This window comes from Nocardia caishijiensis NBRC 108228 (genome assembly GCF_001612825.1).
GTDB classification, from domain to species: domain Bacteria; phylum Actinomycetota; class Actinomycetes; order Mycobacteriales; family Mycobacteriaceae; genus Nocardia; species Nocardia caishijiensis.
In genome coordinates this window covers 1-57,671 of sequence record NZ_BDBE01000049.1, presented here as the reverse complement: position 1 = coordinate 57,671, position 57,671 = coordinate 1, and the positions used below count along the sequence as shown (strand labels likewise).

The following is a 57,671-nucleotide window of genomic DNA, read 5'->3' as shown; positions in this document are numbered from 1 at the left end:
CGAGTTCACCGACCGCGCCGTGCGTCATCACCGCGCGACCCAGGGGCGAGTCGATGATTCCGGCCTGTTTCAGGATCGGCAGCAGGGTGCCGAGCGCGGTGGAGGTCAGCGCGATGGCCACGGCGATCCGGGTGCCCGCCGACCGCTCGGTGGCGAGGGTGACGATCCCGAACGCGAAGACCAGGCACACGAGCCAGACCAGCCAGGCCGTGTGCCCCGTCTTGCCCCGCAGCAAGGCGGGGTCCAGTTCGTAGCCCGCGAGCAGGAACAGCATTCCGAGCCCGAGCTCACTGACCAGGTCCACACCGCCCCCGGTGCCCGCCCAGCCGAGTACGTGTGGCCCGAGCACCGCGCCCGCGACGAGCAGGATCACCACGTCGGGCAGGTAGCCGCGCAGCAGTCGCGACACCACCGGAGCGGTCACCGCGATCAGCGCGATCCAGAACAGCGACACGATCGGCGTCGGCCCGTCGGCGGCGGAAGCGAGCAGCTCCATGCGGGTCATCGTGACACAGCCCGGCACCCGATCCTGGGCACCGCGCGCGGACGATCCGTCAGCTCGGCTGCGGCGAAATCCGGGCGGTGCCGGGTTGCAGGTGCGCGAGCAGGAGTTTGATCAGCAGCACCGGTCCGAACCAGAGCAGGAAGGTCGGCACGGCGAGCATCGTCGTGGTGATCGCGACGCCGAAGACGGTGGTGGCGAAAGCGGTTGGGCCGCGCAGTGAATCGGGCACCGCGATGACGACGACCGCCGCGCCGAGGACGATCCCGTAGCCGGCGGCCGCGGCCCACCAGCCGAATCCCGGAACCACCAGCGCGAGCACGAACGGTTGCCCGTGGACCGCGACGAAGGTGAGGTGGTGGCGGGCGGTGCGGCCGGGCCGGTGGAACCAGTCCTTCGCCGATGCCGTCGCGTTGACCACCGCCCCGCCGAACAGATCGAAACCGATCAGCGCGACCACCACGACCACCAGCGCGGAACCACCAGCGCGCCCGGCGAGCAGCGCGGCCAGGAGTCCGCCGATGACGGCGGACGAATAGCACAGGGCTGCTTCACTTCTCGTCGCTCCGGGAGCGATCAGCCGGTCGGTGACAGTCATCGCCGGATCCCTTCCACGCACAGCTGCACGAGGGGTTCGGCCAGGTCGTCGAGCGCGACACGGTCGTCGGCCAGCCACTGCACCAGGCATCCTTCGATCGCACCGACGATCACTGCGGCGTGCGCGTCACCGATGCCCGCCCGCAGGTGCCCCTCGGCGTCGGCCGCGCGCAGCAATGCCGCGACTGCCGACCGGTAGCCCTCGTAGACGGCGGCCATATCCACCGGTGTCCGGGCGGACCATACGTCCAGCAGCACGCGCGCGTGATCCGGATGCGCCGCCAGCATCGCCACTGTCGACCGGATCAGCTGCGCCAGCCGATCCAGCGCGGCCCCGGTCCTCGGCGCGGCGAGTTCTCGCTCCGCCCGCGCGCGGTACTCGTCGAACGCGGCCGTCAGCAACTCCTCCCGACTGCTGACCGCGAGGTAGACACTGCCTTTCGCCACCCCGGCCTCGGCGGCCACGTCCTCGATCCGCGACGCGGCGAACCCTTTCCTGGCGAACACCCGAACGGCCGCCTCCAGAATCTCGGCTCGCCGTGCGTCCACATCCACTCGCTTCGGCATGCCCTGATAATGACTGACCAGTCAGCCAAAGTCCATCCCGAGTCGGACAAGCACGCTCTGGTGACGGGGGCCTCTCGGCCGATGCCGCCACCAGAGCGTGGCGGTCAGCGCTTGGTGACGGTGCGTTCGCCTCGGCCGGGTTTCCAGATGGTGATGGTGAGGTGGTCGTCGGTGACTTCTACCGTGGAGGCACTGGTGAGGTCGGCGACGTAGAAGTGGTCGAATTTCTGGCCGCGGATGTCGAAGCCGCTGTCGTCGAAGAGTTTCTGGGCGAAGCGGGCGTGGACGGATTCGTCTCGTAGGTCGGTGACGGTGCCGAAGAGCTTGGCGTCGCCGTCGGTGACATTGGTGTCGACGGTGGCGGTGTGCAGGCAGAAGCGGGGGTCGCGGGCGAGGTCGTCGAACTTGCGGGTGTCGGGCATACCTGCCAGAACGAGCATGTCCTCGAAGATCATCGGCTCGATCGGGCTGATCCGCGGCCAACCGTCGGCGCGGAGGGTGCCGAGCATGCACAGGTTGCCGGTGGCTCGGTGCCTGCGCAGGAACAGCTCGGCGATGCGCGGCGCTTCCTCGGTGAACTGGCTCCAGGTGGTCATACGCTCACGCTACGACGCAACCTTGACATCCTGTGTCAGGGTTGCGGGCTAATCTCGGGGCATGCGGGCGAGCAGACTGGTGCAGCTGCTGCTTCTGCTCCAAGCCACCGGCGGCACGACCGCCGGGCAGCTGGCGCGGGAGCTGGAGGTGTCGGTGCGCACCGTGTACCGGGACGTCGAGGCGTTGTCAGCGGCGGGTGTCCCGGTCTACAGCGAACCCGGGCGCGGCGGTGGGGTGCGGTTGGTCGACGGGTACCGAACCCGGCTCACCGGCCTCACCTCCGAGGAGGCCGACGCGGTCCTGCTGGCCGGGTTGCCCGGCGCCGCTGCCGACCTCGGCCTGGGAACTGTACTCGCCGCCGCCCAGCTGAAGATGCTCGCCGCACTGCCACCGGAACTACGCGGCCGCGCGACCAGGATCGCCGAACGCGTCCATATCGACATGCCCGGCTGGTTCCACCGCCCCGACGACACCCCCGCCCTCGCCGCCATCGCCGACGCCGTCTGGCACGAGCGCCGCCTCGCGATCAACTACCGGCGCGGTGGTGACACGGTCGTGCGGGTGGTCGACCCGCTGGGTCTGGTCATGAAAGCAGGCACCTGGTACCTCGTCGCGCAGGTCGGTTTCGATCTGCGTACTTATCGGGCAAGCCGAATCACCACACCCGAACCAACCGGCGAACAATTCACTCGCCCAACCGATTTCGACCTCGCCGCCCATTGGAACGCAGCGGCCGACGAGTTCGGCCAGGCCATGCTGAAAGTCAGCGCCCAATGCCGCATCGACACTGCCCACCTCGCCCTCCTGCGATTGATGAACGACCCCGCAGCCGTCCGCACCGCCCTCACCTCCCTCGGCCCCACCGACCCCGACGGCTGGGCCACCATCACCATCCCCTCGGAATCCTTCGAAGTCCTGACCCACGCCCTACTCCCCCTGGCCGACCACGTCGAGGTCCTCGGCCCACCCGAATTCCGCGCCCACCTGCGGACGACTACCGAGGCAATGGCCACTCGCTACCGCACGACGTAAGTACTGACGCAACTCGGCGCACGGTCTGCACCGCACCATCGCCCCCTTAGTCGATCCCTGCTGCACTGCCCTACCCGAATGGTCGTGTCAGTTACCGACGAGAACCACTAAGACGCACCGAACACCGTTCCGATTCCATCGAATTCACCACCCCCGCCTGCCTTACCGAATCCGCTACGCTCGGCCACTGGCACTGCGTGCCGTTGGACCGACCCATCAAGGTCGGAACTGTTCGATCACGTTCGACACCGCAGGTCGCTGGCAGGGAGTGCCCGCGGACCCGAGGTGGCTTCAAGCACGAGGGGGATGTCACCATGACCAGCGCAGGCGGGGAACTCAATATCTCCCCGGACAAGATCAAGTCCCATGCCACCAACGTGACCTCCGCCGGTTCAGGCCTGACCGAAGCCCTCCAGGCAGCCCAAGCCGTGTCCGCCCCGTCGGACGCTTTCGGCAAACTCTGTGCCTTCCTCGGCCCGTTGTTCGTCGACTCGGTCGAAACCGACGGCATTGATGCCATTCAGGCCGCGATCGACGCGTTCGGTGACACGGCGTCGAATCTGACCGCGGTCGCGGATGCGTTCACTACTAAAGACGCCGCCAACGCCGCTGCGCTCAAGACTCAAGAATCCGGCCTGTCATGACCAACCCGCTGATTGCGGCCAAGGAAGACACCACCGACTGGTCCACCGGCATCAGCCTGGTCAGCTCCGTCACGGACCTTTCTGACGCCATCTCCGGAGGTTCGTGGATCGAAGTCGGCCTCGGCGTCGCCGGGTTGGCCGCCGAAGCAGTGTCGTTGGTCGTCGACCCACTCGGCACGCTGGCCGGTTATGGCGTCGGCTGGCTCATCGAACACTGCCAACCCCTTCAAGATGCCCTGGATTGGATCGCCGGTGACCCCGCCCAGATCGAGGCCTACGCCAAAACCTGGGACAACGTCGCTACCCGGATCAGTGAAGTCGCGACCGCCCAGAACAAGGCCGTCGCCATCGATGTGACCGATTGGACCGGTCAAACCGCCACCGCCTACAAGAGCGCCGCGTCGAACACCACGAACCTGCTCACCGCGGCCAACACCGCGGCCACGGCTGCGGCTTCTGCGATCCGCATGGCTGGTGGGGTAGTGGCCGCGGTCCGCGAAACCGTGCGCGACCTCGTAGCGCAAACCGTCGGTCGCCTCGCGGTCTGGGCTGCTGAAGCGTTGTTCACCTGCGGCCTGGCCACTCCGGTCGTCGCGGTCCAGGCCACTGCCTATATCGCGAAAACCGTCGCGATGATCGCCAAGCTGTTCTCGAAGCTGGCCAAAACCATGGCCAAACTGAAACCGCTTCTCAAGCAACTGAAGTCCGCGTTCGGTGACATCGCCAAGGCGTTCAAGAAGACCCCCTCGAAGTCGGGCAAGGACGCCGACACCACTACCCCGGCCAACACCAAAAAGCCCGACAGCAACGACGCCGACACCAACCCCGCCAGCACCAAACCCGACACCGATGCCCCTGCTTCGACACCTGACAACACCAAGACTCCCCGCGACCCGTCCGACACCAACTCGACTGCCCCGGCCTCGGCTCGCAACGGCGATCCCGCCAACACCCAGGACAAGGTCGGGACCTGTGGTGGTCGAGAGCCCGTCGACATGTCCACCGGCGAGTACTACGTCCCCATCGTCGACCTGGAACTACCCGGTGTGTTGCCGATCGAGTTATGGCGACGCCACCGCTCCAATTATCGGTCAGGACGCTGGCTCGGGCCCTCATGGTCGAGCTTTCTCGATCTGCGGGTCATCGCCACGCCCGAGGGATTGACGTTTGTCGGCGAAGACGGAATGCTTCTCGCCTACCCCGATCCCGAGGCCAACGCCACGGTTCTGCCGTTGTTCGGTGAACACTCCTGGCCTCTTGCCGCGACCACTGACGGTTATCAGATCCATGACCCGGTTCGCGAAATTACCTGGTACTTCACGGCATTGGACGCTGAATCCCAAGCCCTGGGTGACTTCCCGATCGCGGGAATCGTCGACCGGCACAGCAACTGGATTCGCTACCACTACGATGCCAACCGCCATCCGACCCACCTGAGTTCCTCGAGCGGCTACCAGGTTTCGTTCACGACTTCCCATGACCGGGTCACCTCGATCCGGGTCGACGGAACCAGCGCCACCACCGGCGTTGCACTGTCCACACTGATTTGCGAATTCGATTACACCGACGGCGATCTCACCACCGTCACCAACAGTTTCGGTGGCCTCACCCGCTACACCTACGACCGCGCACACCGCATGCGCACCTGGCACGACCCCGACGGCACCCATTTCACCAACACCTACGACGACCACGGTCGCATCGTCCGGCAAGTGGGCACCGACTCCATCCTCAATTCCACCTTCTCCTACGAGACACTGCCCAATCGACACACCCGCACTCACGTCACCAATTCCCTTGGTGTGCAGTGGTATTACGAGTTCGATTCCGGCAAGCGCCTCGTCGTGCAAACCGATGGCGCCGGCGCGCTCACCCGTACCGACTACGCCGAGCCGGTCTCCCGACACCCGTTCCGGATTATCGGGCCCGACCTGACCACCACCTACTATTACCGCGACGACAACGACCACATCGTCCGTGTCCACCGCCCCGACGGCTCTTCGGTGCATCTCACCTATCACGCGCGTAACCGGCCGGCCACGGTCACCGATCCTGACGGCGCTGTTCTGCGATACGGCTACGACGACGCCGGCAACCTCACCTCGATCACCGACCCGGACGGCATATCGCGGCGGTTCACCTATCACCCCAATGGATCACCGGCCACGATCATCGAATCCGACGGAAGTACAACCACTTTCGAAACCGACGCTGCCGGTCAGCCGATACGCATCGTCGATGCCAGCGGACAAATCACCTCGATCACGCGCGACCACGTCGGCCTGATCTCAACTATCACCGACGCCAACGGCGACACGACGAGCTACACCTGGACACCGAATGGTCGCCCACTGAGCCGCGTGGATCCTGATGGTCTCCAACAATCCTGGACCTACAGCAGCAACGGCGACCTACTCAGCCACACCGACCGCGCCGACCAAGTCCAGCGCTACAGCTACGGCCCCTTCGCGATGCTCGCCTCGCACACCAGGGTGGACGGGTCGACCACCAACTACACCTGGGACAGTGAGCAACAACTACTCACCGTCACTAATCCGCTCGCCCAGGTCTGGTCCTACGAATACGACCCCGCCGGACGCGTCAGCGCCGAGACCGACTACAACGGCGCCCAGATCAGCTACCTGTATGAACCGACCGGTCAAGTCGCTACCGTCACCCCGGCATCCGGGATACCCCGTCACCATTCCTACGATCGGCTCGGTCGGTTGACCGAGATCCGCGCGGAGTCGGGCGAGGCACTCACCTACGTTTACACCTCGGCCGGACATCTCAACACTGCGACCACACGCAACCTCGAGGGCGGCGGACACGTGCTGCGATACCAGCGTTCCACCGCCGGACGACTACTCGCCGCACAACTCGACGACCGTCCACCGACACAGTTCGGCTACGACCATCACGGGCGCGCGGTCACCCGCGTCACACCCACCGGGAAGACCACTCAGTGGGGGTATGGGCCGGGCAATCGCGTGAACGCGATCGTCGCCGACACCCACCACATCGGTCTCAACCACGACGCACTCGGTCGGGTCAACGGCTGGCAAGCCGGCGCTGTGAGCCACTCCAGAGTCTTCGACTCCGTCGGACACGTTACCAACAGCACACTCACCGCCACCCAGCCGCTACGTCGCGACGAATACTCCTGGCGCGCAGACGGATACATCACCACCCATACAACAACGACAGCTGGCCACCGCACTCGCACCCGGTCCTACGAACTCGACCCCATCGGCCGAATCACCGCGCTCACCACCAACGCGGCAACCCAACGATTCACCTACGACGCACTCAGCAACATCACCGACGCCACGCCCACCGACAATGACCCCGCCGACCAGACAGCCTCGCCGCAACCACTAACCGACCCATCCCGCGAATACCACCGCAACCTCCTCATCCGCCGCGGCCGCACCCGCTACCACTACGATTCCGACGGCCGCCTCACCCGCAAACACACCACCCGAATCTCCCGCAAACCCGCCATCACCCACTACCGTTACAACGCCTTCGACCAACTCACCGACGTCTTCACCCCCGACGGCCAATGGTGGCGCTATACCTACGATGCCTTCGGCCGCCGCACCACCAAACAATTACTCAGCCGTGACCACACCGTCCTCGAAATCCACGAATTCACCTGGAACAAAACTGATCTCATCGAACAAACCACGCCCACTGAAACAACATCCTGGGACTACCTCCCCGACAGCTCAACCCCGGTCGCCCAGTCCGTCCGCACTATCACCGACCACGCCTTCCACGTCATCGCCACCGACATCGCAGGCACCCCCACCGACCTGGTCAACCCCACCACAACAACCACATCCACCGCCGAAACCGGCCTCTGGGGCAAAACTATCTGGCGCGGCGACACCACCACCGTCCTCCGCTTCCCTGGCCAACAATACGACCCGGAAACCGGCCTCCACTACAACCACCACCGCTACTACGACCCCCACACCGCCCGCTATCTAACGCAAGACCCGTTGGGCTTAACGCCCGCTCCCAACCCCAACACCTACCCTCACAACCCGATAACTTGGCTGGACCCACTGGGACTCCAGTGCCTTGGCGAAGATGAGCAATATCTGTACCGAGCTGTACTTCAAGCCGAGTTGGAACAGATCCTCGATACACGACGGTTTTCAAATCCCGAGGGTATCGAATCGAAGTACTTTGCTCTAACCGAGGAGGGCGCAAGTGCATACGCTCGGGGAATGTTTGCCGCATTCCCCGAGGAAGGCCCATATACTATCGTGCGCACCATCGTTAACAGAAATGATATCCCTGAAATAAGCCGGATAGACAACCTCGCAGACGCTGGAGTTGGCGATGCGATTGCTTTGCCAACATCAGTTCTCAGCCAATTGGGGCGCCCTCGAATCCTTCCATACGGACTAACAGGAGGATAATCTTTGCTCTACATTATCGATGAACAGAATGAATCCGACCTCGCCGTTTGGCGCATTAATGCACCGAAACATTTAAACGTCGAGTTCAAGCTTCGCGCTAACCCGGAGTCCAGGGCCGAATACGATTCTATGATCATAGCAGGCATCGCCGCACATGATCGATATGGCGGTTTTCCAAATTCGCCGCACGCCCAGGTGCTATTAAACCACAGCACCGACAGTTTACCTCGAAAGATTATCGCCACACCGCCATACGGCCCAGTCTTTCAGCCGATTCCAGAGAATCGAGCGCATGAAGCGCTTATGAAAATATTCTCAGCCTGCTGGAATGCAGTCAGAGAATTCAACGGTACCCATCCGAACTCTCAAATATACTCCATCTACATCAACGTGGCTGCGCTTCTCCTGGGAAAAGTTCCGAAGGAGACAATCTGCAAGGCATTCTTTGGCTCGATCGAACGGAACCTTACCGATTAAGGCGCTACTGTCAGTATTCATCGACCAGTGGGCCCACAGATCCGTAGCGCCATCTCCATGCACTGTCCGACGGCCGAGTTGATTGGAAGCTACCAAACCACATCTCAGGGAAAGATAATCTCGGAAGAATGGCGGGGCTGCTGCAGGGGTAGGTGACAACCGAGATGGCTTGCCAAGACGTGAGCCTGAGAGGATGTCGCAGTGCCCAAGCCGTATCCGAAAGAGTTCCGCGACGACGTCGTGCGGGTCGCCCGCAACCGAGACGACGGAGTGACCCTGGAGCAGGTCGCGGCCGATTTCGGGGTCCATCCGATGACATTGTCGAAATGGATGCGCCAAGCCGAGATCGACGACGGGAACAAACCCGGGACCACTCGCAGTGAGTCGGTCGAGCTGCGGGATGCTCGCCGCCGGATCCGGTTGCTCGAGCAGGAGAACGAGGTCCTGCGCCGCGCGGCCGCCTATCTGTCGCAGGCTCAGATCCCGGGAAAAGGCTCTACCCGCTCGTGAAAGAGCTTGCCGCCGAAGGAATCCCTGTGGCGGTGACGTGCCGGGTGCTGCAGCTCGCTCGCCAGCCCTACTATCGATGGCTGGCCGATCCGGTGACCACTGGCGACGTCGCCGAGGCGTATCGGGCCAACGCGTTGTTCGACGCGCATCGCGACGACCCTGAATTCGGCTACCGGTTTCTCGCCGACGAAGCCCGCGAAGCAGGTGAATCGATGAGTGCGCGGACCGCCTGGAGAATATGTTCGACGAATCGGTGGTGGAGCGCGTTCGGCAAGCCGCGGCGCGGCAAGAACGGCAAACCGGGGCCGCCCGTCCATGACGACCTGGTACAGCGCAGATTCCGCAGCGACGCACCAAATCAGTTGTGGCTCAGTGACATCACCGAACATCAGACCGACGAAGGCAAGCTGTATTTGTGCGCGGTCAAAGACGTCTTCTCCAACCGGATCATCGGGTACTCGATCGATACGCGGATGAAGTCTCGACTGGCGGTGACCGCGGTGAACAATGCTGTTGCCCGGCGCGGTGACGTGTCCGGTTGCGTGATCCACACCGACCGTGGATCTCAATTTCGCTCGCGGAGATTCGTCCACGCGCTCAACCGTCATCGCATGGTCGGATCGATGGGTCGTGTCGGTGCGGCCGGTGACAACGCCGCCATGGAGAGCTTCTTCAGCCTGCTGCAACGCAACGTCTTGGACCGACAGCGTTGGGACACCGCGAGCAGCTCCGGATCGCGATCGTCACCTGGATCGAGCGCACCTACCACCGCCGGCGTCGACAGGCTCGCCTCGGCCGGTTGACCCCGATCGAATTTGAAACCATCATGGCCCCAGCAGTCCGCCAGGCTGCTTAACCGCTGTCACCCGATCCTGCAGCAGCCCCGGCAACCAGTTCTGACTTGGGCGATTCTAACGTTGTAATTGTCGAATGGTTTATTGAATCCCCAAAGTCTCTCCGGCTCGAGTTATTAGCTGCGCTCGACAATATCTCGACTCTCGCGAAACTAGCCATGAGGTTCAGCGCTCAGAATCTCCACGTCATCGACAGCTCGGAGAGATAGAATCCAGTGCATGGTATCGGGTGGGCGATCAAGTTTCGCGAAAGAACTGTTGATATCGATATTTTCAATGACAGTCGGATTAAGTTTTTCGATGGTCGGCGGATATCGAATCGATTTTCGATATCAACAGAATTCGACGATCTACCGATTATCTAAGAAGTCCTGGCAGCATTACACGCAAAGGTAGTCATGGGAGAGCTTCGGGAAATGCGCCCAGTATGGTTAACCGCGACAACTGCCGGAGTTGTGCGTCTCGGGTAGATGCAGTGCATTTGTCCTTGACTCGTTGGTGGCGAGCACGCGCAGTATCCTGGTGAATCGGCTGGGCGGTAGCAGAAACCATTATCGGTCACGATCCCACGAGGAAGACGTGCCATGAACACCAAAGAACGCTCGTGCCCGGTTCATGAATCCTTGAGCTGCCACGGATTTCTCGTTGTCCGAGAACTCGGCGTAGATCAGCCGTGGGATCCGTCGACCGCGGAATGCAGATAGATGTAGTCGCGTCCCGTCTGCCGTGGTCACGGTTCCCATTCCAGAACCTTTTCCAGTGAACGGAACTGGGCGCCGGGTGGAGTCAGGCGGAGAGCCGTATTGCGTAGGGCGACCATCGGTCGGGTGGAGAGTTGGCCGACGGCGCCGATGGTTGCTGAGCGGCGGGTGATCATTTGGGTGCGAGGGCGACGTTCGGTGTTGTATCGGGCGAGACCATTGGGTGTACCCGCCAGGCGAGAGAGAACGACGGCGTCCTCGAGGGCTTGGCAACCGCCCTGGCCCAGGTTGGGGGTCATCGCGTGGGCGGCGTCGCCGAGTAGGGCGATGCGGCCTGCGGTGTAGGTGGGTAGGGGTGGGAGTTCGTAGATGTCGTTGTGGAGGACCGTGTTCGGGTCGGCGGCGGCGAGTAGGGCTGGAATGGGGTGGTGCCAGGTGGTGAAGCGGGCGCGCACGTCGGCGAAAGTGCCGGTGGTGCCTTCTTCGGCGTTGTAGACCGCGAAACAATAGACACGGCCGTCAGGAAGTGGGGCCATGCCGAAACGGGCTCCGCGGCCCCATGTTTCGCCGAAGTCTGTCAGAGGCTCGGCGAGGTCGACGACCGCTCGCCATGCCGTGTAACCCGCGTAGCGCGGAGCAACCTCCCCGCAGACGGCTTGGCGAACGACGCTGCGGATTCCGTCCGCGCCGACGACCAGATCTGCGGCGAATTCGACCCGCTTCGTCCGCCCGGCCTGCTCTCCCCCACCCTCGGCGCGCGCTTCCCCCGTCCGGCCCGCCTGCTCTGCCTCACCCTCCGCTCGTACCTCAGGCCGTTCCGTCCGCCCTACACGCTCTACCCTGCCCTCAGCATGTGCCTCGGGCCGCCCCGCACCGCCCTCTCGTTCCAGCCGAACACCATCCACGTCCGGCCCGAGCCCACTCCCGGCGACCTCCCCATCCCGCACCGATCGGACAGCGGTGACCACCCCGTCCACAGCGACGCTCTCCACCGAAACTCCGGTCTCCACAACTCCTTCCGGCAGAGCAGCGCGGAGGATATCCAGCAGCGCCGCGCGATGGATCACCACCGGAGCTCCGAATCGGCGCCGCATCGTGTCCACATCCGTGCGCGACAACCAACGCCCACGATCATCACGGATACCGGCCGAGACGTCAGCCAACCCCTGCGCCCGCACCACATCACCGATGCCGAGCGCATCCAGCGCTCGAAGCGCATTGGGCCACAGCGAGATTCCCGCTCCCACCTCGGCGTACTCCGCCGCCCGCTCGAGCACCCGCACCGACCAGCCTCGCCGGATCAGCCCGAGGGCAACCGCCGTTCCCCCGATCCCACCGCCGACAACAATCGCTGTAGCCATTCCGAACCCTTCGTGTCGGTTGACGCACCATCAGCAAGCTTCTGCGCGCTGCCGAAGGCCACCGTACTACTCCTGTAGTGAAAGACACTACAGGTGTAGTCATCGTCACTACGCCCGTAGTATCGACACGTGGCAACGAAACGCGAACAGGTCCTCGACGCCGCCATCGAGGTATTGGGCACCGGCGGCTCACGCGCCCTCACCCACCGTGCGGTCGACCAAGCCGCCGACCTCCCCGCCGGTTCCACCTCGAACTACTTCCGCACCAGGGAAGCCCTCCTGTGCGGCGTGGCCGAACGCCTCGAGCAGCGCGATCACGCCGACTGGACCGCGATGCACCGCAGGCTCGGCCCGCTCACCCTCGACCACCTCGTCGACGCCCTCGCCCGATTCATCACCCACGCGAGCACCACCGATCCCACCCGCACCCAGGCCCGCCTCGCCCTCTTCGGCGAATCCCAAGCCATGCCCGCCGTAGCCGAATCGCTACAGCGCGGCCACGGCCGACTACGCGAGCAGGCGATCGAACTCGCCGCCCAGGTAGGCATCGGTCACACAGACGCCGCAATCCTCGTCGACTACATGGACGGCGCGGTCATCCACCGTCTCACCGGCGCGGACCACGGTAAAGATCCACGCGAGGCTCTCGAACGGCTGGCGCGCGCGCTCCCCGGCAACCGAAGCTGACCGACCCCGAAACAGCGAAACCGGGCTGCCCGCACAGAACAGCCCGGTTCGCCCGCACAACTAGACGATCGAGAACAGCAGCGCCGCGACCGCGAAACTCACCACCGACAGCACGGTTTCGAGCACCGTCCAGGTCTGCAGTGTCTGCTTCACCGTCATGTTGAAGTACTTCGCGATGATCCAGAATCCGCCGTCGTTGACGTGGCTGAGGATGATCGAGCCCGCGGCGATCGCCATGGCGATCAGCGCGATCGACATCTGCGAGTAGTTCTGCTCGGCGACCAGCGGGGCGACGATGCCGCCGGTGGTGACGATGGCGACGGTGGCCGACCCCTGGGCGATGCGCAGGCCGCAGCTGATGAGGTAGGCGAGCACGATGATCGGCAGACCGGCCGCCGACATCGTGTCGGCCAGGGCCGTGCCGATACCGGTGGCCGAGATGACCTTGCCGAAGAACGCGCCCGCGCCGACGACGAGCAGCACCATGCCGACCGGCTTGAGCGATTCGGCGGTGATGACGCTGAGTTCCTGCACAGTGGAACCGCGCCGGATACCGAGCAGGTAGAACGCCACGAGCACCGTGATGAGCAGTGCCACGGCGGGGGTGCCGAAGAAGGTGAGCACCTGCAGCAGCGCCGAGTCCTCTTCCAGCAGTTGATATCCGAAGGTGGCGCCGAGGATCAGCACGAGCGGGATGGCGATGATGGCGCCGATGAGGGTCACCGAGGGCGGCGACTTGGTGACGACACCGGTGGCGACGGTGCCGCCTTCCTCCTCGTCGGTGTCGGGTTCGAGCGGCACGAATTCCTCGGGCACCGAGACGTCGACCCGCTTACCGATGTAGGTGCCCCACAGAATGCCGGAGGCGATGAAACCCGGTATGCCGCAGACGAATCCCATCAGGATCAGCCAACCCAGACTCACTCCGAGCAGTCCGCCGAGCGCGACCGGACCCGGGTGCGGCGGCAGGAACGCGTGGGTCATGGACAGACCGGCCAGCATCGGCATGGCGTAGAGCACCAGCGAACGTCCACCGCGTTTGGCCGCGACATAGATCAGGGGCGCGAGGACGAAGATGCCGATGTCGAAGAACACCGGGATACCGAAGACGAGCCCGAGGATGCCCATCGCGACGGGCGCGCCCTTCTCCCCGAAGATCCGCAACAGCTTGTCGGTGAGAACGTCGGCGCCACCGGATCTTTCGAGGACCGCACCGAGGACGGTACCGAGCCCGATGATGACCGCGATGTGCCCGAGGATATTGCCGAAGCCGGTCTCTAGCAGTGACTCACCGGCCTTGAGCGGAGTGCCGACGATCTGGGACACCGGCAGCCCGGCGGCCAGCGCCAACAGCAGACCGGTGAGCAGCAGCGCGACGAACGGCTCCAGTTTCATCTTGATGATGGCGACGAGCAGTACCGCTATCGCGAGACCGCACAGCACCAGCAACCCGGGGGTGGTGGTGCGCAACCAGTCGACTGTGGCGCCCATGGACAAACCTCTCAATCCAGCGAATGAACGAAACGTGCGGCCCGCGAGCCGATCTCGGACCAGCGCGAACCCGCGACGTCCAGGGGGGCGACCACCTCGGTGCCCGCGGTGACGGCGACGGCGCCCGCCCGCAGGTATTCCCGCGCGTTGTGCGCGTTGACGCCGCCGGAGGGGATCAGGAACACATGGGGGAACGGACCGAGCAGGTCTTTGAAGTAGGCCGGACCGAGCGAGCGGGCGGGGAAGATCTTCACCGCCGCCGCGCCCATCTCGACCGCGGCCAACACCTCGGTGGGGGTGTAAGCGCCCATGATGACCGGGATCTGGTGCGCCACGGCTACTTCCGCGACCTCGGGGCGCAGCGCGGGGGTCACCAGGAACCGCGCGCCGACGTCGACGGCCGCCGCCGCCTGGTCGCGGGTGGTGACGGTGCCGACACCGATCACCGCGTCGGCGGCCCGGCGAGCCTTGCCGATCGCGTCGAGCACACCGAGGGTGGTGAAGGTGAATTCGACGGCCCGCAAACCCGCCCCGGCCAGCGTCTCGGCCAGGGCGACCGGGTCGGGGATGGCGGGGGCCCGGACGACGGTGAGGGCTCGGTCGGCCCGGATCACCTCCATCGCCTCCGACGACGAGCTCAGCAACGGATTCATCGGGTCTCCTCTCGCGTGGTGTCCCTGCGCAGGGCACGACCGGCGCGGATCCCGGTCGCGATGCCGTTTTCCACGGCGAATTCGCCGTTGACCAGCACGTGCTGGATACCGCGCGCCTGCTGTCGCGGATGCTCGAAGGTGGCCGTGTCGTGGACCGTCGCCGGATCGAACACCACCAGGTCGGCGGCGAATCCGGGCCGGATCAGACCGCGATCGGCCAGCCGGAGCCGGGCGGCGGGACGGCCGGTGAGGTGGTGCACGCAGTCCTCCAGACCGAGCACGCCGAGCTCACGGACATAGCGCGACAGATAGCGCGGGAAGGTGCCCCACGCGCGCGGGTGCGGTCGGGCGCCGACCAGCAGGCCGTCGCTGCCGCCCATGTGCCCCGGGTCGACCATGATCGCGCGCACGTTCTCCTCGTGGCCGACGTGCTGCAGGATCGTGGTGGCCAGCTGGTCGCGGGTGAGCAGTTCGAAGAACACCTCGACGGGCGCGGTGCCGCGGTCGGCGGCGATCTCGGCGACGGTGCGCCCGACGTGCCCGGCGAGTTCGTCGGCACCGACACCGCTGATCTGGATGGTCTCCCATTCGACGGTCACCCCGTGACACCCGTCGGACCCGTGCACGTCGACGTCGGCGGTGATCCGGGCGCGCGCGGCCGGATCGTCGAGCCGGGCCAGCGCCGCGTCGGGGCCGCCCGACATCGCCCAGCTGGGCAGCAGGGCCGACAGGGTGGTCGAGCCGGGCAGATACGGATAGGTGTCGAGGGTGATGTCGCAGCCGTCGGCCCTGGCCTGGGCGATCATCGCCAGCAATTCCGGTGCGCGCCCTCGGTTCACGCCGAAGTTCATGGTGGCGTGGGTCAGGTGCAGGGCGCAGCCGGTGGCTTTCGCCAAGCCGATCATCTCGGCGTAGGCCTCGAGCGCGCCCGCGCCGTAGGAGCGGGTGTGCGGGGCGTAGAAGCCGCCGTAGGCGGCGACGACGGCGCACAGGGCGGCGAGTTCGCCGGTGTCGGCGTACATTCCGGGCGTATAGGTGAGACCGCTCGACATTCCGACCGCGCCCTCGTCGAGTCCCCGCGCGAGCAACGCGCACATCCGGTCGATCTCGGCGGTGGTCGCCGCCCGCTGCTCGGCGCCGACGACGAGCAGGCGCAGCGTGCCCTGCGGTACGAGATAGGCGGCGTTCGGGGTGATGCCCTGGTCGAGCCGGTCCAGGTACTCACCGACGGTGCGCCAGGAGAAGTCGAAGTCGGTGGGGTTGCCGTTCCAGCCCGCGATCTGCTTGCGCACCAACGCGAGTGCGGCGTCGTCGATCGGTGCGTAGGACAGCCCGTCCTGGCCGATCACCTCGGTGGTGACGCCCTGGGTGATCTTCGGGATGTGCTCGGGGTGGGTGAGCAGATACAGATCCGAATGGGCGTGCATGTCGACGAAGCCCGGCGCGAGCACCGAACCCGGCTGGACACCGACCACCGGGGCGTCGGTCCGGATCGACTCGGCGATCTCGGTGATGCGGCCGTCGCGGACGAGGACGTCGCCACGGGTGCGTGGTCCGCCGGTGCCGTCGACGATGTCGATGTCGCGAAAGAGCAAGGAAGTCATGGTCGTCCGTCAGAAGTAGGTGCGGATGAGGTCGACCACACGCGGATGCGCCGTCCCCGCGGAGTCGATCACGGGAATGAGCCGCCACTTGTCGAAGGCGGTGCACGGGTGCGAAAGGCCGAGCCGCACAACACTGCCGACCGGGAGGTCGGCGAGCGTGGCCCCCGGGAGACGCAGGAAGGTGTGCTGGTCGTTGAGTGCGCTCACGTGCGCGCCCGGCGGGAGCGGCGCGCCGCCGACAACGAGCTGGGGCGTCGGGAGGCCTTCGTCGTAGGGGAAGTCGCGTTTGCCGCCGTCGAGCAGGGCCAGTTCGGGTTCGGGGCGGGAGACGACACGGGCCCAGCCGTGCATCGCCGAGCGCAGACCCGGGTCGGTGACGGGGGCGGTGAGCGGCGAGATGCCCGCGTAGAAGCCGTCGTCGTGCACGAGGTACGCGCCGCTGCGCAGCACCACGGTTGTCGAGCCCGGCAGACCTCGTCGGTCCGAGGCAAGGCCCGCCAGTTCGTCGACGACCAGTTCCGGATACGCGCTGCCACCCGCCGAGACGATGGCGGGTCCGGAGTACAGGCCGCCGAGTTCGGCGTGCAGGGCGGCGAGCTCGCGCAGGTAGCCGCGCACCGCGGCCAGCGCCTCGGGGGTGCGATCGTGGGCGAGCGCGCCTTCGTACCCGCCGACGCCCGCGAGTGTGAGACGTTCACCGGCGACCAGGGCTCGCGCCACCGCGAGCGCCTCGTCTCGGGTCCGCGCACCGGTACGACCGTGCGCGCCACCCAGTTCGACCAGCACCCGAACCGGCGGGCCGGGCGGGGTGTCGCGCAGGATCTTGTCCATCAGCTCCACGGTGGCGACGCTGTCGGCCCAGCAGTAGAACTCGAAGTTCTCGTCGCGGGCGGATTCCCCGGCCACCCAGGCCAGCCCGATGGGGTCGACCAGGGCGTTGGCGAGCAGGATCCGGCCCACGCCGAAGGAGCGGGCGAGCTGCGCCTGCCAGGCGGTGGCCAGGGTGATTCCCCAGGCGCCCGCACGGAGTTGTTCGCGCCACAGTTGCGGCGCCATCGTGGTCTTGCCGTGCGGGGCGAGTTCGACACCGCCCGCGGTGGTCCAGTCGGCCATGAGCGCGCGGTTGGCGTCGAGGGCCGCGCGGTCGAGGGTGAGCAGCGGCGTCTGCCACTGCGTGAGTTCCGTTGTCCCCGTCAGATATTCGCGTACCGAATGCCCCCACACGGCGGGCGGGGCGCTCTTGACGTGCGGGCCGAGCACCTCGTCGGCCAGCGCGTCTACGACGGCGTTGTCGATGGTCACAGCATCCCTTTCCCGGCGGGCCCCCAGCCCGATCAACCATATGTCTTTGCTATTGCATAATGCGCAACGCAAGTTGCACTGAATGTTTCTGCTCGTTATTGTGCATGCAGACAGCTGTGACCGCAACCACGAAAGGCCCGATAAGGTGATCCACGCAACAACGGAACAGCCAAGAGCGGTCACCGTGGGCGAGGGGTTGGCGGTCCTCGTCGCCGAGCCGGGACCGCTGGAACGTTCGGGAACATTCGAGCGGTCGGCCGGTGGCGCCGAGGCGAATGTGGCCGTGGTGCTCGCGCAACTCGGTGTGTCCGCCGCGTGGCTGTCGCGGGTCGGTGACGACGGATTCGGCCGCTACCTGGTGGCCGAATTAGCCCGGGCAGGAGTGGATGTCGGCGCTGTGGCGGTCGACCCGACGCGCCCGACCGGCATCTACATCAAAGAGCGCGGCGGCGGCTCCGGCACGCCACACGACCTCCCCTCTAGCGAGAGCCGCATGCACTACTACCGGTCCGGATCGGCCGCCAGCGCCCTCGCACCCGCCGACCTCGTCGCGCCGCCGCTCGTGCGGGCCGATCTCGTGCACTTCACCGGTATCACCCCCGCGCTCTCCGAGTCGGCGTGCGCGCTCACCCGTAGCCTGCTCGACCGTCCACGGCACGGGTCGACGATCAGCTTCGACTTGAACTACCGCCCCGCGGTGTGGGGTGCACGCATCGGCGCGGCCGCCGACGAGCTCGCCGCACACGTGCGCGGCGCCGATGTGGTGCTGCTGGGCGCCGACGAGGCCACCGAGATCTTCGGCACGGGCGACCCGGGCGCCCTGCGTGCCCTGTTTCCCGAACCCGCGCAGCTCATCGTCAAGAACGACAAGCACACCGCGATCGGTTTCGACGGCGAGCAGGTGGTGGAGGTGCCCGCCCTGGATCTCACCGTCACCGAACGCATCGGCGCGGGTGACGCATTCGCGGGCGGCTACCTCGCGGCGCTGCTGCACGGCGCCGACCTGCGCACCCGCCTGCGCTACGGGCACCTGTGCGCGGCCGCCGCCCTCACCGCGTCCGGCGATGCGGCGAAACTCCCTCCACCACAAGAACTCCGGCATCTCGCCGGGCTCCCGGACGCCGTCTGGACGGGGCTCACCTATCCACCGTCGGCAGATGGGACGATCGGGCCATGAGTCAAAGCGTGTCGCGAGCCCTGTCCATCCTCATCGCGCTCGGCGAGGCTTCCCAGTCCCTCGACGAACTGGCGGGGCGGCTCGGGGTGCACAAGTCGACCGTGCTGCGACTGCTGCAGACGATGCAGGCCGAACGATTCGTGGTCCGCGACGCCGCGCACCGCTACTCCCTCGGCAGTCGCATGTTCGAATTGGCAAGCCACGCACTGGAGAACCGCGACGTGCGCACGGTCGCCAGGCCACACCTGAGCGCCCTCGGCACGACCACCGGGCAGACGGTGCACCTGGCCGCCTACGAGTCCGGTGACGCCGTCTACATCGACAAGGTCGACGCCGAACAGTCGGTGCGGATGTACTCACGCATCGGCAGGCCGGCTCCCCTGCACTGCACGGCCGTCGGCAAGGTTCTCGTCGCGGCGCTCCCACGCACCGAATGGCGCACGGTGGCAGCGCGTCTGGACTACCACCCGTTCACCCCGCGCACCCTGCGCACCCCCGAACGCTACCTGGCCGAGCTGGAACGGGTTGCCGCACAGGGCTTCGCCGAGGACCACGAGGAGCACGAGAGTTTCGTCAACTGCATCGGGGTGCCCGTGCGTGACGGTATCGGCGAGGTGGTCGCCGCCGTCTCGGTCTCGGTACCCGATGTGCTGCTCGACCACGACCAGGTGCTCGCCCTGCTCCCCCAGGTGCGGGCGTGCGCCGACGCCATCTCCACCGAACTCGGCTGGGACCCCCGCCGAGCCGTCCCCGCGAGGAAAGGCTGAACCATGTCCGACAAGATCGCCGTGCGTACCTCCGAGGCTCCCGCCCCCGCCCACACCTTCTCCCAGGGCGTGCGCAAAGGCCCGTTCATCCAGGTCTCCGGACAGGGCCCGGTCGACCCGGAGACCAGCGAATACCTGCACCCGGGCGACGTGGCCGCGCAGACCACCCGCACCCTGATGAACGTGAAGGCCATCATCGACGCCTCCGGTGCCACCTTCGACGACGTGGTGATGCTGCGGGTGTACCTCACCAAGCGGGAGGACTTCGCGATCATGAACGAGGCCTACGGCGAGTTCGTCACCGAGCACACCACCGACGGCGTGCTGCCCTCGCGCACCACCGTGTTCACCGGTCTGCCGCGCGCGGAGATGCTCGTGGAGATCGACGCCGTGGCGATCGTGACCGATTGAGCCACCGCGATTCCCACGATGCGAAGGACACCGCGGCGGGGCTCGTGTTGAGATGGGGCGGGCCCCGCCTGGGACCTGTTCCACCCGTTCTACCCGAGGATCAGCCTATGTTCGTCAAGACCGCCCGTCCGCTCGCCGTCGCCGCGCTCGCCCTGTTCGTCACCGCCACCGGTGCGGGCACCGCCTCGGCCGCCGCCGCGCAGCCCGTCGTCGGCTCGGTGGCGATCTGCACCGGCATCCCGGTCGGACCGTTCACCGTCACCGTCTGCCTGTAACCAGGGCGCGCGTCGACGTTCGCCCGATGGGGTGGCACCGTACAGCGGTGCCACCCCATCGGTGTTCGGCGGGTTCATTGTTCCGCGTCGCGGACCAGGAGTGCGATCTGTACTCGATTGGCGGCGCCCAGCTTGGTGAACAGGTTGCCGGTGTGCGCCTTCACGGTGGCGACGGTCACCTGTAATCGTGCGGCGATCTCCGGATTGCCCAGCCCGTCGGCGATAGCTCGCGCGGTGTCGAGTTCGCGTTCCGACAGAGCAGCCAGTCGTTTGCGCGCGGCATCGCGGGTGGCGCCGCGGGCCTCGCTGGAACCCGGCCCGGTGGCCGCGGCGATCACCCGCGCCGTGACCGTGGGAGACAGCACGGGATGCCCGGCCGCGACCGAGCGCACCGCATCGGCGATCCGGGCGGGTGGGGTGTCCTTGAGGACGAAGCCGAGTGCCCCGGCGCGCAGCGCGCCGAGGACCAGTTCGTCGGAATCGAAGGTGGTCAGCATGAGCACCGCGGGCGGCGCCGGTGCGGCGCTGAGGCATCGGGTGGTGTCGATGCCGTCGCGGCCGGGCATCCGCACATCCATCAGCACGACGTCCGGCCGTAGTTCGTCCACCACCGCGAGCGCGGTGTCCCCGTCGGCGGCCTCGGCGACGACGGCCAGATCCGGTTCGCCGTCGATGACCAGGCGCAGCGCCATCCGCACCAACTGGTCGTCGTCGACGATGACGACACGCACCACCTCTCGATCACTGTGCACTCATGCTCTTTTCTCGGGATCGTGCTCCGGCCAGGGAAGTCGCGCGGTGAGCAGGTAGCCGTTGTCGCGGGTGCGATGGTGGTCGAGTGTGCCGCCCGCGAGGGTGATCCGCTCGGCGAGGCCGAGGAGACCGAAGCCGGATGCCGGTGGTCGGGCGAGGGTGGTCGCGGCCGCGGAATTGCGGACGCTGACCCGCAATTCGCCGCCGGGCGTCCCGTCCACGGTGATCTGGACCGGTGCGGCCGGTGCGTGTTTCGTGGCGTTGGTCAGCCCTTCCTGAACCACCCGGTAACCGGTCCGTCCCACGGTCTCTGGTGGGGTGGCGGTCACCGTGGAGGCGAGCGTGACAGCCAGGCCGGAGGACCGGGCATCGGCGACCAGGTCCGGGACCCGGTCGAGGGTGGGTTGCGGTGGTTCCGGACGGTCGGGGTCGGCGCGCAGAACGCCGAGGACGTCGCGGAGTTCTTCCAACGCTTGGCGGGAACCGTCGGCGATCCCGCGGACCAGGGTTCGCTTCTCCTCGACCGAGAGGTCGTCGCGGTGATCCAGCACGCCCGCCTGCATGGCGACCAGCGAGATCCGGTGCGCGAGCACATCGTGCATCTCGCGGGCGATCCGATTGCGTTCCTGGGCCCTGGCCTGGGCCGCACGGGCGCCCTGTTCGCGTTCCGCGCTGTCGGCGCGTTCCCGCAGCGATCGCACCTCCGCGCGGCGGGCATCGATGGCCACGCCGGTGGCCACGGCGATCCCCGCGCTCGACATCGTCAGCGCGAGTTGCAACCAGAGCGGGGCGGGCGGGGTATCGATCGGGTAGAGGCCCGAGGTCGACTGCGCCGCCGCCACATACGCGGCGACCACAACGGCGATTTCGACCGGTCGTCGGCGGGTGGACAACGAACACAGTGCCAGCAGCGCGGCACCGGTGGCGAGTGCCGACGCGGCCGAGGCGATACCGACCACCAGGGCGACGGTGAACGGGAACCGGCGCCGCCACGGCAGTACCGTCACGCAACCGAGTGCGATCAGCGGATCGCCGGTGACCAGCCAGGAACAGGTGTCGGCCGTGCAACTCGGGGGCAGCGCGGCAGCGACGGTGAACCAGGCGGCGATGCCGATCAGCGCGGCTGCCGTCAGCCGCCAGATCTGCTGCCGTGCTCCGAGTCGTGCCGCGTCGCCGGTGTCCACCCGGCCATTATCGCGACACCGACCGTCCCGAAGCAGCAGCCCAGCGGATGAGATGTGCTCGACCCGAGTCGAATCGCCGCTTCGACTTTCGTCCGACACGATCGCCGCCGCCGGAGCGATGTGCCGGTGCGGTCGGCGCGACAGACTCGTCTGTGTACCTGCCGGACACGAGCCCGAGTGGACGATTCGCTCGTGGAAGGCGCCATGTCGTCGGGGAGTAGCAGCGGATGAATCGACAACGAAGCCTGAGTCTGTTGGCTGTCCTCGGTCTCAGCGCGACCCTTACCGGGGCACCCGATGTGGTGGCGGAGCCGACCGGAGACCGCGCGGCGCAGGTGCGGTGGGGCGCCTGTCCGGAGGGGGTGGAAGATCTCACGGCCGGGCCCGCCCAGTTGGACTGTGCCACCGTGCCGGTGCCCCTGAACTACCGCGAACCCGAAGGCACGCGGATCGAGATCATGATCTCGCGGCTGGCGAGCAGGAACCCGGACAAGCGTCGCGGAGTGTTGCTGCTCAACCCCGGTGGTCCGGGCGGTACAGGGTTGGACCAGCCCAAGTTCCTGGCTGCCCATGGGCTGCCCGCCGAAGTCCTCGACAGCTATGACCTGATCGGTATTGATACCCGCGGGGTAGGGCATTCGGCGCCGGTGAGCTGCGGGTTCACCGACGATCAGGTGTACTTCGGCAATATCGCGCCGTATGCGGTGAACGATGCGGCGGTCACCGAGCGGGCCGTGATCGCCCAGGGGGTCGCCGAGCAGTGCGCGGCCAACGACCACGACGGCCGGATGTCACACGTGTCGACGGCGAACATGGCCCGTGACCTGGACCGGATCCGGGCCGCGTTGGGTGCGGACAAGGCCAGCTTCCTCGGCTACTCGTATGGCACCGCGCTCGGCGCCGCCTACGCCTCGATGTTCCCGCAGCAGGTCGACCGCGTCGTGCTCGACAGCAATATCGGCGACACGCACCTCGACCACGAGGGGATGCGTCTCTACGGCCGCGGCATGGAGGAGACATTTCCCGACTTCGCCGAATGGGCGGCCGCCCGTCACGACACCTACGGTCTGGGCCGCACACCGGAGGAGGTGCGGCGGACGTACTTCACCCTGGCCGAGCGGCTCGACGCGCACCCGGTGGACGGCATGGACGGAAACCTCTTCCGATTCGGCACCTTCTTCACGCTCTATCGCCCGGCGCTGTACGCCTCGGCGGCCGAGAGTTGGCGATCGCTCATCGACACCGGGCGCCCCGGTCCCGCGGGCGGCCGCCCGCCGGGCACCGGCGCACCGTCCCCGAACGACAACGCTTGGTCGGTGTTTCTCGCCGTGACCTGCAACGACGTCGAATGGCCCGAGGACATCGGTTCCTACCGGCGGGCCGTGGCCGAGGACCGGGAACGGCACCCGCTCTACGGCGCGGCCGCCGCGAACGTCATGCCGTGCGCCTACTGGAAGCTCGGGCCGTCCGAGCCGCCGGTATCGATCGACAGCACCGCTCCCGGCGCGGTGCTGATCGTGCAGAACCAGCGCGACCCGGTCACCCCGTTGCGCGGCGGCGAACTTCTCGACGCGAAATTCGGTCAGCGGTCACGGTTGGTCACCGTCGACGGGAGTGGGCACGGGGTCTATGTTCTCGGCGCCGATCCCTGCGCGACCGAGACCGTCACCGACTATCTGGTCGACGGCACCGTGCCCGAACACGACACGACCTGTCGCACGGGCTAGCGCCTAGCCCGAGTTGCGCAGGGCGGTGGCGAGGCCGTTCATGGTGAGCAGGATGCCCCGCTTCACCAATTCCGAATCGTCACCGCCGCGCAGCCTGCGCAGCAGGTCCACCTGGAGCTGATTGAGCGGTTCCAGGTAGGGGAAACGGTTGTGGATCGACTCCGCCAGCGACGGGTTGTCGCTGAGGAGTTCTTCGTGGCCGGTGACCGCCTTGTACATGCGGACGGTGCGGGCGTGTTCGTCGCGGATCATCCCGAAGATCTTGTCGCGCAACGTTTTGTCGTCCACCAGGTCGGCGTAACGGGCGGCGATGTCGAGGTCGCTCTTGGCCATCACCTGCGCCAGATTCGACAACACGGTGCGCAGGAACGGCCACCGCTGGTAGAGATCGGTGAGCCGGGCCAGGCGCGCCGGATCGTCGCCGACCCAGTCCTCGAGCGCGGTGCCGGTGCCGTACCAGCCCGGCAGCATGACACGCGCCTGACTCCAGGCCATCACCCACGGAATCGCGCGCAGATCCGACACCGAATTGGTGGGTTTGCGCGAGGCCGGGCGGCTGCCGATATTGAGGTCGCCGACCTCGGCGACGGGGGTGGACTGCCGGAAGTATTCGACGAAGCCGGGGGTGTCGTGCACCAGGTGCGCGTAGGCGGCGCGAGCCCGGGTCGCCAGGTCGTCGAGCAGTTCGTAGGCCGGTTCGGCGTCGTCGCCGAGGCCTTCCACGTCGAGCAGGGTGGATTCGAGGGTGCCCGCGATGAGCGATTCCAGGTTGCGGTGTGCCGCACCGGATTCGGAGTACTTCGCGGCGATCACCTCACCCTGTTCGGTGAGCCGCAACGACCCGCGCACCGCACCGGCGGGCTGGGCGAGGATCGCGTCGTAACTGCGACCACCACCGCGGCCGACGGTGCCGCCACGACCGTGGAAGAGCCGCAACCGGATTCCCGCCTTGCGCGCCACCTCCACCAGGTCCAGTTCGGCGCGGTAGAGCGCCCAGTTCGCCGCCAGGTACCCGCCGTCCTTGTTGGAATCGGAGTAACCGAGCATCACCTCCTGCCGCATCCCCGCCGCGGCGACGAGCTCGCGGTACACCGGAACCTCCAGTGCGGCAGCCAGAGTCGCCGCACCGGCACCGAGGTCCTCGATGGTCTCGAACAGCGGAACGATGCCGACGGGGCTGCGCGGCGAGGCATCGGCGGAGCCGGGATCGAGAATGCCCGCCTCTTTGAGCAGTAGGGCCGCTTCGAGCATGTCGCTCACCGACGTGCACATGCTGATGATGTAGTTCGGGACGGCGGCGGCGCCGAAGGTGTCGATCACGCCCTTGGCGGCGCGCAGCACGCCGAGTTCCTTGGCCGCCAGTTCGCTCAGCCGGGCGTTCGGGCCGAGCAGTGGTCTGCGCGTGCGCAATTCGGTGGCCAGCAGGTCGACCCGTTCGGCTTCGCTCAAGCTCGCGTAGTCCTGATGCACACCCGACCAGGCGAGCAGTTCGGCGACGACCTGTTCGTGCACCTCGGAGTTCTGCCGCATATCGAGGCCCTGCAGGTGGAAACCGAACGTCTCCACGGCGTGGCGCAGGGCGGCGAGGCGGTCGTCGGCGAGCAGGGCGTCGCCGCTGGCCCGCAGGGAGGCGTCGATCGCGTCCAGATCGTCGAGTACCGCCTGCGGTGTGGGGTACGGCTCGGCATCGGTGGCCAGACCGTTGTCCGGGAGGCGGTCGAGCGAGCGCGCGGCGGTGGCGCTCAGCCGCGCCCGGACCGCGTGCAGCGCCCGGCGATACGGTTCGTCGGCGAACACGGCCGGGTCGTCGTACCCGGCGTCGGCCAGTGCAGCGACCGCCGGGCTGACCCGCACCAGACGCGCCGACTGCGACAGCGACTTCTCCAGTTCGACCAGCTCGCCCAGGTAGCGACCGAAGGCGTAGGCGGCGGCCTGCTCGGCGGCGGTGTGCACGACTTCGGCTGTCACATAGGGGTTTCCGTCGCGATCACCGCCGATCCACGAACCGGGACGCAGGATCGGGCGGTCGAGCAGGTCGACATCGGGCCAGCGCGAACGCAGCGCGGCACGGACTTCGGCGTTGATCGCGGGGATCACGTCGTAGAGGGTGAGGTCGTAGTAGCGCAGACCGACCGAGATCTCGTCCTGGATCCGCAAGCGCGCCAAGCGGATCAGCGCGGTGCGCCACAGGGTGAGCACTTCACGACGGATGCGCGGTTCGATGTCGTCGAATCCGGGGTCGCCCGGTTCGAGCCTGCGCCGCAACCGCATCAGCGCCGTGATCTTGGCCTGCACGTCGAAGACCGTGCGCCTGCGGGTCTCGGTGGGGTGCGCGGTGATCACCGGGGAGACCAGGGCATCGGTGAGTTGTTCGGCCACGCCGGTGCCGTCCAGGGCGGCGGCATCGAGTTTGGCGTAGGTGGCGGCCAGCGACGAGTCCTGCGGCGGTTCTCCCGCCGCCACGTGCGCGGCGCGGCGGCGGTCGCGCTGGATGTCCTCGGCCAGGTTGGCCAGCAGCACGAAATAACTGAACGCCCGGATCAGCGGCAGCGCCACCTCGGTGGGGGTGCCGTCGAGCATGTCGGCGACGGCGCTGCGCTCCACTTCCTCGCGGCGCACCCGGAACGCCTCGATGCGGACCCGTTCGATGAGGTCGAACACCTCGGGTCCCTCGTGGTCCCGGATGGTGTCACCGAGGATTCCGCCGAGGAACCGGATGTCCTCGCGCAACGGCCGGGTGGCTTCCTGCTCCTGCACGACTCGCGATTGGCCCATGAACAGACAGTATTGCCGTCGACCCACCCGGCGCGACCCGGCGACGCGCGGATCACACCGACAGTGCCCGGATCACCCTGGCCGGGTTACCCGCCGCGAACACGCGGTCGGGCAGGTCGCGGGTGACCACGCTGCCCGCGCCGACCACCACGTCGTCGCCGATGGTCACCCCGGGGCACACGATCACCCCGCCACCGAACCACGCGTTGTTCCCGATCCGGATCGGCGCCGCCGATTCCCAACGCTGCCTGCGCTTTTCGTGGTCGTCCATCGGATGAAGGGCGGTGAGCAGCTGAGCGCGCGGGCCGATCGAACAGTCGTCGCCGATGGTGATCGGCGCGCAGTCGAGCAGGATCGCGTCGTAGTTGAGGAAACTGTTGGCCCCGATCTCGATCAGGTAGCCGTAGTCGCACTGGAATCGCGGCATGATCCAGGACCCCTCGCCCAGTGTGCCGAGGAGATCGCCGAGCAACTCGGTCCGTCGATCGGTCTCATCGGGGCCGGTGCGATTGAACTCGTCGCACAGCCGTTGCGCTCGCCGCCGTTCGGCCACGAGTTCCGGGTCGTCGTCTTTGTACAGGTCCCCCGCCAGCATGCGCTGCTTCTGTTCGCCCATCCCGCCGAGTGTAGGGGCGGGCGAACAGAACACGCCGGACCTACTTCGCCGGGTCGACGCCGAAGGTCGCGGCGATGTCGTCGAGGACCGCGTGCGCGCCGGTGAGGCCGACCGAGGTCAGCCAGACCAGGTCGTCGACCGGGGTGATCTTGCCGCGCAGCTGGTTCCACAGCGGGTTGGCCTCGGCGGCCGCCTTGCGCTGGGTGGCGGCATCCTCGCCGCTGCTGGTGAGGAAGACGTAGTCGGCGTCGGCGTCGAGCAGACGTTCCGGGCTCAGCGTGATCGCGAAGTCGTTCTTCGGATCGGCGGACTTGTCGGGCTGGTTCAGGCCGGTGTCGGCGAAGATGTCGCCGATGAAGCTGACCCGCTGCATGAGCCGGTCCTCCTTGCCCATGAAGCGAAGCAGCGACACGGTGGGCGCGGTGCCACCGTTCTTGTCCTTGATCGCCGCGCCGATCGCGGCGGCCCGCTCCTGATAGGCCGTGAGCTTGGCCTCGGCGAGCTTCTCCTTGTCGACCGCCTTGGCGAGCAACAGCAGGTTCTCCTTCCAGGTGGCCCCGGTGGTCTGACTGAACACCACCGGCACCGTGCCCGAACCGAGCTTGATGCCACGGAACTGCTCGTACTGCTTCTCGTGCCGCACCTTGGCCGACACGATCAGGTCCGGGCGGGCACCCGCCAGCTTCTCGATGTCGGGGGTCTGCACATGGCCGATGTTGACGGCGCGCCCACCGCAGGTCTGCGCCGCGGCGCCGAGGAACGCGGGCAGCTTCTCCCCCATGGACTGGTACGTCGTGTACGCGACCAGTTCGGTGTCGAGCACCAGGGCGGCGTCGACGAAGGTCTGATCGAGGGCAGCGACCCGAACCGGGCGGGTGGCGATGGTCGCCGGGTCGACGACCGTGCCGACATTCGCACCGGCCGCGTCGGTGACCGCGCCCTTCTCGATGGTGCGCGGGTACGCGCCGCCGTCGAGGTTGCTCGCGGTGTCGCAGTCACTGCCCGCGACACCGGTTGTCGCCCGGTCCTGACCGCAGGCGGACAGGCTCAGTACAGCGGCGGCGACCGCCGCGACGGCGGCGAGCCGACGGCTCAGTGGGGTGTTCATCGACGTCCTCCCGGGTGGTTCGGTTGCCCTCAGGGTTGCTAACGTAGCGAAGCCTTACCTAATTACCAACTACGAAGAGGGGACAGTGGCCGCTTCGCCGCCCGGAGCCGTGTTCGCCGACACGCGATCTCGCCGGTTGCTACTCATCGCGGGATTGCTGGTCTCGGTGCTCGCGGCCGTCCTGCTCAGCTTGGCCGTCGGCTCGAAATTCATCGCGCCCCTAGAGGTTCTGCAGGCCCTCGGCGGTACGACCGACACCGAGACCGGCGCCATCGTGAACGGCCTGCGCCTGCCGCGCACCCTGCTCGGCATCCTGGCCGGGCTCGCGCTCGGTATCGCGGGCGCCGTGATCCAGGGACACACCAGGAACCCGCTCGCCGATCCCGCGCTGCTCGGCATCACCCAGGGCGCGGCACTCGGCATCGTCGCGGCGGTGATGATCGGCGGCGTGTCCAGTCTGTTCGGCTACGTGTGGTTCGGCTTCGCCGGGGCCTTGATCGCCTCCGTCACCGTGTTCGCCATCGGCGCGACGGGGCGTGGCGGACCCACCCCGGTGACTCTGGCGCTGGCGGGCGCCGCCGTCAGCTATCTGCTCCAGGGACTGATCTCGGCGGTGGTGCTGTTCGACACCGACGTCACCGATATCTATCGTTTCTGGAAGGCCGGTTCGCTGACCGGCTCCAGCCTGGATCTGCTGGCCAAGGCGACACCTTTCGTCGTGGCCGGGATCGTGCTCGCCCTGGCCAACACCTCCGCGCTCAACGCGCTCGGCCTCGGTGAGGACACCGCGCGCGCCCTCGGGCATCGCGTCACTCTGGCCCGCACCGTCGGGATCACGTCGATCGTGCTGCTCACCGGCGCGGTCGTGGCGATCGCCGGTCCGCTCGGTTTCGTCGGACTCGTCGTGCCGCACCTCGCGCGCGGCATCACCGGACCCGACTACCGCTGGTTGGTTCCGGTCGCCGGGCTGCTCGGAGTGGTCCTGGTGCTGGTCGCCGACATCGCGGGACGACTCGTACTGGACAAGGGCGAGCTTCCGGCGGGCATCATGCTCGCCGTCGTCGGCGTCCCGTTCTTCATCGCGCTGGTCCGCCGCCGGAAGTTGGTGACCATATGAGTACCGTTCTGGCGGTCCGGCTGGGGCCGGTGTCCTGGCAGCTGCGCCTGCGCACGGCAGCGGTCCTGCTGCTCGGCGCCGCGATCCTCGCCGCCGCGAGTTGTGTCGCGCTCGCGCTCGGCACCTACACCATGCCCGACGGCGGCCCGGTGACGCCGCTGGATGTGCTCGCGGTGCTCACCGGCGGTGGCGACGACGGGCTGGCCTACGTGGTGTGGGATCTGCGGCTGCCCCGGATCCTCACCGGCGCGTTGGTCGGCGCGGCACTCGCGTTGTCCGGTGCGATCACCCAGGGCATCGCGCGCAACCCGTTGTCGAGTCCCGACATTCTCGGCGTTACCGCGGGGTCGAGTGTCGCCGCGGTCGCGGTGATCGCGCTGGCGGGCAGTCGGGGTCAGGTCAGCGGCGCGGTGGCCGAGATCGGGGTGCCGGTGGCCTCGATACTGGGCGGGCTGCTCGCCGCGCTCGGCGTCTTCGTGCTGGCGTGGAGTGGGGGAATCGAAGGCCATCGGCTCGTGCTGGTCGGCCTGGGTGCCGGTTCGCTGCTGTCCAGCGTGACGTTCTGGTTGCTCAGCGTCGGGGAAGTCGATGTCGCGACCCGGGCGGTGACCTGGCTGACCGGCAGCCTCAACGGCAGCGGCTGGATCCAGGTGACCCCGGTGGCGATCGCCCTGGCCGTGCTGGTTCCGGTGGTCCTCGCGAGCACTCACCTGCTCGGGGCCCTGCACTTCGGCGACGACACCGCCCGCTCGCTCGGTGTGCGCCTCAACGCCGCGCGCCTGACCCTGCTGGTGCTGGCCGTGCTGCTGGCCGGTGTCGCGACGGCGTCGGCGGGGGCCGTCATCTTCATCGCGCTCGCCGTGCCGCAGGTGGCGTTGCGCCTCACCGGTTCGGCCCAGCCCCCGCTGCTCACCTCGGCGGTACTCGGCGCGGCGTTCACCGTCACCGCCGATCTGGTCGCCCGCACACTCCTGCCCTCGGGCGAACTTCCCGTCGGGGTGATTACCGCCGTGCTCGGCGCTCCCTACCTGATCTATCTGTTGATGCGGCGCGATCGTGCCGGGAAAGCGGGCGCGTGATGACCGTTCGACTGCGTGCCGATGCCGTGACCCTCGGCTACGGCCCGACCACCGTCGTCGACGGGCTGGATCTCGAGATCACCGACGCCACCATCACCGCGGTGATCGGACCCAACGGATGCGGGAAGTCCACGCTGCTGCGCGCGATGGCCCGGCTGATGCGGCCGACCGGTGGGCAGGTGCACCTCGACGGCAAACGCATCGACCGGATGTCGACCAGGGACGTGGCGCGGGTGCTCGGCATCCTGCCCCAATCACCGCTTGCGCCCGACGGGCTCACCGTCGCCGACCTGGTCGCCCGGGGCAGACACCCGCACCAGCGGTGGTACCGGCAGTGGTCCTCCGACGACGAGTCGGCCATCACCGAGGCCCTGACCTGGACGAACATGGCCGAATTCGCCGACCGCTCGCTCGACGAACTGTCCGGCGGGCAGCGCCAACGCGCCTGGATCTCGATGGCGCTGGCCCAGAACACCGACCTGCTGCTGCTCGACGAACCGACCACCTTCCTCGACCTGGCCCACCAGATCGAGGTGCTCGACCTGGTCCGGCGCCTGCACGCGGAGGCGAACCGGACGGTGGTGATGGTGCTGCACGACCTGAATCTGGCCGCCCGCTACGCCCATCGGCTGGTCGCCATGCGCGCCGGGCAGGTGGTCGCCGCGGGTACACCCGCCGAGGTCCTCACCGAAGACGTGGTGGCGCAGGTGTTCGGGCTGCGCGCGAAGGTGATCGAGGACCCGGTCACCGGCACCCCGCTGGTGGTCCCGATCGGACCTGTCGAGGCCACCACCTCGTAGGGTCGTGGGGTGACATCTGGGCGGACCCGGCACAACTACACCGGCACCTCGGTCGCCGAACGGCAGGTCGAGCGGCGTGCGCTGTTCATCGAGGCCGGACTGACCGTTTTCGCCGAGAAGTCCTATGCCAACAGTTCGCTCACCGATGTGTGCGCGGTGGCCGGGCTGTCACGGCGGCAGTTCTACGAGCAGTTCGCCGGACGCGAGGAACTGCTCGTCGCGGTGTACGACGCGGTGCAGGGCAGGGCTCGCGACGCCGTGCTCGCCGCGCTGGCGGCCGTCGACACCGACGACCTGCGCACCCTCATCGATGCCGCGCTGCGCGCCTACACCACGGCCATCACCGACGACATCCGAGCGGCCAAGGTGGCCTTCGTCGAGATCGTCGGGGTGAGCCAGGCGGTCGAGGAACACCGGGCGCGGGTGCGGGATCGCTGGGGCGAGGTGGTCGCCACGATCGCGGCCACCCGCGACGGTGTGCGTACCCCGCCGGGCGGGTGGCGGATGGCGATGGCGGCCTTCATCGGCGCTGTGAACGGCGCCGTGCACCAGTGGAGCCTCGACGACCCCCGGCCGCCCGTCGATCATCTCGTCGATGTCTTCACCACCCTGCTCACCGCCTTGACCTCGCCCGCGTGACCCGCGACTGATTGCGATCCACACCACACTCGTGCCATAGTAGCCGCCATTGAGACGAAGGCGTCTCAATTCCTGTGAGGACTGTGCACGATGAGATCTTCCCTGATTCCGCGCTGGTCGGCCCTGGCCACGAGCGTGCTCGCGGCGGCGACGCTGCTGGTGGCCGGGCCGGTCGCCGCCGAGCCGACCGCGATCACCCCCGCCCCGGTGATTCCGCTGCCGCCCGAGCTCGACGCGGGCTTCTACCTCCCGCCCGCCGACGTGGTGGCGGCGACCGCACCGGGCGCGATCATCGCGGCCCGACAGGTCACCGTCGCCGACTTCGGCGTGCTGCCCGTCGCTGTCGACGCCTGGCAGGTGTCCTACCGCTCCAACAACAGCCGCGACGAGGCGATCCCGGCCGTGGCCACGGTGATCAAGCCACGCGGTCAGGCGATCTCACCCCGCAAGCTGCTCTCGGTGCAGCTCGCCGAGGACTCGACCGCCGGTTACTGCGCGCCCTCGTATGCGCTGCAACATCTTTCGGTCGCCGCGGTGGCCGGTCAGATCGTGGTACCGGCCGAGTTCCTGTTCGCGCAGGCGGCGTTGGCCCAAGGCTGGGCGGTCGTGGTGCCCGACCACCAGGGTCCGTACTCGGCCTACGCCGCCGGACCGCTGGCGGGACGGATCACTCTCGACGGCATCCGCGCCGCGACCGGCTTCGCGCCGCTCGAAGTGGGCCCCGGCGGTCCGGTCGGTCTCTACGGGTACTCCGGCGGATCGATCGCGACCGGGCACGCCGCCGAGTTGCACGCGAGCTATGCCCCCGAACTGAACATCGTCGGCGCCGCCGAGGGTGGGGTCGGCGCGGATCTCGGCGCCGCCCTCACGATGGCGAACCATCAACTCACCTCCGGCCTGGTCTTCGCCGCCGTCCTCGGCCTCACCCGCGAATACCCCGAATTCGCCGCCTATCTCGATCAGCGGTTGAACCCGCTCGGCAAGGGACTCGCCGCGATCAAGTCGCCGCTGTGCGTGCAGTACCAGTCGGCGCTGCTGCCGTTCCTCGACCTCACCGGCATGATCGGCTCCGACGGCAACCCGCTCGATGATCCGCCGGTCGCGGCCATGCTCGACGACACCCGCATGGGCAGGGCCGTGCCGGACATGCCCCTGTTCATCTGGCATTCGGCATGGGACGAGATCCTTCCCCTCGGCGCCACCGACACGCTGGTCGACACCTACTGCCGCGACCCGAACATCGCCCTGACCTACACCCGCGACCACGCCAGTGAGCACATCGTCGCCGAGGTCGTCGGCGGACCGGCCGCACTGCTGTGGCTGCGCGACCGGCTCGACGGCATCCCCGCCCCGCAGGGCTGCGCCATCTCCGACGCGGGCACGATGGCCGCCACCCCGGGCGCCCTCGACTTCCTCGGCGACGCACTGTCCGACAAGTTCGCGACCTTCCTCGGAACCCCGCTCGGCAGCCGCTGATACACGCTCGCACCGCACGACCGATACAGTGCCGCCATGGGCTACACCAGCCACCGCGAACCGCCCGCTGACAGCGCTCAGCTGACTTCCCGGTGACGTGGCGGGACGCGGTGCAGGAGAACTTGTTCGAGGAGTGCGACCAGGATGTCGCGCACGGAGTCGCGGCTGCGGGCATCGCAGTCGAGAACGGGGATCCAGTCGTCGAGACCGAGGGCTTCGCGGACTTCGGGCAGGTCGAAGTGGGGGGTGTCGGGGAAGCGGTTGACCACCACGACGAACGGGGTGTTGTGGTCTTCGAAGTAGTCGAGGACGGGGTAGCAGTCTTCGACGCGGGCGGTGTCGACCACGATCACCGCGCCGAGGGCGCCGTCGACGAGGTCGTCCCACAGGAAGACGAAGCGGTCCTGGCCAGGGGTACCGAACAGGTACAGGATCAGGGAGTCGTCGAGGGTGACGCGGCCGAAGTCCAGAGCGACCGTGGTCGCGGTCTTCTCGGCGTGACGGCCGGGGTCGTCGACACCGATCGACACCTCGGTCATCGCGGCCTCGGTGACCAGCGGCTCGATCTCGGAGATGGCGCCGATGAAGGTGGTCTTACCGACGCCGAAGCCGCCGCTGACCACGATCTTCACCGAGGACGGCATCGACGCCGCGGTGCGGGTTTCAGAGTGCGCGAACAAGATCGGCGATCCTTTCGATGGCGGCGGTCGTCAACTCGGGCGCGTCCCGCACGGTCACCTGACCGGCCGCGGCCAGATCGCTGACGATCACCTTGGCGACACCGGACGGCACCCGCAGGGCGGCACCGATCTCGGCGATGGAATGGGGATGCTGACACAACCGGACCACGGCGAGTTCCTCGAACCGCAACGGGGCCGACAGCGCCGAAGGTGGGGCGAGGACCAGGGTTTCGAGCCGCAGTCCGTCGAGAACCGGGACGGTGCGACCACCGGTGACGACGAACGGCCGGACGAAACGCTCGTCGCCGGTGTCGGCGGCGACCTGGTCGGCCCACCGCCCAGCACCCCATCCCGCGGGCTCGTTCAGCGGGATCATGCGCGGATCGGGCAGGCGCGGGCGATCGGAATCCCTCATCGCCGCAACGTCTCTCGCAGCTCCCCGATCAGCATGGGATCGAGCAGTGCGCCCGCGCGTTCGGCCAGCACCGCCATCTCGTAGCCGACCAGGCCCACATCACAGCCACCGTCGGCGATCACCCCGAGACAGCTGCCGTCACCGAGCGCCGAGACGAGCAGGAAGCCACGTTTCATCTCGATCATGATCAGCTTCAGCCCGTCGAAGTCGTAACTGCGCGAGGCACTTCGGGCCAGGCTCGACAGTCCCGACACCATGGCGGCGAGCCGGTCGGCGCCGGTGCGGTCCAAGCCTTCGGACATGGCGATGAGCAGGCCGTCGGACGAGACGGCGACCGTGTCGCGCACGCCGTCGGTGTTGCGCACGAAGTTGCCGAGCAGCCAGTTGAAGGTGTGCGGGTCGGCGGTCGGAAGGTGGGTGGTCACCGTGGCTCCTTACGGTCAGCGGATGTGGTCGACTTCGCGTGCTCCGCTGCCGCTGTCGTGGCCGGTGCGGAACGCGGCGAGCATGCTGCGAGTCTGGTCGGGGGTCCGCTCGGCGACCGGCGGGCGGTCGTGGCGGGCGGGCTCGCGGATCGGCCGGTCGGGCGGCGTCGCCCGTTTGGCGCGCTTCACCAGGCCGTTGCGGGTGCGTTCGACGGTGGCGGACTTGTCGAGGGCGCCCACGCCGACGCTGAGGTCCGGTGAGCCGGGCGATTCCGCCGCTCCACTGAGCGTGTCGATCCGAGCCCTCGGTCCCTCGACCGTGGGCGTCGCGTGTCCGTTGCGACTGGCGTAGGTCGCTGTGCCGGTGAGGAATCGCGTGTAGGGCGAGGCGGCGACGGGCACGTCGACGCCGTTGTGGACCGGTTCCGGCCGACGACCGTCGGGGCGTCCGATCACCGGCCGGTCCAACGTGTTCTGGCGGGCACCGGGGAGAGCGGCCTCCGGCGCCGGGCCGAACCCGCTCTCCGGCAGCTGTTCGCGGCTGTGTCGCGCACCGGTCGGCGCCCCGTTCCGGTCGTCGCCCGGGGGCTCGGGTTCCGCACGCCCGGGCGACATTTCATCGGCCAGCAGGCTCGACGGCAGCAGCAGCCGGGCCACGATCCCGCTCACCGGTGAGGAATTGAGCTCCACCTCGATGCCGAGTCGACCGGCCAGCCGCCCGACGACGTAGTGGCCGAGGTAGCGAGTGGAGGCGACGATGAAATCCTGCTCACCGCGCAACCGGGCATTGGCCTCGGCGAGCTGTTCGGCGGGCATACCCACGCCGTGGTCGACGACCGCGAGCAGATATCCCGCGCCCACCTTGCGGCCGTAGATCTCCACCTCGAGATCGGGTGGGGAGAACGCCAGCCCGTTCTCGATGAGCTCGGCCAGCGCGTGGGCCAGCTCGCTGACCACCGCGCCCGTGACGGCGACATCGTCGACGCGGCGCAGCACGACGCGCCGGTAGTCGTCGACCTCCGACAGTCCGGCCCGGATCACGTCGGTGAGTGGGATCGGCTCGGCCCACCGGCGTGGGCTCGCCTCGCCGACCAGCACCAGCAGGCTCTCGGCATTGCGGCGCATGCGGGTGGCCAGATGGTCGAGTTCGAACAGATTGGACAGCGTTTTCGGGTCGAGCTCCGCACGTTCGAACTCGCTGATGAGGCCAAGTTGCCTGCGCACCAGGTTCTGGTTGCGCCGGGCCAGGTTCGCCATCGACTCGGTGGTGTTGCGCCGTACCAGCGCCTGCTCGGAGGCGAGGTCGAAGGCAGTGCGCTGCACACGGTCCAAAGCGCGTGCGACAGCGCCGATCTCGACGCTCGCGCCCGGCGGGGTGCGCACCGGGGCGGGCGGGGCCGGGCGGGCTTCGGCGGACCCGCGCCACGCGGCGATCACCTCGGGTAGACGGGTGGAGGCGACCTCGTCGGCCTCGGCGGCGAGCCCGGCCAGCGGGCGCACGATGGCCCGCACACTCGCGAACACCAGCGCGACCTCGGCGGCGATCGCCACCAGCGCGGCGAGGGCGAAGGCGGCCAGCACGACAGCGGCGGTGCGACGCAGATCGGCGGCGCGGGCCCGCACATCGTCACCGATGGACTGCTGCACGGTGCGCTGCGCGTCGATCACCTCCGTCATCTGGGTCCACCACGCGGACGCGTCGACCGCAGCGACCAACGGGCCAGCGGTGGACGCGACCGCGATGTTCTCCGATTCGCCTGCCCGCGTGGCACTGTCGCCGCGGATCACGGCGTCGAGCCGGTCACGCTGGGCCGTGGTCGCCTCGCGATCGAATTGGGCGAGCGCGGCGGCACGGGCCGCACGGATATCGAGGAACCGCACGTACTCCCCCGACTCGAACTCCCCCGCGACGAACACGCCGTTGAGGAAGCCACGTTCCCGCGCGGTGAACTCCTTCGCATCGCCAAGGGCGTAGAGCGCTTGCAGCCCGTGGCGCACGGCGGGGTCGCGTGCCTGGTCCAGCCCGAGCGCGAGCCGGTTCAGCGCGTCGACGCTGTCGGAGTAGAACTGGAACGCCGCTTGCCGCGACACCGTGCGGGTGTCGATCTGCGACCGGACCGCGGGGAGACCCGAGAGGTGGCCGAGAGCGGAGCGCACTTCCCGCGCGCCGGGTGGGTCGGCGGTCAGCGTCCCCGTCAGCATGCGCAGTGCCGCGTCGGTGGCACCCCGCTGGTCCTCTATCGGCCGGATCAGCCGCGCGTCGCCACCGAGCAGACCATTGCTCAGCCCGCGCTCACGCTGCACCTGGTGCACCAGATCTTGCGCGGCCAGCGCCACCGCGACGGCGTCGACCGTGTCCCCGCTGCGCCGGAACGCGGCGACCTGCGTCGACATCGTCACTCCGAGCAGCACGAGCACGAGCACCAGCGACACCGCGAGAATCCGGGCGAGCTGCCCGGAAATGGTGCGCGGCCGGATCAGCCCGCCACCCGCGGCCCGCCGACGGGAATGTGAACGCACCCCTGCTCCTTTGAAACACCACCCGCGCCGATTCGCGGCGGCCCACCGAAAGTCAGGTGCCAACTTGCACCGCGTGGGGTGCGCGGTCAATCCGGGACGGCGTAAGAACGGGATTCGTGCATTGATCTCAACATGCCGGAAATCAACGGCGCTTTCTGTGTCCGAAAGCTCACCGCTCACACCGAAATTCGGTGACGGATTTGTTCCCGGCCCGACTTACTCGGCACCGACCGTCCTGTGATCCCACCCACAATTCACGCGCCGATTTCCCGGGACGACGCCGGGTGAACCGGATACGAACGATAACCGGCCAGCACAGCAATTCGGGCAATTCGCCGAAATTGGCGAACCTGTCGGTTCCTATCGCAAGGCAGCCAAGGCCGCCGTTGCCACGTCTTCGACCGCCAGCCGCGCGAATTCCGGCGTGGCGCTGCGCCGATAGTGGTCGACCGAGATCAGGTCGGCACCGTGCTGAACCACGAGCGTGGCGGCAGCGGTCTCGTCGCCCGAGTCGCCCCGTGCCAGACATGCCTCGTCACCGAAACCCTCGTCGGGACCGAAGGAGCCTGCCATCGGCGTGACGCCGCAGGCGAACTCCAGGGCGTCGACGGCGCGTTCCGTGCCCGAGGTCCAGCCGATGTCCCCGTACCGGAGCACCCTGACCTGCAGATAGCCGTACGCATCCGCGTGCCCCGGTTCGTCGGTGGGCGTTCGATAGGTGCACATGGCGTCGGACCCCGAGGAATACGTCGAGTCCGGATCGCGGACACCGGCCGGAACCCACCGCTGGAAACGCGCCGCCCCGACCGCCTCACACAGGTCGGCCGGTGCGGACGCGGGTGGGTGCGCCCTGGTCCAACGATCCAACGCCGCAGGTAGCGCCGCGGACACCGCGATGACGGTGACAACCACCGTGACCGGCACAAGGCAACCCCGCATAGCCCGCCGTCGGCTGTCGGCCGGGGGCGAGGCGGTGCTCATTCCCCGGCGAGGATGCCGAGAACCTGGTCGGAGAAGTAGAAGGGCTCGAGGCGTTCGCGCAGGAGTTCGGCGAGGACACCGTTGCGCTTGGCCGCTTCGATGACGCCGGGACCGTAGCGCAGGATCTCGGTGCTGATGTCGTCGGCGTTCAGACCGAGTTCGGGAAGCATCGAGGACAGGGTGTGGTCGGCGTAGCGGGTGTAGAACACCTCGACGCATTCGCGGACCAGCAGGCCGAAGTATTCCTTCTCGCGGGTGGTCACGGCGATTTCGTAGCAGATCTGGACCAACTCGTTGAGGTCTTTCTGCGTGAGATATTCCCGCAGCCCGGCCACCGGTTCGTCGGCGTGCAGGTCCCAGAATTCCATGGCGGCCGAATGCACCGGCGCGTCACGCAGCATGTCGCGGATGGCGTTGTTGGTGCGCTTGAGCGCGAACAGGGCGCCCTTGCCCGCGAGATCACCGACGAAGGTGCTGTCGGCGGCGACCTTCTTGGCACGATTGGCGGCCGACTGACCGAGCGACATCAGCGAGGACACACCGGGAATCTTTTCGGCGCGTTCACGATTGGCCTGCATGAAGTCGCCGATCAACTTGTCGACGAACCGCGATGCGACGGTCGCGACGAGCGGGCTCTCGGTGAGCCGGTCCAGGATGCGTTCCTGGGCCTGGTGCATGCCGAAGATCTTCTCCAGCAACGCTTCCACCGGCTCGCGGTCCACGACGTCGCCGAGGGTGTAGTCGGTGTTGGTGGCGATGTGGTCGTAGATGGCGTCGGAGAACACCCCGACCGTGTCGGCGATGACGGGCGAACCGCCGATGCGGTCGAACACCCGCGCCACCGTCTCCTCGCCGTCGGCCAGGGAGACCACATCACCGAAGCGGATGGTGTCGCCGACGGCGAGCACGGCCGCCACGTCGCGGGCGATCACCTCGGCGAACCGTTCACCGGTCACCTCGCCGAGCAGGTAGTCGACCTGCGCGTCGAGCAGTCGTTCGGCGATCTGGCGCGCCTGCGTCATCTATGTCCACCCATTCACGGTTGTCGCTCGGCTGAGAGGACGCGAGGTCAGGCGCCGGAATCGTTGTCCCGCATCGCCTTCCGGATCTGGTCCAGACGCTCGCGCGCGGCCTTCTCCCGCGCCTCCCACTGTTCGTCGGCGCTGCGGCCCGCCGGGGTCTGCCGGTCGAGTTCACCCATGCCCCGCGCGGTGCCGAAACGCTGCTCGACCTTATCGCGAACCGCGTCGAATGTCGGCACTCCGGAAGTGGAATATCCGCCGGTCACAGCGTTCGCGGCGGACCCGGAACCCCCAGGCGGTACCGGCGGTACCGCATCAATACCTCCCACCTGCTCCGATGCGATCGGCTCCGCGTCGATGATCTCGGCCTCGGTGTCGAGCATCACAGGCGGCCCGACCTCGACATGACCGGCCTCCACCTGCGCCAGTGCGGCGGCGACGGCGCCGAGCCCCGGCCTGCCTGCCACCGCGGCGCGCAGCAGCGACACCAGTTCGGCGTCGGGCAGCGCGGCCAACCGGCCGAGGATCTCGCTCGTTTCGCTCATACCGCCAGGTTACGCAGCCGGGCTCACGTGTCGAGGAACTCGCTCCACCGCGCGATGAGCCGCGGCCAGCGCGGCCCGAGCGCGTCGATGACATCGTTGTGGCCCGCGCCGGGGACCACGATCAGTTCTTTCGGCTCGTTCGCGGCCGCGTACAACCGTTCGGCGTGGCGCAGCGGCAGCAGTTCGTCGTGTTCGCCGTGCATCATCAGCACCGGCACCCGCAGCGCGGCGATCCGGCGCAGATTCGGATAGGCATCCGGAATCAAGGGTGCGGGCAGGAACGGATAGACCGAGCGGGCCGCGTCACGCATTCCGCTGAACGTCGACATCAGCACCATGCCCGCGGGCGATTGCTCGCCCGCCAGCTCGAGCAGCACTCCCCCGCCGAGCGACTTGCCCAGGTAGAGGACGCGCGCGGGGTCGACGCCCGGTTGTTCGAGCAGAGCCGAACGCGCCGCCCGCGCGTCGAGGTAGGTCCCCTGCTCGCCCGGTGCGCCGGTGCTGTGCCCGAAACCCCGGTAGTCGAAGGCCAGCACGTCGAAACCGGCGGCGACCAGCAGCGCGATGATGGACACCCGGTCACCGATGGTTCCGGCGTTGCCGTGGGCGTAGAGGATGTGGGCGCGCGGTCGTTCGGCACGCACGAACCAGCCGTGCACGTCGACGCCGTCGGCGGTGCGCATGTGCAGGTCCCGGTAGTCCAGACCGAGCGCGGCCGGGGTCTGCGCGAGGTGCCGCTCGGGGTGGTAGACCAGTGCGTTGAGCACCCTGGTCGCCGGATGTCGCATCATTTTCCTCGTCCAGCCTGGAAACCGAAGTCCCAGTTGTAGAGTCGCGCGATCTCCATCACGCCGCCGCCCGGCTGTCCGGCGGGTGGCCGAATGAAGGCGCCTTCCCGACGCACCACGAGTTCACCGTTCACGTTCTCCAGCACCGCAAGTACCGCGTCGCGGGAATTGTCGGTGCACCCGTCGAGGGTCATCTCGATCGGCGCCGAATTCACCGGGTGCAGCGTGACCGTGGCGTGGACATTGCGGAAGTCGCTCGCCCCGTCGTAGATCGAGGCGAACACCAGGACGCGCCGGAAGAAGCGGGTGTAGTCGAGATTGATCGACAGGTTCTCGCCGGTGATGCTCGCCCCGGTGCGGTCGTCCTGGTCGAGGTGGATGAACGGCGGTTCGTAGAGTGCGCCGAAGCGGCGATCCAGCGCGCGCACGGAACCGATGGCGCCGTTGACCAATTCGAAGAAGCAGCACAGGTCGAGGTCGATGTTCTTGCCGCGCAATTTCCCGAAGATGCGGCCGGTGGCGGCCATCGAGGTCCAGTTGAGATTCACCCGCATCACGCCGCCGGTGGCGCCGTGCTTGGTGAGTGAGACGCTCGGGGATTCTTTGGTGAGCGAGACTTTCGCGAGATTCACCGGCGGGCCGGATGGTGTTGTGGGCGAGTGGAATTGAGCGCCCGCAGGTGGTTGGTGCGGCGCGGCGAACGGTTGCGCGGAGGGCTGGACCGGATGCGGTCGACCCTGGGGTTGAGCGGTGGGAGTCGGCGGTGCGGAGGTGTGTGGCGGGCTCGGGGGCGGCGTGAAGGGTCGGTCGACCGGTTCGTCATCGACGGAGATGCCGAAATCCGTTGCCAGTCCGGCCAACCCGGTGTCGTACCCTTGGCCGACCGCCCGGAATTTCCACGCACCCTGACGGCGGTACAACTCGCCGAGGACGAACGCGGTCTCGGTGGTGGCGCCGGTGCTGTCGAATCGCGCGACCTCCCCGCCGGTCGCGACATCGATGACCCGGATGGCGAGCTCGCGGAACTGGCCGAAGGTGCCGCCGTCCGCGGAGGCGGCCAGCACGATCTTCTCGATCTGCGGTTCCACCCGCGCCAACTGTACCGACAGGGTGTCGACAACCGCCTGGCCCTGGCGTTTCCCGACGTGACGCACCGCGCCGGAGGGATGTACCGCCTGGTTGTAGAACACGAAGTCGTCGTCGGAGCGCACCTTCGCCCCGGCGAGCAGCAGGGCGGACGCATCCGCGTCGGGCACACCCGGCCCTGCCTGCCAACTCACTTCGACCCGGACCTCGGCGGCAGGCACCACGACATTGGCGCCTTTCATCATCGACACGCCTGCCAACCTATCCCGCCCCACCACCGGCCCACCAGCCATCCGGCTAGGGCTTGGCGAACTCGGTGATGAGCACCGGGTACTGCTCGCCACCGCGACCGGCGGCGATCGCCCGATCGGCCATCGCCCGGAACAGTCTCGGCAGTTCGGCGTTCACCCCGAGCGCCTCGCATTCCTCGATGAGGTGCGTCATCGATGCGGCGTCGGTCGAGAGCGCCGCGACCTCGGCCGGATACGCGCCGTTGTCGATCTGTTCGGCGTACCCGGGTAGCCAGGTGGCCACCCCGGCGGCCATCTGCTGGGCGAACGGCGCGAAGGTGCCCGCGTCGACACCGGCGGTCCGCAGCATCGCGGTGCCCTGCAACCACGCGTTGAGCACACTCCACATCATGGCCAGGCCCGCGCTGTCGTACAGGGCGGCCAGGCCGTGGTCGGCGCCGAGGTAGGTGAGGGTGCCCAGCGCCGCCAGAGCCGCTTCGGCGGTGTCGAAGTCGGCCCGCGCGCCGCTGTGCAGGAGGACGGCGTCGGCGGTGCCGATCACCGGCGGAACGGCCATGATCGCGCCGTCGAGGTACCGGCCGCCGCGCTGCTCGACCCAGCGCGCCGCCGCCCTGGCCTGCGCGGAGTCGCCGGAGGTGAGGTTGACGACGACGGTTCCGGACAGGTCGGCCTGCTCGAGTACCGCGTAGACCGCCTGGTAGTCGGTCAGGCAGACCACGATCACTCGGGCGGCGCGCACGGCCTCGGCGACGGTGTCGGCGCGCTGGGCGCCACCTGCGACCAGCTCCTCGGCGGCGGCAGGGGTGCGGTTCCAGACGGTGGTCGGGTGCCCGGCGGTGCGGAAGGCGCGGGCCAGCGCCCGGCCCATCAGGCCGAGGCCGAGAACGGTGACGGGAGTGGTTGTATCGGTCATGGCACCATCGTCAACGTTGATACCGGTGTGAAGGTCAAGTGAGGATGTCGTGCGAATCGGCGAATTGAGCAGACGAACCGGCGTGCACACGCACCAACTGCGCTATTACGAGGCCCAGGGCCTGCTGGAAGCGAACCGTCGCTCGAACAGTTATCGCGACTACGACGAGAGCGCGGTCCTGCGGGTGACCCAGATCAGGCATCTGCTCGCCGCAGGCCTCTCCTCGACCGACATCGCCTACCTCCTGCCGTGCGCCCACGGTGAGGGACCCGACCTGCCGGGCTGCCCGGAATTACTCGGCGCGATGCGGTCACGACTCGCCCGCATCGAGGAACAGATGGCCGCGCTCACCCGCTCCCGCGATGCCCTCACCACCTACATCGGCGCAGCGGAAGAGATGGGCGGTGAATACTACCCGCCCTTGACGGGAACCGAGGCGCTGCGATCCTGAACCACCCGGGTCCGGCTGCCGCGACGGCCGGCAGTCGCGCCGTGCGACCGTCGCCGTGCGCACAGCCCCGCCCGGGGCCGGGCCGACGCGACGATCCGTCAGAGGGTTGACGCTGCCCGAAGCCGACTGAGGCCGCCCGGAAACCGGACGGCCTCAGCGTCAGCTGGAATCAGGCGCGCAGTTCGGCGCCGACCGCTGCCGTGGCCGAGGCGACCGCGGCGTCGCGGGCGGCGCTCGCCTCGTCCTCGGTGAGGGTGCGGTCGGGGGCGCGGAAGCGCAGGGCGTAGGTGAGGGACTTGCGACCCTCACCGGCCTGGGTGCCCTCGTAGACGTCGAACAGGGCGATGTCTTCGAGCAGGTCACCACCGCCGGTGCGCAGGGCGGATTCCACCTGGGCGGCGGGCACGGCCTTCGCCACGCTGATCGACACGTCCTGCAGCACGGCAGGGAATGCCGAAACCGTTGGGGCAGGGCGCGATTCGACCAGCGGGAGCGCGTCGAGGTCGAGTTCCAGCGCGCAGGTGCGCGGGGGAAGACCGGCGCGTTCCAGCACGGCGGGGTGCAGTTCGCCCGCGTGGCCGACGACCACGCCGTCCACCAGCAGTTCGGCGCAGCGGCCGGGATGCCACGGCAGGTAGGCGGCGGCGCGGCGTTCGATCACCACACCTGCGGCGTCGGCCACCTCGTCGACCAGCGCGAACGCGTCGGCGGCCTCGGCCGGACGGCCCGGGCCCCACGGTCCGCGCGGATCGCGCTTGCCGCTGAGCACCGCCGCGACGTGCACCGGCTGGGCGGGCAGCGAGGCGTTCAGCTCGGCGATCTGCTCGTCGCTGGGTCGGCGGTCGACCGGCAGCGCATCCACCGCGTGGGTCTGCTCGCCCGGCAGAACCACCTGGGCGATGCCGTAGATGGTGAGGTCACGGGCACCGCGAGAGATGTTGCGGGCAGCCACTTCCAGCAGACCGGGCAGCAGCGTTGTCGCCAGTTCCGGACGCTCGGCGTCGAGCGGGTTCAGCACGCGCGTGGTGTTGCGGCGCGGATCGTCGGCATCCAGCCCCCACACGTCGAACGCGCCACCCGGCAGGAACACCGGCGCGGGAACTTCGACGGCACCGGCGAACGCCATCGCCCGGCTCACCGCACGACGACGCTTCTGCTGCGCGGTCAGGCCGCGACCGGCGGGCGCCGACGGCAGCACCGACGGAATCTGCTCGAGCCCCTCGAGCCGCAGCACCTCTTCGACCAAGTCGGCGGGCTGGGACAGGTCGGGACGCCAGCTCGGCGGAGTCACCAGCAGTTGGGTCTTGCCCGCGTCGTTGACCTCGATATCGACGTGCGCACCGATCTGGGCCAGCCTGCGCACGGCGGTGCCCGCCGGGTAGGTGACGCCCGCGACCCGGTCGGGCAGGTCGATGTCCATGGCGATCGGCGCCGCCGCGTCGAGGGGCACCCGGATGTCGGTGAGCGTGGATTCGATGGTGCCACCGGTGATCTCGGCGAGCAGGGTGGCGGCACGATCGAGCGCGACGATGTTGATCTCGGGATCGACGACCCGCTCGTAGCGCTTGGCGGCCTCCGACGACAGCTTGTGCCTGCGCGCGGTCCGGTAGACGCGCAGCGGATTCCAGGTGGCGGCCTCGAGGATCACGTCGGTGGTGTCGGTGCCGACCTCGGTGCTCGCCCCACCCATCACACCGGCCAGCGAGATGACGCCGGAGTCGTCGGCGATCACCACGTCCTCGGCGTCGAGGGTGCGCTCGGTGTCGTCGAGGGTGCGCAGGGTCTCGCCCTTGTGCGCCGAGCGAACGACCAAGCCGCCGTTGAGTTTCGCGGCATCGAAGGCGTGCAGCGGCTGCCCCAGTTCGAGCATCACGTAGTTGGTGACGTCGACGGCCGGGGAGATCGGACGCATGCCCGCCAGCATCAGCCTGCGCTGCAACCACAGCGGACTCACCGCGTTCGAATTCACCCCGGTGACGCGACGGGCGCCGAAGCGGGTGCACTCGGAGTCGGCTTCCAGCCGGACCGACCATGCCTCGGACTCGCCGTCGGGCAGCGTCCGCACGGCGGGGTCGGCGTATTCGAGGTCGAAACCGCAGGCCAGCTCGCGGGCCAGACCGCGCACCGAGAAGCAGTAGCCGCGGTCCGGGGTGATGTTGAGTTCGATGATCGTGTCGTCGGTGCCGAGCAGCACATTGGCGTCGTCACCGGGCTGCGCGGAACCCGGCTCGAGCACCAGGATGCCGTCGTGGTCCTTGCCGATGCCGAGCTCGGCGACCGAGCAGATCATGCCGTTGGAGGTGTGGCCGTAGGTCTTGCGGGAGGAGATCTTGAACCCGCCGGGCAGCTCGCCGCCGGGCAGCACCACGACGACGAGGTCGCCGACCGCGAAATTGCGGGCGCCACAGACGATTTCCTGCAGCTCCGGGTTGCCGACATCGACCTTGCAGAAGCGGATCGGCTTCTTGAACTCGGTGAGTTCGGTGATCTCGGCGACGCGGCCCACGACCAGCGGCTTGTCGATATCACCGCCGATCGGGGTGAGCTTGTCGACCTCTTCGACCTCGAGGCCGACCCGGACGAAGCCCGCGTCGAGTTCCTCGGCCGACACCGACCAGTCGGGGGTGGTGCGCTGCAGGATCTCGGTCAGCCAGGACTGTGCTACTCGCACGTTTTCGCTCTCTCTCTACGACCGGATACCGAAGGGCAGGGTGAACCGCACGTCACCCTCGACGATGTCGCGCATGTCGGGAATCCCGTTGCGGAACTGCAGGGTTCGCTCCATGCCCATGCCGAACGCGAACCCGGAGTACACCTCGGGATCGATGCCGCTGGCGATGAGGACCTTCGGGTTGACCATGCCGCAGCCGCCCCACTCGACCCAGCCCGCGCCGCCCTTCTTGTCCGGGAACCACACGTCGACCTCGGCCGAGGGCTCGGTGAAGGGGAAGTAGTTGGGGCGCATACGGGTTCGGGTGTCGGGACCGAACAGGGCGCGCGCGAAGGCGTCGAGCGTGCCGCGCAGGTGGGCCATGGTCAGGCCCTTGTCGATGGCCAGGCCCTCCACCTGGGAGAACACCGGGGTGTGGGTGGCGTCGAGTTCGTCGGTGCGGAAGGTGCGACCGGGGCACACCACATAGATCGGCAGCTCACGTTCCAGCATGGATCGCACCTGTACCGGGGAGGTGTGGGTGCGCAGCACCTGGCGCGACCCCTCCGGGGCGATGTGGAAGGTGTCCTGCATGGTGCGCGCCGGGTGGTCGGGCAGGAAGTTCAGCGCGTCGAAGTTGAAGTGCTCGGTCTCGACCTCGGGGCCCTCGGCGACCTCCCAGCCCATGCCGACGAACACGTCGGCGATCTGCTCGGAGATGACCGTGATGGGATGCCGGGCACCGGCCGGGCGGCGACGAGCGGGCAGGGTGACGTCGATCTTCTCGGCCACCAGCACGGCCTGATCGCGCTCTTCCAGCAGCGCCGCGCGGCGCGCCTCGAAGGCATCCGACACGCGCTTGCGCGCGATGTTGACCCGCTTGCCCGCGTCGGCCTTCTCTTCCTTGGGTAGACGACCCAGCTCACGCTGCGCCAGCGCGATCGGCGACTTCCCGCCGATGTAGTCGGTCTTGGCGACCGCGAGCGCGTCCAGATCGGCCGCCGCGGCGAACGCCTTCTCGGCCTCCGCCGCCGCTGCCGCGAGTGCCTCCTCGGTCAGTTCGGCGCCCAACGGGCCTGCGCCCTGCTCGACTCCACTGTTGTCGTCGGCCACGATTGTTCGACTCTCCCCTGGGGATCGGTTCACGGGTGCGTCATTGCCTACCCGTATCGGTGCTGCATAAATCCTATGGGATGGGGTTCGCTCGGTTCATCCGGATTACCGGGGGGCACTCCCGGACCCCACACAAGGTCGCTACCAAGACCGACAAGTCCAGGTCAGACCGGTTTTCGGAGGGTTCTCACCAAGATCACCACGGAACCGAAATTCGAGGGAACCGAATCGCCCCGGGTTCCGTCCAACCGTTCAAACACATCCGCCGTGTTCGACGCGAGACAGGACGACTCGATGGCTGAACAGACCTGCGACTCCACCCCACCCCGGGGCAGGCGCATGCGACGCACCGCCCCGGGCAGCGGACTGGCGCTGTGCGGCCTTGGCATCCGCCCCACCCGTCCCCGGCCGTTTCCGCGTGTGGGCGGACTGTGTCCCGAGGTCCACCCACAAACCCCTCGCGACCAGGATTAGGCGCTCACCGGCCCATCTGCTCGTTTCGATTGATGGTGCGCCGCGTGCGGCGCTATCCGTAGAGCGGCAGGCAGGCGGTGTCGACGGCTGTCGACAGCGGCTCGGGGAGGACGAGCGGGTCACCGAACGCGCCCTCGACCGGATCGGGGTACACACCGGCGTCAGGATCGCGGTAGAGCGCCCAACGACCGAACCTCGGGTCGATGACCAGCAGAGTGCGTACCCCCGCCGCGCCGTACCAACCGTTCTTGCCGGTGATCTGGTGCGCTTTCTCCGACTTCGAGATCACCTCGACGGCGAGTTCCACGTCGGCGGGATCGGCGAGCCATTCGTCATCGGTGTCCCAGGAATCGGGCAGAACGACGAGGTCCGGTGTGCAGTAGTCGTCCGTATCACCGGGCATCGCGATCGATGTCACCTCGTAGGCAGCGAGCCCTTCTGGCATGACCGATTCGAGTTGGTGACGCAGTCGACGGATCGTGCCCGCGTGTTTTCCACGCGGGGTCGGTGACATCACGAGCGACCCTCCCAGAATCTCGACCTGCAGGCCGGTCGCGCGCTCGATCTCCTCGGCGACTTCGCGAAGGTTGCCGGGTCGAGGATGCATCGCGGGGACGGTCATGCGGTCACTCCATTCGTGCGGACTGCCGGGTCAACGATAGCGCGAAGCGACCGCACCCCAGGGCTACGGCGACAACTGGCGGCCGGTCGGGCGGTGGGGTCGGCGTCGTCATACCGACCCCACCGGCGCGGCTCAGGCGGTGGGCTTGGTGTGGCGGGGTAGGAAGGCGGCGAAGAGCGCGGCGGCGGCGACCAGGGCGGCGCCGACCCAGACCGCGGGGATCAGACCGTCGACGTAGGACTGCGGGTCGGTGTAGGACCCCGCGGTGGCGAAGACCGAGGCGAGGACGGCGATGCCCATCGCGACACCGACCTCGCGGACGGTGCTGTTGATGCCGGAGGCCATGCCCTGGTCGGCGGGTGAGGCGCTGGCCATGACGATGGTCGACGACGGGGCGAAGGTGAGGCCCATGCCGATGCCGCCGAGCACGAAGGGCGCGACGAAGGAGAGGTAGGGGACGTCCGTGCTCGTGATCAGCGCCATCCAGGCCAGGGAGACGGCCAGGCAGACCTGGCCGCTGGCGATGAGGACGCGCGGGCCGACCCGGTCCACGACGAGTCCGGCCAGCGGGGCGACCACCATCGGGACCATCGTCCACGGCATCGTGCGGATACCGGACTCCAGCGGCGAATACCCCTGCACGACCTGGAAGAACTGCGCGAGCAGGAAGATGGCACCGAACACACCGGCGGAGAACCCGAACGACACGAGGTAACTCAGGCTCAGGCCCCGGTTGGCGAACATGCGCAGCGGCAGCATCGGTTCGGCGGTGCGGTGCTCCCAGGCGACGAACGCGACCAGCAGCGCGACACCACCGACCAGGGCGGCGAGCACCTGCGGAGCGGTCCAGCTGTCCTCGGCGCCGTGGATCACGCCCCACACCAGCGCGAGCACGCCAACCGCGGACAGGACGAGACCGGGCAGGTCGAGTTTGCGTGCGGCACCGCGCGATTCACTCAGCGTGCGTGCGGCGAAGGGCAGCGCGAGCAAGCCGACGGGCACGTTGAGCCAGAAGATCCACTGCCAGTTCAGCCCCTCGACGACGGCACCGCCGACCACCGGCCCGACCGCTACACCGAGCCCGGCCAGACCTCCCCAGATCCCGATCGCGGCGCTGCGCATCCGCTCGGGCACGGCCGCGGCGAGCAGTGTCAGCGACAACGGCATCACCGCGGCACCACCGGCGCCCTGAATCGCGCGGGCGATGATCAGCATCCACGGCTCGGTGGCCAGCGCGCAGGCCGCCGACGCGACGACGAACACCGCGATTCCCGCCAGGAATATTTTGCGGCGGCCGATGCGATCACCGAGCGCCGAGGCCGTGAGCAGCAAGGCCGCGAACGACAGCGTGTAGGCGTTGACAAACCACTGCAGGTCCGAAAGCGACGCCCCAGTTCGGTTTTGATCACGGGCAGGGCGTTGGTCACCACGAGGTTGTCCAAGGTGACCATGAACATCGGAATGCCGACGGCGGCGATGACCGCCCCCAGTGGCTTGGTCGTCGCACTGCCGAGCGGCGGCGCGTCGGCGGGCGCGGCATCGCCGGAATCGAGTGTCTGTGTCATGATCCACCCTAGTTGTAATTCACTGATAACTTCCGTCTCATGATTATGCATCGACTGATAACATGTCAACAGGAACCCGAGGACCGACCGGAGGCGAATACATGAGCGAGACGACGAGAACCCGGATGACCGCGGCCGAGCGCAGCGCCCAGGTACTCGCCGCCGCCGTCGACGCCTTCGCCGAATCCGGGTACGCCGCAACGAAAACCGATGAGGTGGCCCGCCGCGCGGGGGTCTCCCAGCCGTATGTGATCCGACTGTTCGGCACCAAACAGCAGTTGTTCGTTGCGGTGTTGCAGCAGGTGTGCGCCCGCATCGAGGAGGTGTTTCGCAGCGCCGAGATCGCGCCGGACGCCGACACCGCCGAAGCGCTGCGCAACCTCGGCATGAACTACGACGTGTTCCTGGCCGAACGCCAGCTACCGCTCGTCCTGCTGCACGGCATCGCCGCCAGCGCCGATCCCGAGATCGGCGACCACGTGCGTGAGCACTTCGGACGCATCTATCAGCTGATCGTCGAGCGCACCGGCGCCGACACCCTGCACGCCCGCCGCTTCCTCGGCACCGGCATGCTGCTCACCATCATGACCGCGATGCAGGTGGCAGGCCCCGATGCCATCGAACTCCCGTGGTCGACCGCCGTTCTCGACGATCTCCAGTGCGGCTTGGAACTCTGAGCCCAGCGAACCAGCCCCGAGCGGGTCGCCGACGACAAGCAGTTCGCTAGCAGCCTCGACGTGGCCGCGGCTACTTCGCGTGCTGGACTCGGGCGTTGGCGTAGAGGCAGATCGCCGCTGCCGCAGCCAGATTCAGGCTTTCGGCGCGGCCGTGGATGGGGATGCGGAGGCGATGGTCGGCGCGGGCGGCGACGGCGGGGTCGAGGCCGTGGGCCTCGTTGCCGAAGAGCCAGGCGACCGGCCCGGTGAGGATGTCGTCGGCGTCGTCCAGGTCGACCTCACCGTGAGCGGTGGTCGCCAGCAGCGTGATTCCGGCCGAGGACAGCGCGTCGAGGGTGGCGTCGATACTGCGGCTGCGCGCGATCGGGACGTGGAACAGGCTGCCCGCGCTGGCGCGGACGCATTTGCCGTTGTGCGGGTCGACCGCGTCACCGGCGAGCACGACGCCGTCGGCACCGACGGCGTCGGCAACCCGGATGAGGGTCCCCGCGTTGCCGGGTTCGGCGATCTCCACGGGCACCGCGAGCATGCGCGGCGCACCGTCGAGGATCTGGCCGAGCGGCACATCGAGCTGCTCACACACGGCGACCAGGCCCGGCACGGTGACGGTTTCGCCCAGGTGCTCGGCGGCGCGATCGCTCACCAGCGTGGTGCGCACACCGTCGGCGGCGGCACCGGCGATCAGCGCGACATCGCGCTCGGCCGCGGCGAGCGAGTAGAACAGCTCACGCACCCGGCCGGTCTCCAGCGCGGCGGTGACGGCGTTGGCGCCTTCGGCCAGGAACAGCCCGGTCTTGCGACGGTGCGCGGCGCGCTGGAGCTTGACAGCCGAAACGACCCGCGGGTTGCGCTCGGAGAGCGCGTCCACGGGTCGTTCCGACAGATCGTTGTGCGTCGTCAAGCTCAGGCAGCCGAGGCCGGGGCGTTGACGTCGGCGGGCAGCGCGGCCTTGGCGACAGCGACCAGTCCGGCGAAGGCCTCGGCGTCGGAGACGGCGAGCTCGGCGAGGATCTTGCGGTCCACCTCGACACCAGCGGCCTTGAGGCCCTGGATGAAGCGGTTGTAGGTGATGTCGTTCAGACGCGCGGCGGCGTTGATACGAGCGATCCACAGCTTGCGGAAGTCACCCTTGCGAGCCTTGCGGTCGCGGTAGGCGTAGGTCAGCGAGTGGAGCTGCTGTTCCTTGGCCTTGCGGTACAGGCGCGAACGCTGGCCCCGGTAGCCCTTGGAGGCCTCGAGGATGGAACGGCGCTTCTTCTGAGCGTTGACAGCCCTTTTGACGCGTGCCACTTTTCAGTCCTTGATCATCTGGGGGGCGCGGCGGCGCCCGAATTCGGTAGTTGTCGGCGTCCGGTCATCCCGGCCGCGTAGTCGTCGGGGTGCGACGGTCTCAGGCGAGACCGAGCAGCCGCTTCACGCGGGGGGCGTCGACGTCGGCAACGGACTCCGTGCCTTCCAGACGACGAGTCCGGCGGGAGGACTTGTGCTCCAGGAGGTGGCGACGGTTCGCCTGCTCGCGAAGCAGCTTGCCCCGGCCGGTCACCTTGAATCGCTTCTTGGCGCCGCTGTGGGTCTTGTTCTTCGGCATGGATTCCTCTATCTAGTCGGTGAGATCGGTGTTACTGCGGGTCGGCGGGCGCCTGCTCGACCGGCGCCGCCGGTTCGGCGAGCGCGGCCGGGTCGGCACTGGCCGGGCCGGTCGGCAGCGGACGCGCCGGTGCCGATTCCTGCTGTGCCTTGACCCGCGTCTTCGCACCCTTGTGCGGGGCGAGGACCATGGTCATGTTGCGGCCGTCCTGCTTGGCCGAGGTCTCGACGAAGCCGAGCTCGGCGACGTCGGAGGCCAGGCGCTGCAGCAGCCGGAAGCCGAGTTCGGGTCGCGACTGCTCACGACCGCGGAACATGATCGTGACCTTGACCTTCGACCCGGCCTCGAGGAAGCGAACGACGTTGCGCTTCTTGGTCTCGTAGTCGTGGTCGTCGATCTTCGGACGGAGCTTCTGCTCCTTGATCACGGTCTGGACCTGGTTCTTCCGGGACTCGCGCGCCTTCTGCGCGGTCTCGTACTTGAACTTGCCGTAGTCCATGATCTTGCAGACCGGCGGACGGGCATCGGGTGCCACCTCGACCAGGTCGAGATCGGCTTCGAGCGCGACGCGAAGTGCATCTTCAACACGCACGATCCCAACCTGTTCGCCGCCGGGTCCGATGAGTCGAACCTCGGGAACTCGGATGCGATCGTTGATGCGGGTCTCAGTGCTGATGGGGCCTCCTAGGTCAAGCGGTGTCGTCATAACGACCGCACGCAATAACTGCAACCCCTGATTCAACGCGAAAGCCCCGTTGCGGTATTTCTCCGCGACGGGGCCCGAGTCGACCGATCATCGGCCACCGACGCCCGAGGGCGCGGTGTCGACCCCCGCGCGACCAGCACGCGGGGAACCCGCCACAGTGAGCGGGTGACCGGGACCGTTTGTCCAGTACGATTGCTCGCCGGCAACGGTGGGAGTCGGGCTCCACTTATCTGCCCCGGGGCATGCATGACACGACCTGGGGCGGTCGTCAGCGGAAAGTCTAGCATCGCATTCGGCTATCGCCGAATCGGCCCGGCGACGGTGACCCGCACGGGGCTGGCGATAGCCTGTTGCCCATGACTGACGAGCTCGATCCTCCCGTGCGCGACCTGGCCGACATTCCCGCGGTCGAGGTGATCAGCCGGGCCGCCGTGATGCTGATGAGTTCGGCGGCGGAGAAGCTCGGCCTGGCCGAGGAGAACCCGAACACCGGCGCCAATGTCGACCTCGACGAGGCGCGCCGGGTCATCACCGCGCTGGCCGGGCTGGTCACCGCGTCGGTGGAGTACCTCGGACCGCACGCGGGACCGATCCGCGAGGGCCTGCAGGCGCTGCAACGGGCCTTCCGCGAGGCGTCGTCGGTGCCCGACGCGCCGGGAGCGGGCCCGGGTGAGAAGTACACCGGCCCCGTGTTCTGAGCCGGAAACGCGAAGATCCGCCGACACCTGAGTGTCGGCGGATCTTGCTACGTCGTCGGCGCGACTCAGACCGTTGGGGTCGGAGTCGGCGGCTGGCCCGGGGTGACCGAGACGGCCGAGCCGGAGGAGATCATGTTGGCGAGGGCGGTGAGCAGCGCCGCGCTTCCGGTATCCATTGCTGCGGTGATCCTTTCGGTGCTGCCGGGTCAGGCAGTCGGCGTCGGCGTCGTGGGCTCGTAGGCCAGCGAGGACCCACCGCTGAGGAAGTTCAGAATCTGACCGATGAGCGCCATCGTGGCTTCATCCATGGGACGTTCCTTTCGTACTGCACGACATCCGCGACCGCGCTGCCCACGCCGCGCGTGACACCACTGGATGTCGATCGACAAACCGCTACTGCCCGGTGTTCCGGCGACGGCGAGGCGAATGTTACCTATGGCCGTTTCACTTCGTAGGGTTTTCGGGAAGTCCCGGGCGGAACGGTAGCCCGTTCCGCCCCGGCGCACCACCGTGTCTCAGCGCAATGCGGCCGCTTTCCTGGACAGACGCTTGGCCGCGGCCGTCTCCGCGGGCGCCTTCTTCGCCGCCGGTGCGGCCTTCTTCTTCGCCGCGGGTTTCTTCGGGGCGGGCGCCGCGAGGACTTCCTTCAGGAACTGGCCGGTGTAGCTGTCGGCGACCTGCGCCACGTCCTCCGGCGTACCGGTGGCGACGACCGTGCCACCGCCGGAACCGCCTTCCGGGCCCATGTCGATGACCCAGTCCGAGGTCTTGATGACATCGAGATTGTGCTCGATGACGATCACGGTATTGCCCTTGTCGACCAGGCCGTTGATGACCTTGAGCAGCTTGCGGATGTCTTCGAAGTGCAGGCCGGTGGTCGGCTCGTCGAGGATGTACACCGTGCGACCGGTCGAGCGTTTCTGCAGTTCGGCGGCCAGTTTCACGCGCTGCGCCTCACCGCCGGACAGGGTCGGGGCGCTCTGACCGAGGCGCACATAACCAAGACCGACCTCGACGAGGGTCTTGAGGTACCGGTGGATCGAGGTGACGGGTTCGAAGAACTCGGCGGCCTCGTCGATCGGCATGTCCAACACCTCGGCGATGGTCTTGCCCTTGTAGTGCACCTCGAGCGTCTCGCGGTTGTAGCGGGCGCCGTGGCACACCTCGCACGGGACGTACACGTCCGGCAGGAAGTTCATCTCGATCTTGAGCGTGCCGTCACCCGAGCACGCCTCGCACCGGCCGCCCTTGACGTTGAAGGAGAAGCGGCCCGGCTGGTAACCGCGCACCTTGGCCTCGGTGGTGGAGGCGAACAGGGTGCGGATCTTGTCGAAGACACCGGTGTAGGTGGCCGGGTTCGAGCGCGGGGTGCGCCCGATCGGTGACTGGTCGACCTGCACCAGCTTGTCGAGTTGATCGACGCCGTTGATCCTGGTGTGCCTGCCGGGCACCTGCCGCGCGCCGTTGAGCTTGTTCGCCAGCGTGGTGGCCAGGATGTCGTTGACCAGCGTCGACTTGCCGGAACCGGAGACACCGGTGACCGAGGTGAGCACCCCGAGCGGGAACGCCACATCGATGCCGCGCAGATTGTGCTCGGTGGCACCGACGACGGTGAGCTTGCGCTTCTTGTCGATCGCGCGGCGCACCAGCGGCAGCTCGATCTGCTCACGACCGGAAAGGTAAGCGCCGGTGAGAGATTCGGGCTCGGTGAGCAGTTCCTGATAGGGGCCCGAGTGCACAACGCGACCGCCGTGCTCGCCCGCGAGCGGACCGATGTCGACCACCCAGTCCGAGGCGCGGATGGTGTCCTCGTCGTGTTCGACCACGATCAGAGTGTTGCCCAGCTTCTTGAGCCGCAGCAGGGTTTCGATGAGTCGACGGTTGTCGCGCTGATGCAGACCGATCGACGGTTCGTCGAGCACATAGAGCACGCCGACCAGCCCGGAACCGATCTGGGTGGCCAGACGGATGCGCTGGGCCTCACCGCCCGACAGGGTCGCCGCCGCCCGCGAGAGCGTGAGGTACTCGAGACCCACGTCGAGCAGGAAGCCGAGCCGAGCCTGGATCTCCTTGAGCACCTGACCGGCGATCGCCGCCTCGCGCTCCCCCAGCGTCAGTGAGTTGAGGAAATACGCGCACTCACCGATCGACAGGTCGCTGACCTCGGCGATCGAGCGGTCCGCTCCGTCGGCGGCCAGGGTCACCGCCAGGATCTCCGGACGCAGGCGGGCACCGTCGCACACCGGGCACGGCACATCGCGCATGTACCCGTCGTAGTGCTCCTTCATCTGCTCGGACTCGGTGTTGTCCATACGCCGCTGCAGAAACGGCATCACGCCTTCGAAATCGGCGTAATAGGAGCGTTTGCGCCCGTAGCGGTTGGTGTAGGACACGTGGACCTGATCGGAGCTGCCCTCGAGGACCGCTTTGCGCGCCTTCGCCGGAAGCTCACGCCACGGTGTGTCCATCGAGAAACCGATGGCCTCGGCCAGCCCCGACAGCAGACGATTGAAGTACTCGGCCGTCTGCCCACGCGACCACGGCGCGATCGCACCCTCCGCCAGACTCAGATCCGGGTCGGGCACGACCAGCTCCGGGTCGACCTCCTTGCGGATACCGAGACCGGTGCAGTCGGGGCAGGCACCGTAGGGCGAGTTGAAGGAGAACGAGCGCGGCTCGAGATCCTCGATATCGAGCGGGTGACCGTTCGGGCAGGCCAGGCGCTCGGAGAAACGGCGTTCGCGATCGTGCGCGTGCTCGTCGCGGTCGACGAAATCGAGCACGACGATGCCGTCGGCCAGCCGCAGCGCGGTCTCGATCGAATCGGTGAGGCGCTGCTTGGACGCGGCCTTCACCGACAGACGGTCGACGACCACCTCGACGTCGTGCTTCTCCTGTTTCTTGAGCTTGGGCGGGTCGGCGAGCGGATACACCACCCCGTCCACCCGCACCCGCGAATAACCCTGGGTCTTGAGCTGGTCGAACAGATCGACGAACTCACCCTTGCGGGTACGGACCACCGGCGCGAGCACCTGGAACTTCAGGCCCTCGTCCATGGCGAGCACCTGGTCGACGATCTGCTGCGGGCTCTGCTTGGCGATCAACTCGCCACAGACCGGGCAGTGCGGGGTGCCCGCGCGGGCATAGAGCAGGCGCAGATAATCGTAGACCTCGGTGATCGTGCCGACCGTCGAGCGCGGGTTGCGGTTGGTCGACTTCTGGTCGATCGACACCGCGGGCGAGAGACCCTCGATGAAGTCCACGTCCGGCTTGTCCATCTGCCCGAGGAACTGGCGCGCGTACGCCGACAGCGACTCGACATACCGGCGCTGTCCCTCGGCGAAGATCGTGTCGAACGCCAGACTCGACTTACCCGAACCGGACAGACCGGTGAACACGATCAGGCTGTCGCGCGGCAGATCGAGGTCCACACCCTTCAGGTTGTGTTCCCGAGCTCCGCGCACAGTGAGGCGTTCCGCCACCTGGTGAATCCCTTCTCCATCGTCATCCGCTCGCCGGACATGAACCCCCACAAACCATGCTAGGTGTGCCCACCGACAAGTTTGTTCGAGCGCTGTGTTTGTT

Annotated in this window: 50 protein-coding genes and 2 pseudogenes (1 of these 52 running past the window's edge); 19 read left to right on the top strand and 33 right to left on the bottom strand. The window is 67.8% G+C overall.

Annotated features, from left to right (window positions below; genetic code table 11):
* From NC7_RS25810 to NC7_RS25795, 4 genes are all read right to left on the bottom strand, one after another.
* A protein-coding gene (locus NC7_RS25810; protein WP_067987759.1) for a cation:proton antiporter crosses the window boundary here: on the bottom strand, positions 1–496 show its start. 725 nt of this gene lie to the left of the window's left edge; only the first 496 of its 1,221 coding nucleotides appear in the window; the start codon lies at positions 494–496; its stop codon lies beyond the left edge, outside the window.
* Positions 497–554: 58 nt separating this feature from the next.
* Positions 555–1,100 (bottom strand): hypothetical protein, encoded by a 546-nt coding sequence (locus NC7_RS25805; RefSeq protein ID WP_067987757.1) that lies wholly within the window; start codon positions 1,098–1,100, stop codon positions 555–557.
* Entirely contained in the window at positions 1,097–1,666 is a 570-nt protein-coding gene (locus NC7_RS25800) for a TetR/AcrR family transcriptional regulator (RefSeq protein WP_067987755.1), read from the bottom strand. Before NC7_RS25800 ends, NC7_RS25805 begins: the two co-directional genes overlap by 4 nt.
* 104 nt (positions 1,667–1,770) lie before the next feature.
* Entirely contained in the window at positions 1,771–2,262 is a 492-nt protein-coding gene (locus NC7_RS25795; RefSeq protein WP_067987752.1) for a pyridoxamine 5'-phosphate oxidase family protein, read from the bottom strand.
* 61 nt (positions 2,263–2,323) lie between these two features.
* Here NC7_RS25795 and NC7_RS25790 point away from each other — a divergent pair, with 61 nt between their 5' ends.
* From NC7_RS25790 to NC7_RS25770, 5 genes and pseudogenes are all read left to right on the top strand, one after another.
* Positions 2,324–3,295: a helix-turn-helix transcriptional regulator gene (locus NC7_RS25790; RefSeq protein ID WP_067987750.1), complete on the top strand. Its 972-nt coding sequence runs from the start codon at positions 2,324–2,326 to the stop codon at positions 3,293–3,295.
* A 314-nt stretch (positions 3,296–3,609) separates the two neighbouring features.
* Positions 3,610–3,939 carry a type VII secretion target gene (locus tag NC7_RS25785; protein WP_067987748.1) on the top strand — a complete coding sequence of 110 codons (330 nt, stop codon included), beginning with the start codon at positions 3,610–3,612 and terminating at the stop codon, positions 3,937–3,939.
* A complete protein-coding gene (locus tag NC7_RS25780) occupies positions 3,936–8,372 on the top strand; it encodes an RHS repeat-associated core domain-containing protein (RefSeq protein WP_067987746.1) in 4,437 nt (1,478 codons plus the stop codon). The genes NC7_RS25785 and NC7_RS25780 overlap by 4 nt, the downstream gene beginning before the upstream one ends.
* Before the next feature lie 3 nt (positions 8,373–8,375).
* Entirely contained in the window at positions 8,376–8,849 is a 474-nt protein-coding gene (locus NC7_RS29370; RefSeq protein ID WP_157102180.1) for a hypothetical protein, read from the top strand.
* Positions 8,850–9,050: 201 nt separating this feature from the next.
* Positions 9,051–10,215, top strand: a pseudogene (locus NC7_RS25770) (IS3 family transposase).
* A gap of 728 nt (positions 10,216–10,943) precedes the next feature.
* Here the strand turns inward: NC7_RS25770 and NC7_RS25765 are convergent.
* On the bottom strand, positions 10,944–12,275 hold the full coding sequence (locus tag NC7_RS25765; protein ID WP_067987745.1) for an FAD-dependent monooxygenase: 1,332 nt from the start codon (positions 12,273–12,275) through the stop codon (positions 10,944–10,946).
* Positions 12,276–12,404: 129 nt separating this feature from the next.
* Here NC7_RS25765 and NC7_RS25760 point away from each other — a divergent pair, with 129 nt between their 5' ends.
* Positions 12,405–12,962: a TetR/AcrR family transcriptional regulator gene (locus NC7_RS25760; RefSeq protein WP_067987744.1), complete on the top strand. Its 558-nt coding sequence runs from the start codon at positions 12,405–12,407 to the stop codon at positions 12,960–12,962.
* Positions 12,963–13,022: 60 nt separating this feature from the next.
* On the opposite strand, the gene NC7_RS25755 is transcribed toward NC7_RS25760, so the two are convergent.
* The 4 genes from NC7_RS25755 to NC7_RS25740 are packed head-to-tail and all read right to left on the bottom strand — an operon-like array spanning position 13,023 to position 18,012.
* A complete protein-coding gene (locus tag NC7_RS25755) occupies positions 13,023–14,453 on the bottom strand; it encodes a GntP family permease (RefSeq protein ID WP_067987742.1) in 1,431 nt (476 codons plus the stop codon).
* An 11-nt stretch (positions 14,454–14,464) separates the two neighbouring features.
* The gene (locus NC7_RS25750; protein ID WP_067987740.1) at positions 14,465–15,106 is read right to left on the bottom strand and encodes a bifunctional 4-hydroxy-2-oxoglutarate aldolase/2-dehydro-3-deoxy-phosphogluconate aldolase; all 642 of its coding nucleotides are present in this window, start codon (positions 15,104–15,106) and stop codon (positions 14,465–14,467) included.
* A complete protein-coding gene (locus tag NC7_RS25745; RefSeq protein WP_067987737.1) occupies positions 15,103–16,710 on the bottom strand; it encodes an N-acyl-D-amino-acid deacylase family protein in 1,608 nt (535 codons plus the stop codon). Before NC7_RS25745 ends, NC7_RS25750 begins: the two co-directional genes overlap by 4 nt.
* 9 nt (positions 16,711–16,719) lie before the next feature.
* Positions 16,720–18,012, bottom strand: a complete 1,293-nt coding sequence (locus NC7_RS25740; protein WP_067987735.1) for a type III PLP-dependent enzyme domain-containing protein — start codon at positions 18,010–18,012, stop codon at positions 16,720–16,722.
* 184 nt (positions 18,013–18,196) lie between these two features.
* Here NC7_RS25740 and NC7_RS25735 point away from each other — a divergent pair, with 184 nt between their 5' ends.
* The 4 genes from NC7_RS25735 to NC7_RS29655 all read left to right on the top strand — a co-directional run bounded on the left by NC7_RS25735 (position 18,197) and on the right by NC7_RS29655 (position 20,642).
* Positions 18,197–19,189: a sugar kinase gene (locus NC7_RS25735; protein ID WP_236573651.1), complete on the top strand. Its 993-nt coding sequence runs from the start codon at positions 18,197–18,199 to the stop codon at positions 19,187–19,189.
* Entirely contained in the window at positions 19,186–19,956 is a 771-nt protein-coding gene (locus NC7_RS25730; protein WP_067987731.1) for an IclR family transcriptional regulator, read from the top strand. The genes NC7_RS25735 and NC7_RS25730 overlap by 4 nt, the downstream gene beginning before the upstream one ends.
* A gap of 3 nt (positions 19,957–19,959) precedes the next feature.
* The gene (locus tag NC7_RS25725; RefSeq protein WP_067987729.1) at positions 19,960–20,367 is read left to right on the top strand and encodes a RidA family protein; all 408 of its coding nucleotides are present in this window, start codon (positions 19,960–19,962) and stop codon (positions 20,365–20,367) included.
* Between the two features lie 107 nt (positions 20,368–20,474).
* Positions 20,475–20,642 carry a hypothetical protein gene (locus NC7_RS29655; protein WP_167352461.1) on the top strand — a complete coding sequence of 56 codons (168 nt, stop codon included), beginning with the start codon at positions 20,475–20,477 and terminating at the stop codon, positions 20,640–20,642.
* 74 nt (positions 20,643–20,716) lie between these two features.
* Here NC7_RS29655 and NC7_RS25720 read toward each other — a convergent pair whose 3' ends face one another.
* Positions 20,717–21,394: a response regulator gene (locus tag NC7_RS25720; RefSeq protein ID WP_067987726.1), complete on the bottom strand. Its 678-nt coding sequence runs from the start codon at positions 21,392–21,394 to the stop codon at positions 20,717–20,719.
* Positions 21,395–22,579, bottom strand: coding sequence for a sensor histidine kinase (locus NC7_RS25715; protein WP_067987723.1), 1,185 nt, complete (start codon positions 22,577–22,579; stop codon positions 21,395–21,397).
* A 227-nt stretch (positions 22,580–22,806) separates the two neighbouring features.
* Here NC7_RS25715 and NC7_RS25710 point away from each other — a divergent pair, with 227 nt between their 5' ends.
* Positions 22,807–24,306: an alpha/beta hydrolase gene (locus NC7_RS25710; protein WP_067987720.1), complete on the top strand. Its 1,500-nt coding sequence runs from the start codon at positions 22,807–22,809 to the stop codon at positions 24,304–24,306.
* Between the two features lie 3 nt (positions 24,307–24,309).
* On the opposite strand, the gene ppc is transcribed toward NC7_RS25710, so the two are convergent.
* Genes ppc through NC7_RS25695 form a run of 3 tightly spaced genes read right to left on the bottom strand, consistent with a single transcriptional unit; the run spans position 24,310 to position 28,805 of the window.
* A complete protein-coding gene (ppc, locus tag NC7_RS25705; RefSeq protein ID WP_067987717.1) occupies positions 24,310–27,081 on the bottom strand; it encodes a phosphoenolpyruvate carboxylase in 2,772 nt (923 codons plus the stop codon).
* 52 nt (positions 27,082–27,133) lie between these two features.
* Complete coding sequence (locus NC7_RS25700; RefSeq protein ID WP_067987715.1) at positions 27,134–27,697, bottom strand: sugar O-acetyltransferase; 564 nt, start codon at positions 27,695–27,697, stop codon at positions 27,134–27,136.
* A gap of 40 nt (positions 27,698–27,737) precedes the next feature.
* Entirely contained in the window at positions 27,738–28,805 is a 1,068-nt protein-coding gene (locus NC7_RS25695; protein WP_067987713.1) for an ABC transporter substrate-binding protein, read from the bottom strand.
* A gap of 85 nt (positions 28,806–28,890) precedes the next feature.
* On the opposite strand from NC7_RS25695, the gene NC7_RS25690 reads away from it, so the two are divergent.
* The 5 genes from NC7_RS25690 to NC7_RS25670 all read left to right on the top strand — a co-directional run bounded on the left by NC7_RS25690 (position 28,891) and on the right by NC7_RS25670 (position 33,916).
* Entirely contained in the window at positions 28,891–29,922 is a 1,032-nt protein-coding gene (locus NC7_RS25690; protein WP_201449927.1) for a FecCD family ABC transporter permease, read from the top strand.
* The gene (locus tag NC7_RS25685) at positions 29,919–31,001 is read left to right on the top strand and encodes a FecCD family ABC transporter permease (RefSeq protein ID WP_067987708.1); all 1,083 of its coding nucleotides are present in this window, start codon (positions 29,919–29,921) and stop codon (positions 30,999–31,001) included. Before NC7_RS25690 ends, NC7_RS25685 begins: the two co-directional genes overlap by 4 nt.
* The gene (locus NC7_RS25680) at positions 31,001–31,801 is read left to right on the top strand and encodes an ABC transporter ATP-binding protein (RefSeq protein ID WP_067987704.1); all 801 of its coding nucleotides are present in this window, start codon (positions 31,001–31,003) and stop codon (positions 31,799–31,801) included. The genes NC7_RS25685 and NC7_RS25680 overlap by 1 nt, the downstream gene beginning before the upstream one ends.
* A 9-nt stretch (positions 31,802–31,810) precedes the next feature.
* Positions 31,811–32,440 carry a TetR/AcrR family transcriptional regulator gene (locus NC7_RS25675; RefSeq protein ID WP_067987701.1) on the top strand — a complete coding sequence of 210 codons (630 nt, stop codon included), beginning with the start codon at positions 31,811–31,813 and terminating at the stop codon, positions 32,438–32,440.
* Between the two features lie 90 nt (positions 32,441–32,530).
* Positions 32,531–33,916 (top strand): lipase family protein, encoded by a 1,386-nt coding sequence (locus tag NC7_RS25670; protein ID WP_067987697.1) that lies wholly within the window; start codon positions 32,531–32,533, stop codon positions 33,914–33,916.
* A 77-nt stretch (positions 33,917–33,993) separates the two neighbouring features.
* Here the strand turns inward: NC7_RS25670 and NC7_RS25665 are convergent, their stop codons facing one another.
* The 10 genes from NC7_RS25665 to NC7_RS25620 form a co-directional block, all read right to left on the bottom strand.
* Positions 33,994–34,560 carry a GTP-binding protein gene (locus NC7_RS25665; protein ID WP_067987862.1) on the bottom strand — a complete coding sequence of 189 codons (567 nt, stop codon included), beginning with the start codon at positions 34,558–34,560 and terminating at the stop codon, positions 33,994–33,996.
* 19 nt (positions 34,561–34,579) lie between these two features.
* Positions 34,580–35,011, bottom strand: coding sequence for a DUF742 domain-containing protein (locus tag NC7_RS25660; protein WP_067987693.1), 432 nt, complete (start codon positions 35,009–35,011; stop codon positions 34,580–34,582).
* Positions 35,008–35,436, bottom strand: a complete 429-nt coding sequence (locus tag NC7_RS25655; RefSeq protein ID WP_067987691.1) for a roadblock/LC7 domain-containing protein — start codon at positions 35,434–35,436, stop codon at positions 35,008–35,010. Before NC7_RS25655 ends, NC7_RS25660 begins: the two co-directional genes overlap by 4 nt.
* Positions 35,437–35,451: 15 nt before the next feature.
* Positions 35,452–37,956 (bottom strand): sensor histidine kinase, encoded by a 2,505-nt coding sequence (locus NC7_RS25650; RefSeq protein WP_067987688.1) that lies wholly within the window; start codon positions 37,954–37,956, stop codon positions 35,452–35,454.
* Between the two features lie 360 nt (positions 37,957–38,316).
* Positions 38,317–38,880 carry a hypothetical protein gene (locus NC7_RS25645; RefSeq protein WP_067987685.1) on the bottom strand — a complete coding sequence of 188 codons (564 nt, stop codon included), beginning with the start codon at positions 38,878–38,880 and terminating at the stop codon, positions 38,317–38,319.
* A 53-nt stretch (positions 38,881–38,933) separates the two neighbouring features.
* Positions 38,934–39,959 carry a hypothetical protein gene (locus NC7_RS25640; protein WP_067987682.1) on the bottom strand — a complete coding sequence of 342 codons (1,026 nt, stop codon included), beginning with the start codon at positions 39,957–39,959 and terminating at the stop codon, positions 38,934–38,936.
* A 47-nt stretch (positions 39,960–40,006) separates the two neighbouring features.
* Positions 40,007–40,504, bottom strand: coding sequence for a hypothetical protein (locus NC7_RS25635; RefSeq protein WP_067987678.1), 498 nt, complete (start codon positions 40,502–40,504; stop codon positions 40,007–40,009).
* A 23-nt stretch (positions 40,505–40,527) separates the two neighbouring features.
* Positions 40,528–41,295, bottom strand: coding sequence for an alpha/beta hydrolase (locus NC7_RS25630; protein WP_236573650.1), 768 nt, complete (start codon positions 41,293–41,295; stop codon positions 40,528–40,530).
* Positions 41,292–42,623: a TerD family protein gene (locus NC7_RS25625; protein WP_167352462.1), complete on the bottom strand. Its 1,332-nt coding sequence runs from the start codon at positions 42,621–42,623 to the stop codon at positions 41,292–41,294. Before NC7_RS25625 ends, NC7_RS25630 begins: the two co-directional genes overlap by 4 nt.
* Positions 42,624–42,675: 52 nt before the next feature.
* Complete coding sequence (locus tag NC7_RS25620) at positions 42,676–43,542, bottom strand: NAD(P)-dependent oxidoreductase (RefSeq protein WP_067987673.1); 867 nt, start codon at positions 43,540–43,542, stop codon at positions 42,676–42,678.
* Positions 43,543–43,591: 49 nt separating this feature from the next.
* On the opposite strand from NC7_RS25620, the gene NC7_RS25615 reads away from it, so the two are divergent.
* On the top strand, positions 43,592–43,993 hold the full coding sequence (locus NC7_RS25615; protein ID WP_067987670.1) for a MerR family transcriptional regulator: 402 nt from the start codon (positions 43,592–43,594) through the stop codon (positions 43,991–43,993).
* A 169-nt stretch (positions 43,994–44,162) separates the two neighbouring features.
* Here the strand turns inward: NC7_RS25615 and pheT are convergent, their stop codons facing one another.
* The 4 genes and pseudogenes from pheT to NC7_RS25595 form a co-directional block, all read right to left on the bottom strand.
* The gene (gene pheT, locus NC7_RS25610; RefSeq protein ID WP_067987667.1) at positions 44,163–46,664 is read right to left on the bottom strand and encodes a phenylalanine--tRNA ligase subunit beta; all 2,502 of its coding nucleotides are present in this window, start codon (positions 46,662–46,664) and stop codon (positions 44,163–44,165) included.
* A 15-nt stretch (positions 46,665–46,679) separates the two neighbouring features.
* Positions 46,680–47,756: a phenylalanine--tRNA ligase subunit alpha gene (gene pheS / locus NC7_RS25605; protein ID WP_067498526.1), complete on the bottom strand. Its 1,077-nt coding sequence runs from the start codon at positions 47,754–47,756 to the stop codon at positions 46,680–46,682.
* Positions 47,757–48,282: 526 nt separating this feature from the next.
* On the bottom strand, positions 48,283–48,852 hold the full coding sequence (locus NC7_RS25600) for a Uma2 family endonuclease (RefSeq protein ID WP_067987665.1): 570 nt from the start codon (positions 48,850–48,852) through the stop codon (positions 48,283–48,285).
* A gap of 132 nt (positions 48,853–48,984) precedes the next feature.
* Positions 48,985–50,417: pseudogene (locus NC7_RS25595) on the bottom strand (MFS transporter).
* Positions 50,418–50,518: 101 nt separating this feature from the next.
* Between NC7_RS25595 and NC7_RS25590 the strand changes: the two are divergent.
* Entirely contained in the window at positions 50,519–51,094 is a 576-nt protein-coding gene (locus tag NC7_RS25590) for a TetR/AcrR family transcriptional regulator (RefSeq protein WP_067987662.1), read from the top strand.
* 70 nt (positions 51,095–51,164) lie between these two features.
* Here the strand turns inward: NC7_RS25590 and NC7_RS25585 are convergent, their stop codons facing one another.
* The 4 genes from NC7_RS25585 to infC form a co-directional block, all read right to left on the bottom strand.
* Positions 51,165–51,962 carry a TrmH family RNA methyltransferase gene (locus tag NC7_RS25585; RefSeq protein WP_067987854.1) on the bottom strand — a complete coding sequence of 266 codons (798 nt, stop codon included), beginning with the start codon at positions 51,960–51,962 and terminating at the stop codon, positions 51,165–51,167.
* Positions 51,963–51,997: 35 nt separating this feature from the next.
* The gene (gene rplT, locus NC7_RS25580; protein ID WP_067498536.1) at positions 51,998–52,384 is read right to left on the bottom strand and encodes a 50S ribosomal protein L20; all 387 of its coding nucleotides are present in this window, start codon (positions 52,382–52,384) and stop codon (positions 51,998–52,000) included.
* A 100-nt stretch (positions 52,385–52,484) separates the two neighbouring features.
* Complete coding sequence (gene rpmI / locus NC7_RS25575) at positions 52,485–52,682, bottom strand: 50S ribosomal protein L35 (protein ID WP_067498539.1); 198 nt, start codon at positions 52,680–52,682, stop codon at positions 52,485–52,487.
* Between the two features lie 31 nt (positions 52,683–52,713).
* The gene (gene infC / locus NC7_RS25570) at positions 52,714–53,388 is read right to left on the bottom strand and encodes a translation initiation factor IF-3 (protein WP_067987660.1); all 675 of its coding nucleotides are present in this window, start codon (positions 53,386–53,388) and stop codon (positions 52,714–52,716) included.
* Positions 53,389–53,744: 356 nt separating this feature from the next.
* Between infC and NC7_RS25565 the strand changes: the two genes are divergently transcribed.
* Positions 53,745–54,086: a DUF1844 domain-containing protein gene (locus tag NC7_RS25565; RefSeq protein ID WP_067987657.1), complete on the top strand. Its 342-nt coding sequence runs from the start codon at positions 53,745–53,747 to the stop codon at positions 54,084–54,086.
* A gap of 515 nt (positions 54,087–54,601) precedes the next feature.
* Here the strand turns inward: NC7_RS25565 and uvrA are convergent.
* Positions 54,602–57,568 (bottom strand): excinuclease ABC subunit UvrA, encoded by a 2,967-nt coding sequence (gene uvrA / locus NC7_RS25560; protein WP_067987654.1) that lies wholly within the window; start codon positions 57,566–57,568, stop codon positions 54,602–54,604.
* Positions 57,569–57,671: the final 103 nt, after the last annotated feature.

Excerpts from the sequence above, each read along its gene's own strand:
- NC7_RS25730 (WP_067987731.1), top strand. The coding sequence starts at position 19,186 with ATGAGTCAAAGCGTGTCGCGAGCCCTGTCCATCCTCATCGCGCTCGGC.
- NC7_RS25685 (WP_067987708.1), top strand. The coding sequence starts at position 29,919 with ATGAGTACCGTTCTGGCGGTCCGGCTGGGGCCGGTGTCCTGGCAGCTG.
- NC7_RS25780 (WP_067987746.1), top strand. The coding sequence starts at position 3,936 with ATGACCAACCCGCTGATTGCGGCCAAGGAAGACACCACCGACTGGTCC.
- ppc (WP_067987717.1), bottom strand. The coding sequence starts at position 27,081 with ATGGGCCAATCGCGAGTCGTGCAGGAGCAGGAAGCCACCCGGCCGTTG.
- NC7_RS25765 (WP_067987745.1), bottom strand. The coding sequence starts at position 12,275 with ATGGCTACAGCGATTGTTGTCGGCGGTGGGATCGGGGGAACGGCGGTT.
- NC7_RS25620 (WP_067987673.1), bottom strand. The coding sequence starts at position 43,542 with ATGACCGATACAACCACTCCCGTCACCGTTCTCGGCCTCGGCCTGATG.
- NC7_RS25785 (WP_067987748.1), top strand. The coding sequence starts at position 3,610 with ATGACCAGCGCAGGCGGGGAACTCAATATCTCCCCGGACAAGATCAAG.
- NC7_RS25750 (WP_067987740.1), bottom strand. The coding sequence starts at position 15,106 with ATGAATCCGTTGCTGAGCTCGTCGTCGGAGGCGATGGAGGTGATCCGG.
- NC7_RS29655 (WP_167352461.1), top strand. The coding sequence starts at position 20,475 with ATGTTCGTCAAGACCGCCCGTCCGCTCGCCGTCGCCGCGCTCGCCCTG.
- infC (WP_067987660.1), bottom strand. The coding sequence starts at position 53,388 with ATGACGACACCGCTTGACCTAGGAGGCCCCATCAGCACTGAGACCCGC.
- NC7_RS25630 (WP_236573650.1), bottom strand. The coding sequence starts at position 41,295 with ATGATGCGACATCCGGCGACCAGGGTGCTCAACGCACTGGTCTACCAC.
- NC7_RS25670 (WP_067987697.1), top strand. The coding sequence starts at position 32,531 with ATGAGATCTTCCCTGATTCCGCGCTGGTCGGCCCTGGCCACGAGCGTG.
- NC7_RS25565 (WP_067987657.1), top strand. The coding sequence starts at position 53,745 with ATGACTGACGAGCTCGATCCTCCCGTGCGCGACCTGGCCGACATTCCC.
- NC7_RS25635 (WP_067987678.1), bottom strand. The coding sequence starts at position 40,504 with ATGAGCGAAACGAGCGAGATCCTCGGCCGGTTGGCCGCGCTGCCCGAC.
- NC7_RS25745 (WP_067987737.1), bottom strand. The coding sequence starts at position 16,710 with ATGACTTCCTTGCTCTTTCGCGACATCGACATCGTCGACGGCACCGGC.
- NC7_RS25625 (WP_167352462.1), bottom strand. The coding sequence starts at position 42,623 with ATGATGAAAGGCGCCAATGTCGTGGTGCCTGCCGCCGAGGTCCGGGTC.
- rpmI (WP_067498539.1), bottom strand. The coding sequence starts at position 52,682 with ATGCCGAAGAACAAGACCCACAGCGGCGCCAAGAAGCGATTCAAGGTG.
- NC7_RS25700 (WP_067987715.1), bottom strand. The coding sequence starts at position 27,697 with ATGGGCGAACAGAAGCAGCGCATGCTGGCGGGGGACCTGTACAAAGAC.
- NC7_RS25665 (WP_067987862.1), bottom strand. The coding sequence starts at position 34,560 with ATGCCGTCCTCGGTGAAGATCGTGGTCAGCGGCGGCTTCGGCGTCGGT.
- NC7_RS25640 (WP_067987682.1), bottom strand. The coding sequence starts at position 39,959 with ATGACGCAGGCGCGCCAGATCGCCGAACGACTGCTCGACGCGCAGGTC.
- NC7_RS25755 (WP_067987742.1), bottom strand. The coding sequence starts at position 14,453 with ATGGGCGCCACAGTCGACTGGTTGCGCACCACCACCCCCGGGTTGCTG.
- NC7_RS25680 (WP_067987704.1), top strand. The coding sequence starts at position 31,001 with ATGACCGTTCGACTGCGTGCCGATGCCGTGACCCTCGGCTACGGCCCG.
- NC7_RS25800 (WP_067987755.1), bottom strand. The coding sequence starts at position 1,666 with ATGCCGAAGCGAGTGGATGTGGACGCACGGCGAGCCGAGATTCTGGAG.
- NC7_RS25590 (WP_067987662.1), top strand. The coding sequence starts at position 50,519 with ATGAGCGAGACGACGAGAACCCGGATGACCGCGGCCGAGCGCAGCGCC.
- NC7_RS25695 (WP_067987713.1), bottom strand. The coding sequence starts at position 28,805 with ATGAACACCCCACTGAGCCGTCGGCTCGCCGCCGTCGCGGCGGTCGCC.
- NC7_RS25805 (WP_067987757.1), bottom strand. The coding sequence starts at position 1,100 with ATGACTGTCACCGACCGGCTGATCGCTCCCGGAGCGACGAGAAGTGAA.
- NC7_RS25795 (WP_067987752.1), bottom strand. The coding sequence starts at position 2,262 with ATGACCACCTGGAGCCAGTTCACCGAGGAAGCGCCGCGCATCGCCGAG.
- NC7_RS25660 (WP_067987693.1), bottom strand. The coding sequence starts at position 35,011 with ATGAGGGATTCCGATCGCCCGCGCCTGCCCGATCCGCGCATGATCCCG.
- NC7_RS25600 (WP_067987665.1), bottom strand. The coding sequence starts at position 48,852 with ATGACCGTCCCCGCGATGCATCCTCGACCCGGCAACCTTCGCGAAGTC.
- NC7_RS25790 (WP_067987750.1), top strand. The coding sequence starts at position 2,324 with ATGCGGGCGAGCAGACTGGTGCAGCTGCTGCTTCTGCTCCAAGCCACC.
- NC7_RS25710 (WP_067987720.1), top strand. The coding sequence starts at position 22,807 with ATGAATCGACAACGAAGCCTGAGTCTGTTGGCTGTCCTCGGTCTCAGC.
- NC7_RS25725 (WP_067987729.1), top strand. The coding sequence starts at position 19,960 with ATGTCCGACAAGATCGCCGTGCGTACCTCCGAGGCTCCCGCCCCCGCC.